47 protein-coding genes and 1 tRNA gene (1 of these 48 running past the window's edge) are annotated in these 57671 nt (G+C 71.2%); 26 read left to right on the forward strand and 22 right to left on the reverse strand.

Annotated elements, in window-relative coordinates:
• Positions 1 to 1236 (forward strand): hypothetical protein (locus Asi02nite_RS10610; protein ID WP_203712159.1); only part of this gene is annotated, 1236 nt, incomplete at its 5' end.
• Between the two features lie 115 nt (positions 1237 to 1351).
• On the opposite strand, the gene paaI is transcribed toward Asi02nite_RS10610, so the two are convergent.
• The gene (gene paaI / locus Asi02nite_RS10615; protein WP_239126626.1) at positions 1352 to 1738 is read right to left on the reverse strand and encodes a hydroxyphenylacetyl-CoA thioesterase PaaI; all 387 of its coding nucleotides are present in this window, start codon (positions 1736 to 1738) and stop codon (positions 1352 to 1354) included.
• 60 nt (positions 1739 to 1798) lie between these two features.
• On the reverse strand, positions 1799 to 2824 hold the full coding sequence (locus Asi02nite_RS10620; protein WP_239126627.1) for a LacI family DNA-binding transcriptional regulator: 1026 nt from the start codon (positions 2822 to 2824) through the stop codon (positions 1799 to 1801).
• A gap of 152 nt (positions 2825 to 2976) precedes the next feature.
• Here Asi02nite_RS10620 and Asi02nite_RS10625 point away from each other — a divergent pair, with 152 nt between their 5' ends.
• From Asi02nite_RS10625 to Asi02nite_RS42285, 5 genes are read left to right on the forward strand one after another with little or no spacing between them, the layout of a single operon-like run.
• Positions 2977 to 4254: an ABC transporter substrate-binding protein gene (locus tag Asi02nite_RS10625; RefSeq protein ID WP_203712161.1), complete on the forward strand. Its 1278-nt coding sequence runs from the start codon at positions 2977 to 2979 to the stop codon at positions 4252 to 4254.
• Complete coding sequence (locus tag Asi02nite_RS10630) at positions 4251 to 5132, forward strand: carbohydrate ABC transporter permease (protein ID WP_239126628.1); 882 nt, start codon at positions 4251 to 4253, stop codon at positions 5130 to 5132. Before Asi02nite_RS10625 ends, Asi02nite_RS10630 begins: the two co-directional genes overlap by 4 nt.
• Positions 5129 to 6049: a carbohydrate ABC transporter permease gene (locus Asi02nite_RS10635; RefSeq protein ID WP_203712163.1), complete on the forward strand. Its 921-nt coding sequence runs from the start codon at positions 5129 to 5131 to the stop codon at positions 6047 to 6049. Before Asi02nite_RS10630 ends, Asi02nite_RS10635 begins: the two co-directional genes overlap by 4 nt.
• A complete protein-coding gene (locus tag Asi02nite_RS10640) occupies positions 6046 to 8685 on the forward strand; it encodes a laminin G domain-containing protein (protein ID WP_203712165.1) in 2640 nt (879 codons plus the stop codon). Before Asi02nite_RS10635 ends, Asi02nite_RS10640 begins: the two co-directional genes overlap by 4 nt.
• A 41-nt stretch (positions 8686 to 8726) precedes the next feature.
• A complete protein-coding gene (locus Asi02nite_RS42285) occupies positions 8727 to 11507 on the forward strand; it encodes a discoidin domain-containing protein (protein WP_203712167.1) in 2781 nt (926 codons plus the stop codon).
• A gap of 48 nt (positions 11508 to 11555) precedes the next feature.
• On the opposite strand, the gene Asi02nite_RS10650 is transcribed toward Asi02nite_RS42285, so the two are convergent.
• From Asi02nite_RS10650 to Asi02nite_RS10660, 3 genes are read right to left on the reverse strand one after another with little or no spacing between them, the layout of a single operon-like run.
• Positions 11556 to 12122, reverse strand: coding sequence for a WD40 repeat domain-containing protein (locus Asi02nite_RS10650; protein ID WP_373312224.1), 567 nt, complete (start codon positions 12120 to 12122; stop codon positions 11556 to 11558).
• Complete coding sequence (locus tag Asi02nite_RS10655; protein ID WP_203712171.1) at positions 12016 to 13320, reverse strand: caspase family protein; 1305 nt, start codon at positions 13318 to 13320, stop codon at positions 12016 to 12018. Before Asi02nite_RS10655 ends, Asi02nite_RS10650 begins: the two co-directional genes overlap by 107 nt.
• A 46-nt stretch (positions 13321 to 13366) precedes the next feature.
• Complete coding sequence (locus tag Asi02nite_RS10660; protein WP_239126629.1) at positions 13367 to 14308, reverse strand: NAD(+)/NADH kinase; 942 nt, start codon at positions 14306 to 14308, stop codon at positions 13367 to 13369.
• Between the two features lie 107 nt (positions 14309 to 14415).
• Here Asi02nite_RS10660 and Asi02nite_RS10665 point away from each other — a divergent pair, with 107 nt between their 5' ends.
• On the forward strand, positions 14416 to 16416 hold the full coding sequence (locus Asi02nite_RS10665) for a putative bifunctional diguanylate cyclase/phosphodiesterase (RefSeq protein ID WP_203712173.1): 2001 nt from the start codon (positions 14416 to 14418) through the stop codon (positions 16414 to 16416).
• Between the two features lie 4 nt (positions 16417 to 16420).
• Here the strand turns inward: Asi02nite_RS10665 and Asi02nite_RS10670 are convergent, their stop codons facing one another.
• The 3 genes from Asi02nite_RS10670 to Asi02nite_RS10680 form a co-directional block, all read right to left on the reverse strand.
• Positions 16421 to 16813: a nuclear transport factor 2 family protein gene (locus Asi02nite_RS10670; RefSeq protein WP_203712174.1), complete on the reverse strand. Its 393-nt coding sequence runs from the start codon at positions 16811 to 16813 to the stop codon at positions 16421 to 16423.
• Positions 16810 to 19776: a glycine--tRNA ligase gene (locus Asi02nite_RS10675; RefSeq protein ID WP_203712175.1), complete on the reverse strand. Its 2967-nt coding sequence runs from the start codon at positions 19774 to 19776 to the stop codon at positions 16810 to 16812. Before Asi02nite_RS10675 ends, Asi02nite_RS10670 begins: the two co-directional genes overlap by 4 nt.
• A 77-nt stretch (positions 19777 to 19853) precedes the next feature.
• Positions 19854 to 19929: transfer RNA gene (locus tag Asi02nite_RS10680), tRNA-Leu, on the reverse strand.
• 110 nt (positions 19930 to 20039) lie between these two features.
• Here Asi02nite_RS10680 and Asi02nite_RS10685 point away from each other — a divergent pair.
• From Asi02nite_RS10685 to Asi02nite_RS10715, 7 genes are all read left to right on the forward strand, one after another.
• Positions 20040 to 20663 carry an ANTAR domain-containing response regulator gene (locus Asi02nite_RS10685; protein WP_203712176.1) on the forward strand — a complete coding sequence of 208 codons (624 nt, stop codon included), beginning with the start codon at positions 20040 to 20042 and terminating at the stop codon, positions 20661 to 20663.
• An 8-nt stretch (positions 20664 to 20671) separates the two neighbouring features.
• Positions 20672 to 21859: a hypothetical protein gene (locus Asi02nite_RS10690; protein WP_203712177.1), complete on the forward strand. Its 1188-nt coding sequence runs from the start codon at positions 20672 to 20674 to the stop codon at positions 21857 to 21859.
• 205 nt (positions 21860 to 22064) lie between these two features.
• Positions 22065 to 23231: a branched-chain amino acid ABC transporter substrate-binding protein gene (locus Asi02nite_RS10695; RefSeq protein WP_203712179.1), complete on the forward strand. Its 1167-nt coding sequence runs from the start codon at positions 22065 to 22067 to the stop codon at positions 23229 to 23231.
• A gap of 149 nt (positions 23232 to 23380) precedes the next feature.
• Positions 23381 to 24325 carry a branched-chain amino acid ABC transporter permease gene (locus tag Asi02nite_RS10700; protein ID WP_203712181.1) on the forward strand — a complete coding sequence of 315 codons (945 nt, stop codon included), beginning with the start codon at positions 23381 to 23383 and terminating at the stop codon, positions 24323 to 24325.
• The gene (locus tag Asi02nite_RS10705) at positions 24322 to 25515 is read left to right on the forward strand and encodes a branched-chain amino acid ABC transporter permease (RefSeq protein ID WP_203712183.1); all 1194 of its coding nucleotides are present in this window, start codon (positions 24322 to 24324) and stop codon (positions 25513 to 25515) included. Before Asi02nite_RS10700 ends, Asi02nite_RS10705 begins: the two co-directional genes overlap by 4 nt.
• 85 nt (positions 25516 to 25600) lie before the next feature.
• Positions 25601 to 26431 (forward strand): ABC transporter ATP-binding protein, encoded by an 831-nt coding sequence (locus tag Asi02nite_RS10710; RefSeq protein WP_373312226.1) that lies wholly within the window; start codon positions 25601 to 25603, stop codon positions 26429 to 26431.
• Positions 26421 to 27134 carry an ABC transporter ATP-binding protein gene (locus Asi02nite_RS10715; RefSeq protein WP_203712185.1) on the forward strand — a complete coding sequence of 238 codons (714 nt, stop codon included), beginning with the start codon at positions 26421 to 26423 and terminating at the stop codon, positions 27132 to 27134. Before Asi02nite_RS10710 ends, Asi02nite_RS10715 begins: the two co-directional genes overlap by 11 nt.
• A gap of 1009 nt (positions 27135 to 28143) precedes the next feature.
• Here the strand turns inward: Asi02nite_RS10715 and Asi02nite_RS10720 are convergent.
• Positions 28144 to 29106, reverse strand: coding sequence for a putative endonuclease domain-containing protein (locus Asi02nite_RS10720; protein ID WP_239126630.1), 963 nt, complete (start codon positions 29104 to 29106; stop codon positions 28144 to 28146).
• Positions 29107 to 29166: 60 nt separating this feature from the next.
• Complete coding sequence (locus Asi02nite_RS10725) at positions 29167 to 30021, reverse strand: SDR family oxidoreductase (protein WP_203712188.1); 855 nt, start codon at positions 30019 to 30021, stop codon at positions 29167 to 29169.
• 105 nt (positions 30022 to 30126) lie between these two features.
• On the opposite strand from Asi02nite_RS10725, the gene Asi02nite_RS10730 reads away from it, so the two are divergent.
• The 3 genes from Asi02nite_RS10730 to Asi02nite_RS10740 all read left to right on the forward strand — a co-directional run bounded on the left by Asi02nite_RS10730 (position 30127) and on the right by Asi02nite_RS10740 (position 33882).
• Positions 30127 to 30594, forward strand: a complete 468-nt coding sequence (locus Asi02nite_RS10730; RefSeq protein ID WP_203712189.1) for a MarR family winged helix-turn-helix transcriptional regulator — start codon at positions 30127 to 30129, stop codon at positions 30592 to 30594.
• 196 nt (positions 30595 to 30790) lie between these two features.
• Entirely contained in the window at positions 30791 to 33478 is a 2688-nt protein-coding gene (gene polA, locus Asi02nite_RS10735) for a DNA polymerase I (protein ID WP_239126631.1), read from the forward strand.
• Between the two features lie 8 nt (positions 33479 to 33486).
• Entirely contained in the window at positions 33487 to 33882 is a 396-nt protein-coding gene (locus Asi02nite_RS10740; protein WP_203712191.1) for a hypothetical protein, read from the forward strand.
• A gap of 110 nt (positions 33883 to 33992) precedes the next feature.
• On the opposite strand, the gene Asi02nite_RS10745 is transcribed toward Asi02nite_RS10740, so the two are convergent.
• The 4 genes from Asi02nite_RS10745 to Asi02nite_RS10760 are packed head-to-tail and all read right to left on the reverse strand — an operon-like array spanning position 33993 to position 36916.
• Entirely contained in the window at positions 33993 to 34316 is a 324-nt protein-coding gene (locus tag Asi02nite_RS10745; RefSeq protein ID WP_203712192.1) for a DUF3140 domain-containing protein, read from the reverse strand.
• Positions 34309 to 34512 (reverse strand): hypervirulence associated TUDOR domain-containing protein, encoded by a 204-nt coding sequence (locus tag Asi02nite_RS10750; RefSeq protein ID WP_203712193.1) that lies wholly within the window; start codon positions 34510 to 34512, stop codon positions 34309 to 34311. The genes Asi02nite_RS10745 and Asi02nite_RS10750 overlap by 8 nt, the downstream gene beginning before the upstream one ends.
• Positions 34513 to 34552: 40 nt before the next feature.
• Entirely contained in the window at positions 34553 to 36058 is a 1506-nt protein-coding gene (locus Asi02nite_RS10755) for an amino acid permease (RefSeq protein ID WP_203712195.1), read from the reverse strand.
• Between the two features lie 54 nt (positions 36059 to 36112).
• Positions 36113 to 36916 (reverse strand): class I SAM-dependent methyltransferase, encoded by an 804-nt coding sequence (locus tag Asi02nite_RS10760; RefSeq protein WP_203712197.1) that lies wholly within the window; start codon positions 36914 to 36916, stop codon positions 36113 to 36115.
• Between the two features lie 260 nt (positions 36917 to 37176).
• Here Asi02nite_RS10760 and rpsA point away from each other — a divergent pair, with 260 nt between their 5' ends.
• Both rpsA and coaE read left to right on the forward strand, forming a co-directional pair.
• Positions 37177 to 38667 carry a 30S ribosomal protein S1 gene (rpsA, locus tag Asi02nite_RS10765; RefSeq protein WP_203712199.1) on the forward strand — a complete coding sequence of 497 codons (1491 nt, stop codon included), beginning with the start codon at positions 37177 to 37179 and terminating at the stop codon, positions 38665 to 38667.
• An 81-nt stretch (positions 38668 to 38748) separates the two neighbouring features.
• Positions 38749 to 39897, forward strand: a complete 1149-nt coding sequence (gene coaE, locus Asi02nite_RS10770; protein WP_203712201.1) for a dephospho-CoA kinase — start codon at positions 38749 to 38751, stop codon at positions 39895 to 39897.
• Here the strand turns inward: coaE and Asi02nite_RS10775 are convergent.
• Positions 39894 to 41513, reverse strand: a complete 1620-nt coding sequence (locus Asi02nite_RS10775) for a hypothetical protein (protein WP_203712203.1) — start codon at positions 41511 to 41513, stop codon at positions 39894 to 39896. The two genes, coaE and Asi02nite_RS10775, sit on opposite strands and share 4 nt — an antisense overlap.
• Positions 41514 to 41851: 338 nt before the next feature.
• Here Asi02nite_RS10775 and uvrB point away from each other — a divergent pair, with 338 nt between their 5' ends.
• The gene (gene uvrB / locus Asi02nite_RS10780) at positions 41852 to 43984 is read left to right on the forward strand and encodes an excinuclease ABC subunit UvrB (RefSeq protein WP_203712205.1); all 2133 of its coding nucleotides are present in this window, start codon (positions 41852 to 41854) and stop codon (positions 43982 to 43984) included.
• Positions 43981 to 44805, forward strand: a complete 825-nt coding sequence (locus tag Asi02nite_RS10785; RefSeq protein ID WP_203712207.1) for an AraC family transcriptional regulator — start codon at positions 43981 to 43983, stop codon at positions 44803 to 44805. The genes uvrB and Asi02nite_RS10785 overlap by 4 nt, the downstream gene beginning before the upstream one ends.
• 967 nt (positions 44806 to 45772) lie before the next feature.
• On the opposite strand, the gene Asi02nite_RS10790 is transcribed toward Asi02nite_RS10785, so the two are convergent.
• Positions 45773 to 46540, reverse strand: a complete 768-nt coding sequence (locus tag Asi02nite_RS10790) for an SDR family oxidoreductase (protein ID WP_203712209.1) — start codon at positions 46538 to 46540, stop codon at positions 45773 to 45775.
• A gap of 37 nt (positions 46541 to 46577) precedes the next feature.
• Here Asi02nite_RS10790 and Asi02nite_RS10795 point away from each other — a divergent pair, with 37 nt between their 5' ends.
• Complete coding sequence (locus Asi02nite_RS10795) at positions 46578 to 47066, forward strand: GNAT family N-acetyltransferase (protein ID WP_203712211.1); 489 nt, start codon at positions 46578 to 46580, stop codon at positions 47064 to 47066.
• Here the strand turns inward: Asi02nite_RS10795 and Asi02nite_RS10800 are convergent.
• Positions 47063 to 47359, reverse strand: a complete 297-nt coding sequence (locus Asi02nite_RS10800) for an antibiotic biosynthesis monooxygenase family protein (protein WP_203712213.1) — start codon at positions 47357 to 47359, stop codon at positions 47063 to 47065. The two genes, Asi02nite_RS10795 and Asi02nite_RS10800, sit on opposite strands and share 4 nt — an antisense overlap.
• A 342-nt stretch (positions 47360 to 47701) precedes the next feature.
• Between Asi02nite_RS10800 and Asi02nite_RS10805 the strand changes: the two genes are divergently transcribed.
• Positions 47702 to 48706: a TerC family protein gene (locus Asi02nite_RS10805; RefSeq protein ID WP_203712325.1), complete on the forward strand. Its 1005-nt coding sequence runs from the start codon at positions 47702 to 47704 to the stop codon at positions 48704 to 48706.
• Positions 48707 to 48941: 235 nt separating this feature from the next.
• On the opposite strand, the gene Asi02nite_RS10810 is transcribed toward Asi02nite_RS10805, so the two are convergent.
• On the reverse strand, positions 48942 to 49853 hold the full coding sequence (locus tag Asi02nite_RS10810; RefSeq protein ID WP_239126632.1) for a C40 family peptidase: 912 nt from the start codon (positions 49851 to 49853) through the stop codon (positions 48942 to 48944).
• A 180-nt stretch (positions 49854 to 50033) separates the two neighbouring features.
• Entirely contained in the window at positions 50034 to 51110 is a 1077-nt protein-coding gene (locus Asi02nite_RS10815; protein ID WP_203712215.1) for a mandelate racemase/muconate lactonizing enzyme family protein, read from the reverse strand.
• A 46-nt stretch (positions 51111 to 51156) separates the two neighbouring features.
• Between Asi02nite_RS10815 and Asi02nite_RS10820 the strand changes: the two genes are divergently transcribed.
• The gene (locus Asi02nite_RS10820; protein WP_203712217.1) at positions 51157 to 51951 is read left to right on the forward strand and encodes a tyrosine-protein phosphatase; all 795 of its coding nucleotides are present in this window, start codon (positions 51157 to 51159) and stop codon (positions 51949 to 51951) included.
• Here Asi02nite_RS10820 and Asi02nite_RS10825 read toward each other — a convergent pair.
• Positions 51948 to 52757 carry a serine hydrolase gene (locus Asi02nite_RS10825; protein ID WP_203712219.1) on the reverse strand — a complete coding sequence of 270 codons (810 nt, stop codon included), beginning with the start codon at positions 52755 to 52757 and terminating at the stop codon, positions 51948 to 51950. The genes Asi02nite_RS10820 and Asi02nite_RS10825 overlap by 4 nt on opposite strands.
• A 73-nt stretch (positions 52758 to 52830) precedes the next feature.
• Here Asi02nite_RS10825 and Asi02nite_RS10830 point away from each other — a divergent pair, with 73 nt between their 5' ends.
• Positions 52831 to 53484, forward strand: a complete 654-nt coding sequence (locus Asi02nite_RS10830; RefSeq protein WP_203712221.1) for a class I SAM-dependent methyltransferase — start codon at positions 52831 to 52833, stop codon at positions 53482 to 53484.
• Here the strand turns inward: Asi02nite_RS10830 and Asi02nite_RS10835 are convergent.
• Complete coding sequence (locus tag Asi02nite_RS10835) at positions 53474 to 54343, reverse strand: transglycosylase SLT domain-containing protein (protein ID WP_203712222.1); 870 nt, start codon at positions 54341 to 54343, stop codon at positions 53474 to 53476. The two genes, Asi02nite_RS10830 and Asi02nite_RS10835, sit on opposite strands and share 11 nt — an antisense overlap.
• 46 nt (positions 54344 to 54389) lie before the next feature.
• Positions 54390 to 55844, reverse strand: coding sequence for a VTT domain-containing protein (locus tag Asi02nite_RS10840; RefSeq protein WP_203712223.1), 1455 nt, complete (start codon positions 55842 to 55844; stop codon positions 54390 to 54392).
• 130 nt (positions 55845 to 55974) lie between these two features.
• On the opposite strand from Asi02nite_RS10840, the gene typA reads away from it, so the two are divergent.
• Positions 55975 to 57671: the 5' portion of a translational GTPase TypA gene (typA, locus tag Asi02nite_RS10845; RefSeq protein ID WP_203712224.1), read on the forward strand. The gene runs 169 nt beyond the window's last position; the window shows 1697 of its 1866 coding nt (coding positions 1–1697); it begins with the start codon at positions 55975 to 55977; its stop codon lies off the right edge, out of view.

The following is a 57671-nucleotide window of genomic DNA, read 5'->3' on the forward strand; positions in this document are numbered from 1 at the left end:
GCGCCCCGGGACGTCGCCAAGCTCCACCTTGGTTCGACCGACAGCCCCGCCCTGGCGTTGGGCGCCGGAGTAACCGCCCCGGCAGGCTCTGAGCTCGAGCATCGACTGATTGCGGCGGTCCTCGGAGGGCAATGTTCGGAGGTCGAACCGTACACCGCGAGCGGCATCGCCGGCGACCTGATCAAGGTTCTCGCACCCGCGCGTTTTCTTACCATGGCCGCCGGAGGACAGACAAACTTCTATCGAGTGCAGGTCGGTCACCGGCATGGCCCAGGTGCCATCCTCGAAAGCGCTCGGCTGGTCGCGGAGCAACGCCTGTGCGGACGTGATGCGCGTTTTGAGAGCGTGTTGGGTTCGTTGCGGCAAGGCCCTGGGACATCGATATGGAGCGACACGGCTCGCGCGGTAGCCTCGGTGTACGGTCCTTGCTGGCTAGCGACCGAGATCGCGACAATCGGCGCGGTTGTCTCCGAGTTGGAAGAGATCACTCGGGGATGGCCACCTCGAGAAGGTGTCCCGTTCGGCCCGAACCCGGATTACGCGTGTCTGGCACAGGCGCGCCTTGGGCGGAACGACTCGACGTGGTGGCAGCGGCAATACGACATGATCTACGACGACCTGTCGAGGGCGAGTTGGTGTCTGGCATTGATCGCTGTCGCGTCCGAGGACGCGATCCTCGCCAATATCGAGCGACTGGATGCGTTGGCAACGCAACTGCCGAGCGAAGAACGGCAGGCGTTGGTCCTGACTTCGAGCCGGCTCGGTGCGTCGACGATCGGGCGTCGTCTCGAGCCCGACCTCCTGAAGCGGATCGGCCCGCGTTCGACGCTCACCGCTCTGCTCATCGCGCACCACTGCAGCCAGACTCAGACGAGCAAAGAAGGTGCGATCTATCTCGATCCGATGACCGCACTATCCGATCAGCAGCTCGCCGACATGGGAGCGTTTGGTCTCGCTGGGTGGCCAGCACTGCACGGACTCAGTGCCCGGATGCGCACCGAACCAACGGATGGCCTGCTAGCCGGCCTGCGGGCGCACGGCCCTCATGCAGTGGTGACGCTTCCCGAGATGGCTACTCCCGCACCGCGCGAGCTGCTCGTGAAGATTCTCGAAGCTCCTGCCGCGTATCCGCTGGCGTGGCTCCTCGCAGCGGAGAATTTCGTGGCCAGAAGTCACCAAGATCGCCCGTTGTTGGAACTGGCCCGGGCCGAAAGCTGGTTTGCCGACGCCGCCTAGGGCGGACACGGCACCGCCATCTTCGGTCCTCGACCTTTATCGGCTGTGGTCCCCGAGGGAGCATGGGCACGTTCGCATGTCGTGGGCGCGACCGTGCGGGCCGTCGTGCCCACCGCTAGGACGAGAGCGCCCGGCTCAGGCCGCGGAACTCCGCCACCAGGCGGTCGTCGCAGCGGACCGTGACGTCGTAGATGCCTGACTTGCCCGCGCGGTGGCGTTCCTGTGCCGTCGCCGTCAGCCGTTCGCCCTCCCGGGCCGCCGAGACGAAGACGATCTCGGCCGACGCCGCCACCGTGACCGTGCCCGGGTAGTTGCAGGCGCCCGCGAACGCGGAGTCCGCCAGCAGGAAGACGTAACCACCGTGGGCCATGCCGTGGCCGTTGACCATCTCCGGGCGGATCGTCATCTCCAGGATCGCGTGGCCCGGCTCGAGGAGGACCACCGACATTCCGAGCGAGGAGGACGCCCGGTCGCGGGCGAACATCTCCGTGGCACCGTCCATGACCCGCACCCTATGCGCATTCCGGCATTCGGCGCGCGCGAGCGGCGGCGGATAACGTTATCAAGCAGGCGGCGCCGGCAACTCGCCCGAGCCGCGGGCGATCAGTTCCACCGGGACCGTCACCGTCTGGACCGGGCGGGACGGGTCCGCCGCGCGGGCCACCAGCAGGTCGATCGCCGTCCGGCCGATCACCGCGCTGTTCTGCGCCACCACCGTCAGCGCCGGCCGCAGGATGTCGGCCAGGGGGAAGTCGTCGAACCCGACCACCGCCAACCGGCCCGCGTCGGCACCCAGATAGCGCAGCGCCTCGATCGTCGTCGCCACGTTCCCCGTGATCAGCGCGGTCGCCGGCGCCGGCCCCGACAAGACGGCGGCCAACGCCGTGGAGACCCGGGACGCCGTCACCACCCCCGGGAAGACCATCCCCGACAGCGGCCCCCCGCTCGCCGCCACGCACGCCCGGAACGCCGCCGCCCGCTCGCGGCCCGTGAATATCCGCTCGTCGTCGCCGATGTAGGCGATCCGCCGGTGGCCGTGCACCGAGAGCTGCCGGTAGGCCATCCCGATGCCGGCCGCGTTGTCCGAGAGCACCGCGTCCGCCGACACCCCGGCGCACGGCCGGTCGACCGCCACCACCGGCAGGCCGGCGGCGATCTCCGGCGCCAGGTAGTCGTGCGTCAGCCCGATCGGCTCGATCACGATCCCGTCGACCCGCCGCCGGCACATCGACAGCACCGCCTCGCGCTCCCGGGCCTCGTCGTCCTCGGTCGACATGGCCAGGACAGCCAGGCCGCGGGCCCGGGACGCGTCGTCGACCGCGGACAGCACCGGGTGCGCGTCGGCCAGGTTGCGGACCGCCGCCCCCACCGTGCCGCTCGTGCCCCGGCGCAACTGCCGCGCCCGCTCGTCGGGCGCGTAGTCCAGCGCCGATATCGCCGCCTGGACCCGGCTGACCAGGTGCGCGCCGACCGTCGGGTCGTCGTTGACGACCCGGGACACGGTGCGCAGCGCGACCCCGGCCTCGCGGGCCACGTCCCGCATGGTCGGGCGCTTCCGCCGCGCCACCCCGCCCACCCGATCGGTCATCGCCTGATCCTCCTCTTCGGACGCTCGTCGTGCTCGCCCGAGCATCCGGACAACACCCTTGACACGAGAACGAAACTTCCTATGCTTCCGAGATAACGTTATCCCACGCTGATCAACTTGACTAGCCCGTACCCCTTCCCCAGGAGGACCCCTTGATACGGAAGCCGCTGCTCGCGGCATGCGTCGCCGGTCTCCTCGCCTTCACCGCCGCATGTGGAAGCGGCGAAGGCGGAGGGAACGAAAGTGGCGAGACCGCGCTGACGTACCTGGTCTTCGAGACCCCGAGCCTCGACGCGAAGTTCTGGGACGACTCGATCGCCGCCGCCACCGCGCAGACCCCCGGCGTCAAAATCAACAAGATCGTCGCGCCGAGCACCGACCGCGACGGATACGCCAAGCAGCTCCAGCAGTCCGGTCAGTTCCCCGACCTGCTGCAGTCGATCACACCGTCCAACTTCGTCGGTGCGGGCCTGCTCAAGCCGTACGACAAGACCTGGATCGACGCGAACTTCCTGCTCCCGTCGGCCAACTCGCTCAAGGGCGAGGTCTACATCCCGCCGACCAACTCGCAGATCGTCCCGCAGGTCTACTACAACAAGAAGCTGTTCACCGACGCCGGCATCAGCGCGGCGCCGAAGACCTGGGCCGAGTTCCTCGACGCCTGCGCCAAGCTCAAGGCCAAGGGCATCAACCCCATCGAGCTCGGCGGCGCCGACCCGTTCGCCGCGAGCATGCCGCTGGTCGGCATCATCAGCGCCGACATCCTCGGCAAGAACAAGAACTGGCTGCAGAACCGCTACGCCGACAAGGTCAAGTTCGCCGACCAGGACGTGGTCGCCGCCGTCAGCAAGTACCGGACCCTCGTCACCAGCGGTTACTTCGACAAGGGCGCCCTGGGCGTCAAGTACGCCGACTCGATCACCCGGTTCACCACCGGCAAGTCCGCCATGTACCCCATGGGCAGCTGGTTCCTCGGCTCCGTACCCAAGGACACGGCCGACAACTTCGGCTCGTTCCCCTGGCCGACCGACAGCGGCGACGTCGTCGTCCCGTTCGTCGGCGGCGGCTCGATGGCCATCTCCGCGAAGGCCAAGGACACGGCCAAGGCGGAGAAGTTCGGCCAGGCCTGGTCGCTGAACACAAAGAACCTCAAGGCCCTGATCGAGACCGACGGCGCCTTCCCGATGATCAAGGGCAAGACCCTCGAGGACTACGGCGTGACGGTCACGCAGGTCTTCAAGGACTCGTACGCCTATGTCGGCCAGGACAACAACAAGGTCAACGCGATCGGTTGGGCGACCAACGACGACGCGCTGCCCCCTGGCCTCAACGACGCGTTCTACGCGGCCGCGCAGGCCCTGTTCACCAAGGACGACGTGGCCGGTGAGATGCGCAAGCTCGACGACGCGTGGAAGACCGCCGTTCAGTGAGGAAGAAGCACTCCGGCGAGCGGGGCCTGGCCCTGCTCGCCGCCCTCGCCCTCGTGCTCTACCTGGTGTTCCTCGTGCTGCCGCTGCTGCTCAGCCTGCGCAGCAGCTTCACCAACGAGAACCCGCTCAAGGCGACGAACGAGTACATCGGCTTCGCGAACTACACGGAGATGGCCGGAGACGACCAGCTGCGGGCCAGCCTCACGTTCACCCTGATCCTGGCGTTCGGCGTGACCGTCGCGGCCAACGTCCTCGGCGTCGCCTTCGCCATCCTGCTCAACCGCACCAGCCTGAGCTACCGCGTGATGCGTACCGTCGCGTTCCTGCCCCAGGTGCTCTCCGGCGTGATCGTGGCGTTCGTCTGGCAGACGATCCTCACCCAGAACGGCCTGCTGAACACCGCACTCATGAAGATCGGCATCCTCGACGAGCCGTACCCCTGGCTCGGCAGCCCCAACGCCGCGCTCTTCTCCATCGGCGTCGTCGTCACCTGGGTGATGACCGGCTTCACGACGGTCGTCTACCTGGCCGCGCTGCAGAGCATCCCGCTGGAACTGCACGACATGGCCTCGCTCGACGGCGTCCGCGGCACGCAACGGTTCCGCAAGATCACCTGGCCGTTGCTCGCGCCCGGCACGACGATCTCCGTCACGATCAGCCTGATCACCGTGCTGAAGCTCTACGACATCATCACCGTGCTCACCGGCGGCGGCCCGGCCAACTCCACCCAGTCGACCGCCCTCTACATCGTCAAGCTGGCGTTCACCAGCGACCGCGTCGGTTACGCGAGCGCCGTCGCGATGCTCCTGCTCGCCTTGTCCGCGGTGGTCGCCCTCACGATCACGAGCGCCCTGCGCCGCCGGGAGATCTCCCTATGACGACCATTCCCAGGGATACGCGCGACCGCCCGGCCGCCGGTGGGAGGACCGCCCTGGCACCGTCGCTCCAGAAGCCCACACCGAAGCCGAGACGTCGCCTGAGCGGGCGGCTGCGGGTCCTGGTCGCGGCCGCCGTCACGCTGCTCTTCGCCGCGCCGATCTACCTGATGCTGGTCAACGCGTTCAAGCCGCAGGAGAAGATCCTCGACAACCCGGTTGCCCTGCCGTGGCCGCCGACGCTCGAGAACCTGACCGAGGCCCTCGGACGACCGGACAACCTGATCCCGCTCGGCCTGCGCAACTCGCTGATCGTCGCGGTGGTCTCCGTCGCGCTGATCGTGCCGCTCGGCTCGGCCTTCAGCTTCTATCTCTCGCGCAGGAGCGGGAAGGTCAAGGCCGCCGTCCTGATCGCGCTCTCCGCGGGCCTGATGATCCCGCCCCAGGTCACCCTGCTGCCGACGATCCGCATCCTCACCTGGATCGGCCTCGACCACACCTACCCGGGCCTGATCCTGGCGAACCTCGGCGGCGGCTACCTGAGCTTCGCTGTCTTCGTCTACGTCGGCTTCATGCGCTCGGTGCCCGACGAGATCATCCAGGCGGCCCGCCTCGACGGCGCGAGCGGCCTGCGGATCTGGTGGCAGATCGTGATGCCGCTGGTGCGGCCGGCCACCGCGACCGTGGCCATCTTCCTGACGCTGTGGATCTGGAACGACTTCCTCAACCCGCTGTTCATCCTCGGCCCGCTGCAGGGCCAGACGATCACCACCGGCCTCTACCTGACGATCGGACAGTACTCAGTGGACTATGGCCAGCTCTTCGGCATCATGTTCCTGGCCGGTGCCCTGCCGGTCATCGGCTACCTCACGGTGCAGAAGCAGTTCGTCGCCGGCCTGACCTCGGGCGCCAGCAAGTGACGGGGGTGCCCGCGCTCGACGACGTGGCGGGGGAGTGGGTCGCCGCCGGCGACCTGGGCCACCTGCCGTCGCTGCGCAACCAGCGCGGCCAGGCGCACGTCAACCACGACCTGACCAGCGTCTCGTGGCTGGCCGCCCCGCCGTTCGCGGGCGGCTACCACACCGGCGTGCTGCGGGTCGACGGCGTCGCGCCGGGTGTGCAGCACTACCTCTGGAAGCCGTGGGGCACCCGGCGGTCCTACCGCGACGCGCACGTCGCCGTCTGCACCGACACCGCGCTGGCGTACGACGCGGACCGGCTGCTCTGGCGGGTCGAGGTCACCAACACCCGCCCGGAACGCGCCACCGTCGAGCTGACGCAGGACCTGTTCGCGCCGGTCGGCCATTCCGAGACCGGCTGGGGCTGGCTGCACACGGTGCCGTGGAACGCGTCCGGCGAGCACGACTACCACGCGTTGGAGCGCGTCCGGGAGACGACGCGGCCGGGCGCGCAGGGTGCGCCGTACCTGATCGGCCCCGGCCCCCGCCGGCTGCGCCTCGGCCGGCCGCGCCCGCCGGGCATCCAGCGCGACGAGGACACCGCGCCGATGCTGCTGGAGTACGAGCTGCCCCGGCACGTCAGCGCCGACTGGGTCTACCCGCACACCAGCTCGGTCCGTGGCGCGGTGCGCGCGTTGCGCGTGGGCGACGGCCGCGCGCTGGCCGGCCCGTTCGTCCTCGGCGACGGCACCGAGCTGCCGCTGGACGCGTTCGCGCTGACCCCGGGCACCGCGCTGGAGCTGGAGTTCCGCACCGACCAGCCCGGCCACGACGGCGTGCTGCTGACACACGGCAACCACCCGGACTCGCTCCAGCTCGGCCTCGCCGGCGGCCGCCTCTGGCTGGGCATCTGCGGCGAGCGCGAGACCGCCGACCACCCCCTCGAAGCCGGCCGCTGGCACCGGATCCGGGCCGTCGTCGACGCGCACGACGCCCGGCTGGAGCTCGACGGTACCGAGGTGGCCCGCACCGGCCACTGGACCCGCCCGGTCCGCTGGCGGTCCACCGTGGACAACGGCCGCGTGCACGTGACCGACACCCGCGGCGCGGCCCGGGCCACGTACGCGTTCGCCGGGGAACCGGACGCGCTCGTGCCCCACGGCGCCGGCGCCCGGGCGACCTGGCGGCTCGACCTCGCACCCGGCCAGAGCGCCGTCGTCGGCTTCACGCTCGCGTTCGGCACGGACGCGACCGAGGTGGCCGAAGCCGCGCGCACGGCCGCCGCCACCCTGGACGCGGCGTTCGCGGAGACCGCCGACGCCTGGCGCCGGCTCTGGGCCCACGCGTTCACGCCCGGCAACCCGGACTTCAGCGGGCACCTGCCGACCCTGACCACCCCGCACGCCGACCTGGCCCGCGCTTACTACATGGGCGCGCTGCTGGTGCTCTACCTGCGCAACACCCACGTCGGCCGGACCGGCCCGGTGTTCCTCACCGGCGGCCCCCGGCTCGGCGCGACCACCACGTTCTTCTGGGACCACACCGAGTGGAGCCGGATGTACGCGATGCTGGACCCGGCCGGCCTGCGCGCCTGGCTGCTGGCCGGGCTGGCGGGGCCTTACCACGAGTCGTTCGGCTACGACGTGCGCGGCGGCGGCCCACTCGGCAACTACTACGTCTCCAACGAGTACGCGCTCTTCCGGCTCGTCGAGCACTACGTCGGCGTGACCGGCGACGTGGCGTTCCTGGCCGAGCCGGCCGGCGCGTGGACCGTGCTGGAGCACCTCGAGCGCCTCGCCTACGGGATCGTCGGCCGGCGGGGCACGGGCGTGCTCGCCGACTTCGGGCCGGACGCCTGGCGGGTGCTGGAGTGCGTGCCGAACTACGTCGACGGGCTGGCCTCGTTCAACGCGGCCTACGTCCACATGCTCCGGTCGTACGCGGACCTGCTCCGTTTCCTCGACCGGGACGCCGACGCCGACCGCGCCGAGGCCGACGCCGGCACGCTCGCCGCCGCGGTGCTCGACCTCTACGCGGGCGACGGCCGTTGGCAGATCGCGCACCCGGACGGCCGCGAGACGATCGGGCACGTCCTCGACTTCGGTCTGGTCGCGGCGGCGCTGTCCGGTGACCTGACCGCCGACCAGCGCGCCGAGATGGTCGCCTTCGTGGTCGACAAGCTGCTGGCCGACCCGTGGATGCGGGCGTTGGCGGCCGACGACCCGATCGCGCCGTTCTCGGACCGGCCCGACCACGGGGCGGGCGGGGCGTTCGGCGCCTGGCCCGGCGTCACCGCGTACGGCCTGGCCAGGCTCGGCCGGGCCGACCTCGCGGTCGACGTGCTCAGCAGGACCCCGCAGGCTGCCTCAGGCGGTCTCTGGGGGCAGGCGATGGAGATCGTTGGTGATCGCCGGGTCCGGGTCGCCGGGCGCGGCGTCGCCAACCGGGACTCCATCGCGGGGGCGGCCACGGCCGAGGCGGTCATCGCCGGCCTCTTCGGCGTGGAGCCCGGTTTCGACGCACTGCGTTCCACCACCCCCCATCCCGACCCGGTCACCGCCCCCGACCTCGGCACGCTGGAGAACCTCAACCTGCGCCCGGCTCCGCGCCCGGACCTGCTGGCAGCGGACGCGCCTGCGCCGGTGGGAGCCTGCTGAGCGCCGGGCGGCTCGACCACGCCGCACCGGAAAGGACACCCGTGCGAACACGACCGTCCCGTCGCGTACTCGCCGGAACCGTCGTCGCCTCTCTCGTCGCCGGCGTGGGCTTCTTCACGCCCACGCCGGCCCGGGCCGCGACACCGACCCCCGACCAGCAGTGGGCGGCGATCCAGTCGCTGCTCGCGAACATCAAGGGCCGCTGGACCGACCAGTCCTATGTGAACTCCATCGTCAACGGCATGCCCAGCACGGCCCTGCTCGGCAACGGCGACATCGGCGTCACCTCGTCCGGCAGCACCGGCGTCAAGACGTTCCTCGTGGCGAAGGGCAACTTCTGGCGGGGCAACCCGGGCCCGGCGATCGCGCCGGTCGGCGGCGTGACGCTGGCCGCGGCGAGCGGTGGCTCCGGCTCCACCAACCTCGCCCTGGGTGCGACGGCCACGGCCAGCAGCGCGCACCCGTCGTTCCCGCCGTCGCGGGCGGTCAGCGGCCAGTGGGGTCCCGGCTACGAGGGCTGGGTCTCCACCGTGGGCAAACCGCAGACGCTGACGCTCGACCTCGGCACCGCGAAGACGTTCACCCGCTACATCGCCCGGCACGACAGCGCGGCCCGGCCGTCGGAGACGGCCAACAACACGAAGAACTTCCAGGTGCTGACGTCGACCGACAACCAGACCTGGTCGTCGTGGGACACGGTCACCAACAACACGGCCGCCGTCACCGACCGGACGCTGGGCGCGCGTACCGCCCGCTGGGTCCGGCTCGTCGCCACCGAACCGACCCAGGGCACGACGGCCGACTCGCAGCAGAACCCCAGGGCCAGGATCGGGCAGTTCGAGTTGTACGGCGCGGGCGGCGGCCCCGGCGGCCCGGGCGGCGGGTCGTTCCTGGAGGAGCAGAACGTCCTCAAGGGCGAGGTCGACACCACGATGAGCCTCGGCGGCCAGCCGGTGGTGCTGAAGACCTGGGTGGCGGCCAACGACAACCTGCTGGTCACCCAGTTCCGCTCGACCGGCAGCGCGACCGTCCGTCTGGAGGCGCGCACCTGGTCCGGCGCGACCAACCCGATGGGCGGCTTCACCCAGACCGCCGGCGTCTCCGGCAACACGACCTGGGCGGCCCGCACCACGCCGAGCGGGTCGCGCTGGGTGTCCCGGGCCGCGCTGGCCAGCCGGCTCGTCGGGGCCGACCCGGTCGCGGCGCCGAGCGCGTCCGGCAACACGGCACGGTTCCAGTTCGACCTGGCGCCGGGGCAGACGCTACGGCTGGTGACCGCGGTCGCGGGCGGCGGGGCCAACAACGGCGACCCGGCGCCGGGCGCGCGCTCGCTGGCCGAGGCGCAGACCGGCGGCGCGCTGGACGGTCTCTACAACGGTCACCTCGACTGGTGGAAGCAGTTCTGGCTGCGGTCCTACGTGGACCTCGATGACGACGTGCTGGAGCGGTTCTACTACGCGGCCCAGTATTTCCTCGGGTCGGCGTCTCGGAACGGGAAGACGGCGCCCGGGCTCTACGGACTCTGGATCACCCGGGACGACCCGTATTTCAGCGGCGACTTCCACCTGAACTACAACTTCGTCGCCAACTTCTACGGGGCGTACTCGTCGAACCGGGCCGACCTCGCCCTGCCGATGATCGACGCGGTCATCTCGTACCTGCCCGAGGCCCGGCGCCGCTCCACGCAGGAGTTGCAGCAGGTCAAGTCCGACTACGTCACGCCGCGGTTCGGCACCGGCGGGATCCCGGGCGGGGTGCTGTTCCCGGTCGGCATCAGCCCGTTCGGTGGCACGCCGGACGGCAACTACTGGCAGCAGGTGAGCAACTCGCTGTTCAACGTCGTGGAGTTCATCGCCTACTGGGACTACACGCGCGACCGGACCTACCTGCAGAGCAAGGCGTACCCGTTCATGAAGGAGGTCGCGACGTTCTTCAGCCGCTGGATGGAGCACGACGCGGCGACCGGCCGCTACACGACGTGGGGCGGGCCGCACGAGGGCACCTGGGCGCGCAACCCGAGCCTTGACGTCGGCATGCTGCGCTACCTGCTGACGTCGCTGCTCGCCGCGAGCAACGAGTTGGGCCTCGACGCGGGGTCGCGGCCGCTCTGGCAGCAGATGCTCAATGGGCTGCCGCCGATCGCGACGACGACGTACAACGGGAAGTCGGTCTACGCCCTGGGTGACCCGGGCACGGTCTCCGACGGCCGGGCGATCCGCCCGGGCGACAACACGGTCAACCTCGAGTTCATCCATCCCGGCGAGGGCCTGGGCCTCAACTCGCCGGCGGCCGACCGGCAGCGGGCGATCGACACGTTGGACGCGATGAACTCGTGGGGGCAGGACAACAGTTTCCCGAAGGTGTTCACGCAGGCGGCCCGGGTCGGGTATCCGGCGCAGAGCCTGATCGACCGGCTCAAGGGCCAGATCACGGCGAAGATCGACCCGAACCTGCGGATCCGCGACCAGTGGCACGGGCTGGAGAAGTCCGGTGCGACCGAGGCGATCAACAACATGCTGCTGCAGAGCGACGACGGGGTGCTGCGGGTCTTCCCGGTCTGGCCGGCCGGGAAGAACGCCAGCTTCGTGAAGCTCCGGGAGAAGGACGCGTTCCTGGTGTCCAGCGCGCTGTCGGGCGGCCGGGTGTCCTATGTCGACGTGACGAGCGAGGCGGGCCGGCAGCTGCGGCTGCGCAACCCGTGGCCGGGCCAGCCGGTCACGGTGACGCGGGTGGGCGGCGGCACGGTCACCCCGACGGTGAGCGGCGACGTCATCACGTTCGCGACGGTGGCGGGAGCGACCTACACGGTCACCTCGCCGTAGGACCCCTTGGGTAGGGGAGGCCGCCGGCCCGTAAAGGGCCGGCGGCCACTACGCCACCGACCAGTCCAGCTTGCCGCGCTCGACCGGCGTGTCGAGCGTCGGCCCCCAGATCCGGATCTGTTTCACGGCGCCGGAGCTCGCCAGCGTCCGGCCGTCCGGCGCGAACGCGAGTCCGCCGATCGGGCCGTCGTGGCCGACCAGCCGCTGATCGGGCTGCTCGCTCGCCGGCAGGCCGGAGGGACCAAGGCGCCAGAGGTGGATGGCCCTGTCCCGCGCGGCAACGGCCAGCGTGGACCGATCCGGACTGATCGCCAGCGCCCGGATCTCGAGCGTTTCCAGCGCCGCCCAGTCGGGCGTCGTCGCTCCCGCCGGCCAGGATCGGACTCCCTTCCCCGCGCCGAACACCCGGCCGTCCGCGCCGAAGGCGAGGGACCGCACGTTCCGCCCCGGGCTCCACCGGAGACTCGGCTCGTCGCCGCGTCGTGAGCTGTCCCAGACGCGAACCGCTTCATGGTCCGCGGCCGCCAGCAGGGCACCGTCCGCGCTGAACGCGACCGCGTGGACCCATCCGGCCGGCAGGGCGCGGATCCGTCCGCCGGTGTCCGGATCCCACAACTCGACGAGGCATCCGTTCCCACCTGTCGCCAACACCGCTCCGTCCGGCCGGAAGGCGAGGGCGAAGGTGAGACGGGGGTTGGACACCCGCTTCCACCAGTTGCCGGCCACGGCGGTGGCCAGGGCGTGCACGGGTGTCGCGGATCCGGGTCGCCACAACCGGACACGTTCGTCGGCGCCGGCGGTGGCCAGCAGGTCTTCGCCCGGCCGGTGGGCCATGGCGTGCAGCCGCGTTCCCGCACCACGGAACGGCTCGCCGACCGGAGCACGACTCGCGAGGGTTCCAGAACCGCACCTCACCCGTCGGCCCGGCGCAGGTCACCGCCGCTCCGTCGGAGCTGAACGCCACCATGTCGTAGGAGCCGACGTCGAATCGGCCGAGGCGGTCGTCGATGACGGCCACGCAACGGTCGGGCAACGGTCGCGCCGGTCGCGCCACCGGCCGCCGTGGCGCCGGCGTGCCACCGGTACGGGCGAGCACGAGGTCTCCCTCGCCACCGTAGGTCCAGCGTTGTGGGCTCTGCGCCGCACCCAGTTCCCGCAACCGTTCCGCGGCGTGGGTGTAGGCGTCCTCGACGGACACGTAGCCCTTGCGATCGCGGTCCGCCCGCCCGCGCAGACCGTCGACCAAGGCGGCGGTGAAGGCCGACCGGGCCGGCTGCGTCGTGGCCTCACCCTCGTAGGAGTACTCGGTCGCCCGCGAGGCGGTCAGCACCGTGCGCCCGCGGCCGTTGCCGACCAGCCGGCGGTCGAGGCCGAGATCCCCATCGCTCTTCGTGTTGGCGAAGGCGCCGCTGAAGCAACAGTCGAGGATGACCACCTGGGCACGCGCGCGACAGTCCTCCAGCCGATCCAGGAGCCAGCCGGCCTCGACGGCGGTGGCGCTCAGGTCGGCGCGGTCGGTGTCGCGGGTGGCGAAGGAGAGCCTGCCCCGGGCGTCGAGAACGCCGTGGCAGGACATGTAGACGAGCACGAGGTCGGCCGGGCCGGGCGAGGCGAGAAAGCCGCTGATCGCGCGGCGTACCCGGCTCTCGGGTTCGTCCATCAGAGAGGTGACCTCGAATCCGCCGATCGCGGGGTCGCCCAGCACCTCCGCCATGTCGCCGGCGTCGGTGGCCGGGGCGCGCAGCGCGGCGAATCGCGGGTCTTCGTAGCTGTTGGTCGCGACGACGAGGGCGAGGCGGGCACCGGCGGTCATGCGACTCCTGTCCGGACACATCGGATATGTGGCCTGACATCATCGCCTATCGACCAGTGCCGTCCTGTGGGGCCTCGCCCGGTCGTTCCTCGATCGCCGCCGCCACGTTGCGGCGGAGCTCCAGTGGGATCAGCTCCAAGAGCTGGTCCGGGCGCAGCGGCAGGTCGAGCAGGCTGAGCCGGACCCGGCTGCGGTTGGCGTAGTCGGTGACCGACAGGCGGACCACCTGCGCCGCGGCGGCCAGCAGGTGCACGTCGAGCCGGCCGCCCGCCGGGAGGTGGGTCGGTCCCGTGCCATCGGCGTCGACGGCCAACTCGTCCTCGGCCCGGATCGAGACCCGGTCGTCGCCGCCGAGCACCACCGGGCGGCTGATGCCCGACATGGGCGCGACCGGCGTCACCACCATCGCGTGCGAGGAGGGCGAGAGCACCGGGCCGCCGGCGGAGTAGTTGTAGGCCGTCGAACCGGTGGGTGTCGCGACGATCACCGCGTCGGCGCGGTAGTAGCCGTAGTGCACGTCGTTGACCGTCAGGTCGACGTTGGTCGTGCGCCCCGGCCCGCTGCGGCCGAGCACGACGTCGTTGAAGGCGCACTTCCGCGTGTCGCCGATGATCACTTCCATGCCGGCGTGCTGCTCGACCGTGTAGTCGCCCGCCGCGAGCCGGTGCAGGGCCGCGGGCAGGCCCGCCGGGGTGACCTCGACCAGGAACCCGAGGTTGCCGTAGTTGACGCCGAGGATCGGCACCGGCCGCTTGACCATCAGCCGCATCGCGCCGAGCATCGTGCCGTCGCCGCCCAGTGCGACGACCCCGTCGACCTGCCGGCGGAACTCCGCGTCGGAGACGACGTCGACGCCGGCCGGCATCCGCGGGCGGTCGTGCTCCCGCGCGAGCACCCGGACGTCGTCGGCGCGCGCGGAGTCGACGATCATGGTCAGCGACCGGTCGACGGCCTTCGTCGGGTGGAGCACCAGACCGACGGAGATCATTTTTTCACTGTACGCGGGGCCGCCCTCATTCCAGGATTGACAGCCCAGACCGGACATAGCTCCTAGAAGAGACATTGCGCGCTGGGCACGCGGCTACGGTGAGAGAGATGTGGGCCCGGCACCGCCCCGCTTTCGTCGCCTTCAACGTGCTCACGTTGGCGGGCGCGCTCGCGGTCCTGCTCACCCATCTCGGCGACGCGGCCGCCAACGCCGGGAGCGCCGCGTTCTGGGTGATGGTGGTGCTCGCCGTGCTGGCGGGGACCCAGGCGTTCGCGGCGGAGATCGGGCCCGAGCGGGTGCACGTGACCGTCGCGCCGACCGTCTGCTTCACGTTCGCGATCCTGTTGACCTGGGGGCTCTGGCCGGCCGCGGCGACCCAGGCCGTGGCCTGCGCGGTGATCGCGTGGCGGCTGAGACGGACGCCGTCGGCCGCGGCGGTGGCGGCGGCCCGTTACACGCTCGCGCTCGGGGCCGCGGCGGTCATCCTCTGGCTGGGCAACCCCGATCCGTTTCGGGACAACGGCGGCACCAGCCTCGCCACCGACGCGCTCTCGGTCGTCGCCGCGGGCGTGGCCTGGCTGGCCGTCTACGGGCTGCTGTTCCTCGGCACCCGGATCGGCGAGGGCCTGCCCTGGCGGCGCGCCCTCGTCGTGGTGCGCGACCAGGTGCTGTTCAACTCGGCGCTGCTGGTGCTCAGCCCGGTGCTGGCGCTGGCCGCCCGGATCAACGTCGCCTACCTGCCCTTGGCGATCATCCCCCTGGTCGCCGTGCAGCGGCTGGCCCGCCTGTCCACCCAGCGCGAGACGATCGCCCGCCAGGACCCGCTGACCGGGCTGGCCAACCGGACGGGGCTGCGGGCGGCGTACGACCGGCTCGTCGTCGGTTTCCCGGCGCGCCCAGGTGTCACCGCGCCGGTCCGGCCGAGCCTGCTCGTCCTCGACCTCGACCGGTTCAAGCAGGTCAACGACGCGCTCGGGCACGACATCGGCGACCAGCTCCTGGTGGCGGTGGCCGGCCGACTGCCGCCGGTCGACCCACGCCTCGGCGTGGCGGCGCGGCTCGGTGGCGACGAGTTCGCGATCCTCGCCCGCACCGACGACCCGCACGGCCTGGCCGAGGAGGTGGTCCGCGGCCTGCGCCGGCCCGTCTACCTGGAGGGCCTGCGGGTCGACGTCACTGCCTCGGTGGGTGTCGCGACCGACGACGGCGAGGGCTTCCACACGCTGCTGCGGCACGCCGACGTCGCCATGTACGAGGCGAAGCAGCGCGGCGACGCGATCGCCACCTACGACATGCGGTCCGACCGGTCGAGCCCGGCCCAGCTCCGGCTGCTGGCCGACTTCCGGCGCGCGCTGGAGGTCGACGACACCGTCCGGCTGCGGGCCCACTACCAGCCACAGGTGTCCCTGAGCACGGGCCACGTCGAGGCCGTCGAGGCGTTGCTGCGCTGGGACCACCCGCGGCTCGGGCCGGTCAACGCCGAGGACATCGTCGCCCTGGCCGAGCACACCCCGGTGATGGTCATGCTGACCCGCCGCATGATCGACCGGGTCACCGCGCAGGTCGCGGACTGGAACGCGGCCGGCCTCGGGCTGCGCGCGTCCCTCAACGTCAGCACGCGCGACCTCTACAGCGAGGACCTGATCGACCATCTGGCGCAGCGGATCGCGTACCACCACATCCCGCCGGGCCAGGTCCAGATCGAGCTGACCGAGAGCGCGATCCTCGCCGACGTCCGCCGGGCGCAGGGTCCACTGCGCCGCATCGCGGACCTCGGCGTCACCATCTGCCTCGACGACTTCGGTACGGGCTACTCGTCGCTGCAGCACCTGCGCCGCCTGCCGATCAGCGAGATAAAGATCGACAAGTCGTTCATCGCGGGCATGGCCCACAACCGCGACGACGCCGCGATCGTCCGCTCCACCATCGAGTTGGCCCGCTCGCTGCACATCCGCACGGTCGCGGAGGGCGTCGAGGACGACCTCACCCACAAGCTGCTCGCCAAGGCCCGCTGCGACCTGGCCCAGGGCTGGCACACGGCGCGCGCGATGGCACCCGAGGAGCTGCCGGCGTGGCTGACCGCCCACGACGCCCGCCGCGCGGCCTGACGCGTCAGCCCAACGGCGCGAAGTAGTCCCGCAGGTGGCTGATCAGGCCGTCCCGGACCCGGAAGATCTGCACCAGCGACATCGTCGCGCCCGAGACGAACGCGGTGTCGATCTCGGCGATGAAGACGTCCGGCTCGGCGGTGGCGTGCAGCGTGAAGGACGTCCGGGTCGGGTCCACCGGGTCGTCCGCCGGGGCCGGCAGCCGAAGGTAGGCCGCCGCCATGCCGGCCCGGATGGCCTCCCGGCCCGCCAACCGGCGCGGGACGGCGTCCCCGTCCCGCGCGAACGGTGCCTCGTAGACGCCGTCCGCGGTGAACAGTGCGGCGAGCGCGTCGGGATCGCGCGTCATCGCCCCGGCGTGGATGTACCGCTGGAAGATCTCCTGTGGCGTCGTCACATCCGGAGATGGTCCCAGTCCAGGATGCCGGCGCCAAGGTCCCGGACCGTCGCGAGCAGGCCCAGGCGGGCGCGGCGCAGGGCCGGCTCCTCGGCCATCACGTACACCTCGTCGAAGAAGGTGTTGACCGGCTCGGTGACCTTGCCCGCGGCCGACAGGAACGCGACCAGGTCGGGGCCCGACACCGCGACCGAGCGGACCACCTCGTCGAGGCGGCGCTCGGCCGGCTCGACCAGGTCGGCCACGTCGTAGCCGGCGGGCGTCCCGGCCGGCACGATCCGCCGCGCCCGCTGGATCGCCTCGACCAGCGCCCGGAACCGCTCGTCCTTGACCAGCTCGTCGAGCTGGTGCAGCAACTGGTCGGCCAGCGCCGGGCGGTCGGCGTGCGGCAGCACCGCGCGGACCCGGTCGACCGGGTGCCCCTCCTCGACCAGCACCTGCTCCAGCCGGCGGGTGAGGAACTCGGCCGCGTCGGCCAGCACCTGGCCGGACACCTCGACCGGCTGCAACGCGGCCGCGTCGGCCATGGCCGCCGTCAGGCTCACCGGCACCAGCCCGGTGCGGTGCACGGCGAGCAGGCCCAGCACCGCGCGGCGCACCGCGAACGGGTCGCTGCTGCCGGTCGGCAGCCCGACCGTGGCCGCCATGCCCGTGACGAGGTCGAGCCGGTCGGCCAGCGAGAGCACGGCACCGGGCACGTGCGACGGCACGGCGTCGCCGGTGTTGCGCGGCAGCTCGCTCTCGAAGACGGCCTCGGCGACCGCGGCGGGCTCGCCGGCGTGCGCGGCGTAGTCGCGCGCCATCACGCCCGCGAGACTGGTCATCTCCGTGACGAGCTGCGCGCCGAGGTCGAACTTGACCAGCTCGGCGGCCCGGCCCAGGGTGTCGCGGTCGGCGCCGCCGAGACCGGAGGAGTTCGCCAGGGTACGGGCCAGCGTGCTGATCCGGGCCGCCCGGTCGGCCATCGAGCCGAGCTTGTCGGTGAAGGTGAGCCGCTCGAGCCGGTCGCGCATCGCGTCCAGCGGGGTGTCCCGGTCGGCGCGGTAGAAGAAGGCCGCGTCCTCGTACCGGGCCCGCAGCACCGCCTCGTTGCCGGCGCGGACCAGGTCCTCGTCGATGTCGCCGTTGGCCACCGCCACGAAGCAGGGCAGCAGCGAGCCGTCGGCGGCGCGCACCGGCAGGTAGCGCTGGTGCTTGCGCATGACCGTGGCCAGCACCGCCTCGGGCAGCCGCAGGTAGCTCTCGTCGAACCGGCCGAGCAGCGCCGTCGGCCGCTCGACCAGGTAGGTGACCTGGTCGATCAGCGCGCGCTCGTCCTCGACGTCGACCTGTCCGCCGGCGGCCGCGGCGAGCCGCTGCGCGTCAGCGACGATCTCCGACCGGCGCTCGTCGGGATCCGCCACGATGCCGTGCGCGCGCAGCGTGTCGAGGTGGGTCTCCGCGCTGTTGACGACGACGGTCGGCGACTCGGCGGTGCGGTGCACCCGGGTCTCCCGGCCGGCGGCCAGCGTCGAGACCGCGAACGGCACGACCTCGTCGCCGCGCAGCGCGAGCAGCCAGCGGATCGGGCGCGTGAACGACAGCGCGGGGTCGTTCCAGCGCATGTTCTTCGCGGAGCGCAGCGCCGTGACCACCTTGGCCAGCACGTCGGCCAGCACCTCGCCGGCCGGACGGCCCGCCTCGTGCTTCACCACCGCCACGTGGGCCACACCGTTGACGTCCTGCTGTTCGAGGTCGGCCAGCTCGACACCCTGCGACCGGGCGAACCCGCGGACGGCCGGGGTCGGCTCGCCCGCGGCGTCGTACGCGGCCGCGACCTTGGGACCGCGGACCGTGCGCACGTGGTCCTGCTCGCGGTCGGCCACCGCGTCGACGACCGCGACGATCCGGCGCGGGGTGGCCAGCACGGTGATCTCGCCGTGCGCCAGTCGGGTGGCGGCCAGGCGCTCGGTCAGCTCGCGGCGCACCTGCTCCCGCGCGGCCCTGGCCTCGGCGGGCGGCAGCTCCTCGGTGCCGATCTCGAAGACGAGCTGCCGCACGCCCGGCGACCCGTCGACGGCCTCGGCCGGCGGCTGCGCGGCCGGCGTCGCCGCGACCGTGCCCAGCGGGTGGCCGAGCTCCTCCCGGCGGGCGATCCACTGCTTGGCGACGTCACCGGCGAGCCGGCGCATCCGCCCGAACTCGGCGGCCCGGTCCGAGGTGGAGACGGCGCCGCGGGCGTCGAGGACGTTGAACGCGTGCGAGGTCTTCAGCACGTAGCTGTGGGCGGGCACCGGCAGCCCCGCCTCGACCATCCGCTGCGCCTCGCCGGCGTAGAGGTCGAGCAGCTGCCGGTTGGTCGCCACGTCGGCGTCGTCGAGGTAGTACCGCGACATCTCGTACTCCGGCTGTCCGAAGACCTCGCCGTAGCTGACCCCCGGGGCGTACGCGATGTCCTTGAAGTGCCGCACACCCTGCAGGGCCATCAGGATCCGCTCGATGCCGTAGGTGATCTCCACGGACGGCGGCTCGAGGGTGACGCCACCCGCCTGCTGGAAATAGGTGAACTGGGTGATCTCCAGGCCGTCGAGCCAGACCTCCCAGCCGAGGCCCCACATGCCCAGCGCGGGGGAGGCCCAGTTGTCCTCGACGAACCGGACGTCGTGCGCGGCGACGTCGATGCCCAGCGCGGCCAGGCTGCCGAGGTAGACCTCCTGGGCGTTGCCCGGCTCCGGCTTGAGGATGACCTGAACCTGGGTGTGGGTCTGGATCCGGTTCGGGTTCTCGCCGTACCGCGAGTCGTCGGGCCGCACCGAGGGCTCGACGTAGACCACGCGCCAGGGTTCCGGCCCGAGCACCCGCAGGAAGGTGGCCGGGTTGAGCGTGCCGGCGCCGACCTCGGTGTTCATCGGCTGCACCGTCAGGCAACCCTGATCGACCCAGTAGGCGGTGAGCCGCGACAGGGCTTCCTGCATGGTGAGCATCGATGACTCCTTGGTGGGGATTTGTCCCACCGAGTCTACGCAGGCTGGCATTGACGGCCTGGCACCACTGGGGCCAGTGGTGCCCCCGGTCGGATTCGAACCGACACTGTCGGAGGTTTGAGCTCCGTGCCTCTGCCGTTGGGCTACGGGGACCATGGTCGTCTAGACGCCACGAGGATGAAGCGCACTCAGCCTACCTACTACGCTAAGGAGCGCGACACCGGACAGGCCGGTCGTGGATTGCACACCTGGGGAGAGGCTTCGTGGGCGAGTCGCAGACTGCCGAGCGTCGGCGCGTGCTGATCGCCGAGGATGAGGCCCTGATCCGCCTCGACCTCTCGGAGATGCTCACCGAAGAGGGTTACGACGTGGTCGGCGAGGCCGCCGACGGCGAGACCGCCGTGCGGCTGGCCGAGGAGCTCAAGCCGGATCTGGTCATCCTCGACATCAAGATGCCGATCATGGACGGGCTCGCCGCCGCCGAGCGGATCGTCGGCGGGCGGATCGCCCCGGTCGTCATCCTGACGGCGTTCAGCCAGCGCGACCTCGTCGAGCGGGCGCGCGCCGCGGGCGCGATGGCCTACCTGGTGAAGCCGTTCCAGAAGAGCGACCTGGTGCCGGCGATCGAGATCGCCCTGTCGCGCTACGCGGAGATCGCCTCCCTCGAGTCCGAGGTGGCGGGGCTGGCCGACCGGCTCGAGACCCGCAAGAGCGTCGAGCGGGCCAAGGGCGCGCTGATGACGAGCTACGGGATGACCGAGCCGCAGGCCTTCAAGTGGATCCAGCGCACCGCGATGGACCACCGGATGACGATGCGCGAGGTCGCCGACCGGATCGTCGCCGAGGGCGTCGGCGGCGCGGCCCCCGACACCACCGACACCCCCTAAGCCCGGCGATGCGCCCGCCGGCCCGGTTCACCGCGCTCGCGGCGCTGCTGCTCGCCGTGGCCGCCTGCACCCCGGGCGACCCGCCTACCCCGCCACCGGTCTCTCCACAGTGGAAGCAGCTGACGCTGCCGATGCCGGCGGGGGCCGCCGGCCGGATCATGGTGCGGGACGCGACCCGGTGCGGGCAGGCGTGGTACGTGGCCGGCGGCGTCAGCACGCCCGCGGGGGAGACCCGGCCGGCGCTCTGGCGCACCGCGGACCCGGCGGCCGCGAGCGGCTGGGCGGTGGTCCCGGTCGAGACCGGCGACGACTACTACGTCATCCGCAGCGTGCTCTCGGCCCTCGGCTGCCAGGGCGGCCTGGTCGCCGCGATCGGCGCGAAGAGCGGTGGCGCGCACGGCAACCCGCGGGTCCGCACCTTCTACTCCCGCGCCGACGGCACGCTCGTCGGGGTGCCGTCCCTGGACTTCGAGCTCTACGGCGGCCCGCGTCAGGTCAGCGTCAACCGGATCGCCGGCGGCGGCCCCGGCGGCTGGCTGATCGCCGGCAACCGGGCCGGCGGCGCGACGGTCTGGACCTCGCCCGACGCCACCGCCTTCACCATCCACGAGGACCTGGCGCCGTTGGCCAACTCGGCGGAGCTGGCCACGTCGGCGGTCGACACGGTCGCGGTGCCGGGCGGCTGGGTGGTCGCGGGCGCCGGGCGGCCAGCCGGACGGATCGACCGGGATCCTTATGTATGGACCTCCGTCGATAGTGAGGTATGGACCCGTATCCCACTCCCTGGGACCGTCGATGATGAACAGGCGCAGCGGCTCGCCCGTACGCCCGACGGGACCGTGGCGTTCGGCGTCGCCGGCACCGCCTTCGCGGCGTGGAGCGGCGACGCGACCGGCACCGGCGGCTGGTCCGGCCCGAAACGGTTCGGAAACACGGGAGTCGGCTCGATCGCGGGCGTCGACGCGGTCGCGGTGCTGGACTCCGCCGTGGTCGCCGCGACCGTCGGCGCCGACGGGCATCGGTTGTGGACCGCGGATCTCACCGGTAACGACTGGCGCGGCGTGGCCACCCCTGTCCAGGTCGGACCGGGCGGTGGGACGGCCGTTTCCGTGGGCGGAGCCGGAGACACCCTCCTGTTGCTGACCGACGACGGCAGTGCCAGCACCGTGTGGGCAAGCCAGTTTCCCAGGGCGTGACCTCGGCGTACGACCGTCGACTGTGACACCGGGCGAGCCAATTCCGACACCCTAAGTAACGGTTGCGTCAACGCGCCTAGTGAGGCCTTACGTTGGTCGCTGTAGTGGGATAACGTCCCGGCCCAGACCGGGTGAACGGTCCGGTTCGTCGTTGCACCTCCCGGCCCGCGACGGCGGGCTGATGGATGGAGAAGGGGCTTCAGCCTTGAGGCAGATTTTCGTACGCGCCATCGGCGGGGTCGCGCTTGCGGCGCTCGTCCTGGGCGGCGCGGCTGCATGTAAGCAGGACGAGGGCGGCACCGAGGGCGGCAGCGCCAGCAAGGTGTGCGACCTCAAGATCGGCTTCTTCGGGGCGCTCTCCGGCGGCGACGCTGGCCTGGTGACCCCGGGCAAGCAGGCCGCGGACCTGGCGGTCAAGCAGTACAACGCCGAGCACGCCGACTGCAAGGTCTCGATCCAGGCCTACGACTCGCAGGGCAAGCCGGAGCTTGCCGGTGGTCTGGCCACCAGCGCGGTGGGCGACGCCAAGGTCGTCGGCATCGTCGGCCCGGCGTTCTCCGGCGAGTCGGAGACCGCGAACCCGATCTTCCAGCAGGCCGGCCTCCCGGTCATCACGCAGTCGGCGACCCGGCCGAGCCTGGCCGACAACGGCTGGGCCATCTTCCACCGCGGCGTCGGCAACGACTTCTCGCAGGGCCCGGCCGCCGCTGCCTACATCAAGAGCATCAACGCCGCCAAGGTCTTCGTCGTCGACGACCAGTCGGCGTACGGCGCCGGTCTGGCCGACGAGGTCAAGAAGGCGCTCGGCGCGACGGTCGTCGCCTCGGACAAGGCGACCGACAACCAGCAGGACTTCAGCGCCATCGTCACCAAGGTGACCTCGAGCGGCGCGACCGCCCTCTTCTACGGTGGTTACACCGAGGAGGCCAGCCCGTTCCTCAAGCAGCTGCGGGCCGGTGGCTACAAGGGCACGTTCGTCGGCGGCGACGGCATCTACGACGCCAACATGCTGTCCGTGACCGGTAACGCCGACGTCGAGGGTGCGGTCGCGACCTGCCCCTGCGCCCCGGCCACCACCGCCAAGGGCACCTTCGTGCAGGACTTCAAGGCCGAGTTCAACGCCGAGCCGGGCGTGTACGCGGACGTCGCCTACGACCTCACCAAGATCTACCTCGAGGCCATCGGCGAGGGTAAGTCCAGCCGCGCCGACATCCAGGCGTTCCTGAAGTCCTACAACAAGGCCGGCTCCGCCACGGGCGTCACCTACAAGTGGGACGACAAGGGCGAGCTCGACCCGGCCCAGGTTCGCGTCTGGTCGTACATCGCCAAGAACGGCGCCTGGGCGCCGGACAAGGAGATCCCGAAGGCCTGATCCACGGTCGCGCCGGCTCGCCGCACCGCAGCGGGCCGGCTCTTCCGTGACGGGCACGACGGTCGTCAACCCATGCCGGTGCGGCCGGGCAGACAAAGCCCGGCCGCACCGGCCTTGACTGAAGGATCTCCCGGGAGAACCTGTAGCAAATGAATGAACTAATCAACGGTTTCCCGGTGCTGACGGTCACCGGGTTGACCCAGGGCGCGATCTACGCACTGGTCGCACTGGGATACACGCTCGTGTACGGCGTCCTGCGCCTGATCAACTTCGCGCACTCCGACGTCTTCATGATCGGCACCTTCGGTGCCATCTGGACCTGGTCGGCGTTCGGCTTCGACGCCAACTCACCCCGCCCCTCGGTCGGCGGTGCGCTGGGGCTCATCGCCCTTGCCATCGTTGTCGCGGCGATCCTCTGCGGCATCTTCGCGATGCTCGTGGAAGTGACCGCCTATCGACCTCTACGGGCGCGCAACGCGCCACCCCTCGCGTTCCTGATCACCGCGATCGGCGCCTCGTTCGTGCTCTCCGAGGGCATGGCCGCGTTCACCAACCGCCGCCAGTTCGGCGTGCCGGCGATGCTGCCGACCGACCCGCTCTTCTCGATCGGCTCGTGGCAGGTCACCCCGCTGCAGCTCACCACCATCGCCGTCGCGATCCTCATGATGGTCGCGCTGGACTGGTTCGTGCAGCGCACCAAGTTCGGCCGGGGCATCCGGGCGGTGGCGCAGGACGCCAACACCGCCGCGTTGATGGGCGTCAACAAGAACCGGGTCATCCTGCTGGTCTTCCTGATCGGTGGCCTGATGGCCGGTGTGGCCGCGGTGCTGTCCGACATGAAGGCCGCGAGCACGCGGTTCAACGTGGGCTTCCTGATCGGTCTGAAGGCGTTCGCCGCCGCGGTGCTCGGCGGCATCGGCAACCTGCGCGGCGCCGCCCTCGGCGGGATCCTGCTCGGCCTGGCGGAAAACTACGGCTCGGCCGTGTTCGGCACGAACTTCCGTGACTTCATCGGGTTCCTCGTGCTGATCCTGCTTCTGATGTTCCGCCCGACCGGTCTGTTGGGCGAGTCGCTCGGGAGGGCCCGCGCATGACCGACGTCCGTACCCGGTGGCGCGACTTCCGCCACGGTGTGAGCGCACGGTTCGACCGGCTGCCGAAGGCCAGCAAGATCGGCCTGATCGTGGTCTTCATCGTGTTCCTCTACGCGCTGCCCAACAAGGGCTTCTACGAATACCTGGGCCTGCCGCTGGGTGAATACATCCCGCTCTACACCACGCGCAACGACATGGCGACGGTGCTGTTCCAGTGCGGGTACTACATCCTGCTGGCGCTCGGCCTGAACATCGTGGTCGGCTACGCGGGCCTGCTGGACCTCGGCTTCTTCGGCTTCTTCGCGGTCGGCGCCTACACCGTCGCCACGCTGACGTCGCCGCGCAGCAAGATCTTCACCGAGTACAACTGGCTCGAGAGCCCCTGGCCGTGGCTCGTCGCCCTGCCGATAGCGATCGCGTTGTCGTTGTTGGCGGGCGTGATACTCGGCTGGCCGGTCCTCCGGCTCAGAGGCGACTATCTGGCGATCGTCACGCTCGGCTTCGCCGAGATGATCCGGATCGTCGCGCAGCAGAACGACTGGATCTTCAACGGTGACCGGGGCATCTCCGAGATCGCGCACCCGCCGGGCAAGAACGCCGACGGTTCGCCGATCTTCGCGTTCGACGCCAAGCCTTATTACTGGCTGGTCCTGACGGTCATCATCGGCATGGTCTTCCTGATCCGGAACCTCGTGCGTAGCCGGGTCGGCCGGGCCTGGGTCGCGATCCGCGAGGACGAGGACGCCGCCGAGCTGATGGGCGTGCCGACCTACAAGTTCAAGATCTGGGCGTTCGCCATGGGCGCGGGCATCGGCGGCTTCTCCGGCGCGCTCTGGGCCGGGCAGGCCAACTTCGTCAACGCCTCGACGTTCCGGTTGGAACAGTCCATCCTGGTGCTGGCGGCGGTGCTGCTCGGCGGTGCCGGCAACATCGGCGGCGCGATCCTGGGTGGCTTCCTGGTCATCTACGTGCCCGAGTGGCTGCGCTCGATCGGTGACGTGTTCGGCCTCCCCGAAAACGTGCGCATCGCCGGCGAACCTTATGACATCAGCGCCACCAACCTGCGTTACCTGTTCTTCGGAATAATTCTGATCGTGGTCATGATTTTCCGACCACAAGGGTTGTGGCCCAACCGGCGGCGTGCCGCCGAGATCAAGGACCGCGAGAAGGAGGCGATGGTCGGTGCCTGAGACGCCTCCGGAGCCACAGGACGCCAGCGAGCGCGACGTCACCAGCGAGCGCGACGCGGCGCCCGACGCCCGCACCACGGTCGGCGTGCCGGCCGAGCCGCCGTCCGGCGAGTCGACGCCGGCCGCGGCGCCGGTGCCGGCCGGGAAGAAGGCCCTGCTCGAGGTCGACAACGTCACGCTGCGGTTCGGCGGCGTCGTCGCGCTCGACAAGGTCAACTTCAACCTGTACGAGGGCGAGATCCTCGGTCTGATCGGTCCCAACGGGGCCGGCAAGACCACCTGCTTCAACGCCATGACCGGCGTCTACACCCCGACCTCGGGCGAGATCCGGTTCCAGGGCCAGAAGCTGAGCGGTCGCGCCCGCTACAAGATCACCAAGATGGGCATCGCCCGGACGTTCCAGAACATCCGGCTCTTCCCCGAGATGAGCGCACTGGAGAACGTCATGGTGGGCGCCGACGCGCACCACAAGACGAGCGTCCCCAGCGCGCTGCTGCGCCTGCCGCGCTACTGGCAGGAGGAGCGCAGCGGTCGGGAGCGGTCCCGCGAGCTGCTCGACTTCGTCGGCATCCGCCGGCACGACGAGGCGGCCCGCAACCTCTCCTACGGCGAGCAGCGCCGCCTGGAGATCGCCCGGGCGTTGGCCACCCGGCCGACGATGCTCTGCCTCGACGAGCCGGCGGCGGGCTTCAACCCGGCCGAGAAGGACTCGCTGCTGCAGCTGATCCGCGACATCCGCGACACCGGCGTGACCGTGCTGCTCATCGAGCACGACATGCGCCTCGTCATGGGCGTCACCGACCGGCTCGTGGTGCTCGAGTTCGGCAAGAAGATCGCCGAGGGCTCGCCGGCCGAGGTCCGGCAGGACCCGAAGGTGATCGCCGCGTACCTGGGGGTGCCCGCAGATGCTGCTTGAGGTCGACAACATCACCCTGCTGTACGGCCGGATCCAGGCGTTGCACGGGATCACCGTTCACGTCAACGAGGGCGAGATCGTGGCCCTGATCGGCGCCAACGGTGCCGGGAAGACGACGACGATGCGGGCGGTCTCGGGCGTGCGCGCGATCGCCTCCGGCCGGATCCGCTTCAACGGCGTCGACATCACCCGGATGCGCGCCGACCTGCGGGTCATCCAGGGCATCTGCCAGTCACCCGAGGGCCGGGGCGTCTTCCCGGGCATGACGGTGCGGGAGAACCTGGAGATGGGTGCCTACACCCGCAAGGACACCGGCAACATCGCCAAGGACATGGACCACGTGCTGGACCTGTTCCCCCGGCTGCGCGAGCGTTTCAAGCAGGCGGGCGGCACGCTCTCCGGTGGTGAGCAGCAGATGCTGGCGGTGGGTCGCGCTCTGATGAGCCGGCCGAAGCTCCTGCTCCTGGACGAGCCGTCGATGGGCCTGGCCCCGATGCTGATCCAGCAGATCTTCGAGATCATCACGGAGATCAACCAGCGCGACGGCACGACGATCCTGCTCGTCGAGCAGAACGCCCAGCAGGCGCTGTCCCGCGCCCACCGGGCGTACGTGCTGGAGACGGGCTCGATCGTCAAGGAGGGCACCGGGCAGGAGCTCCTGCACGACCCGGCGGTCAAGGACGCCTACCTCGGCGTGGCCTGATCCACACCCGAAGGCCCGGTCCACCGCCACGGTGGGCCGGGCCTTCGCCTTGCGCTCCCACCGACCCGACTCCCTCCGGGGCCGCGGCACGAGACCGCGGCACCGACCCGCGGGCGTGGCCGCGCGGAGTGGGCTGTGGCATGGCCGCGCGGAGAGGCCTGTGGCGTGACCGCGCGGAGTGGCCTGTGGCGTGACCGCGCGAATGACCACGCCAAACCACCCACAAACACCAAGCCGACGGACCGCGACCGCCACGCCGACGCACCGCCACCACAACACCAACCGCAACAGCGCGAACCGCGCGCAGCCACCAAGCGGGACCGCGGCGCCTCGGCGGCGGTGAGCGCCCTGCCGGGCGGTCTCGCGCGGCGGTCACGACCGCTCTCCATGGGGGCGTGGGGCGGCCCCGGCGCCCGGCTCCACCGGCGCGCTGCCGGTCTGGTACTCGTTCGGCGAGCACCTCCGCGGACCTTGGTCGTTCGTGGTGCCTCCGGCCGCGACCATTCACCAAGATCGCGCGGCCCACGGCGACCGCGTTGCGCGGATTTGGAAAGCTGTCGCGGTTGTAGCGGCGTCCGTTTGCCAAGATCGCGTTGTGTGCCGGTCGCGATCCCGGACCGGGCGCCCGCTCGCGGTGATCGCGCGTTGTCTGTCGCTTCGCGGATCTTGGTTGTTTGTCGCGGTTGTAGCGGCGTCCGTTTGCCAAGATCGCGTTGTGTGCCGGTCGCGATCCCGGACCGGGCGCCCGCTCGCGCTGGTCGCGTTGCCTGCCGCTTCGCGGATCTTGGTTGTTTGTTGCGGTTGGAGCCGCGACGCCCTACCTAGATCCGTCGTCGCCGGCATGGACGCGCCGCAGCGCGTTTGATTGCGGAAGCGCCGCGACACCGCGCGTACCGCGCGTGACGGTCGCGTGCTCGAGACCGCGAGCGAGCCGCCGCTAGCCCGGCGGCTCGGCCGCCTCTTTTCGCGATCTTGGGTGGTTGTTGTCGCACCAGGGACGAGGGGTTGCCTAGATCCGGCGCTTGCCGTCCTTGGGGCCCCGCCAGCCCGCCGCCGTGAGGGCGCGGCCGAGCTGGTCGGCGACCTCGCCCGGCCGGCTTCGGACCATCGCCGCCGAGAAGCGCAGGATGCGGTCACCGGCGATCCAGATGTCGTTCTGCCGGCGCATGTCGGCCTCCCATTGCACCGGGTCGGTGTGGTGCGCCCCGTCGACCTCGGCGTGCACGCCGAACTGCCGCCAGTAGGCGTCCACGTACCGGGTGCGCCCCGCGGCGTCGGTTCGGCGATGTTGCTGGTTCGGTCTGGGCAGGCGATGCCGAGCGCAGAGCCGGACGAGGTCGATCTCCGCGAGTGACCCGGCGCCGCCCGCGGCGTCGAGGGCTGTCGTGATCACGAGCGCGCGGCGCCGTGCCCGCGGCATCCGGCTGGTGACGGCGAGAAGCTCCGACGGCAGGACGAGGCGCTGCTGGCAGGCCGAAACGACCACCGTGCGGGCCTCGTTGTCGTCGGGTGCCCACTGCGCGGCATCGACCACGGCCCGCGGCATCGTGGTGCGGTCCGGGCGCCCGCGCTGCCGTTCCGCGGGGGTCAGGACGGTGGTGCGGCGGACCTTGACCGCGGCCAGGTCCAGGGGCAACCGCCTGAGCAGGTCCGGTGCCTTCCGTCCGGCGGGCAGGAGGACGTCGATCGCTTCGCGGCGCCACCGACCGCGCAGTCCGCCGGCGCGTGCGGCGGCCAGCCCGGCCAGGAGCGCGCCGTCGCCCGCGGCCAGCACCGCCACCCACACGTGCTGGTCGAACCGGGACGTCCCGGGCCCTGCGACGAAGACGCCTTGGCAGACCCGCCGCCAGCGGCCCGAGCTGACTCGGTGGCGCACGGCGGCGGGGCTCAGGTGGACCAGCGCCTGCCGGTAGGTGAGCACGCCAGACTGGGTGAACAGCAACCAGTCCAGATCCGGGTCGGGCGTACGCACGGCGTCAGCCAAGCACGTCGCGGCGCGTCCTGGCCGGCCCGTGACGCCGAACCGGGTGGGTCAGTTGTCGTTGCTGAGCTGGTCGCTGTGGTCGCGGATGAACTCGGCCAGGGATCGCGGTGAGCGGCCGATGACCTGCTCGACGTGGTCGTTGGTGAAGTCCGCCCAGCCGGCGCCGTACGCGGCCCGGTAGTCGCGGAGCATCGCCGCGTACCAGTCCGGGAGGCCGAGCTGCAGCAGGAACGTGCGTACGCCCTCCGGGTCCGCCGGCGCGTACTTCACCAGGCGGCCGAGGGCGCGGCCGGCCTCCTCGGCGGCCTCGTGCAGGGAGAAGCTCGTCGGGCCGGTGAGGGTGTAGATCTTCCCCGCGTGCCGCTCCGGGGCCCGCAGGATCTCGGCCGCCACCGCGGCGATGTCGCGCACGTCGACGGCGCCGACCTTGCCCTCGCCGTAGATGCCGAACATCTCCTCGCCGGCGACGGAGCCGATCAGGTTCTGCATGAAGTTGGTCGGGCGCAGGATCGTCCACGGTATGCCCGAGTTCTCCAGCTCGGCGTCGGAGAGCGCGTGCAGCCGGCCGTTGCGGGTGGGCGCGTCGTGCGCGGCGCCGATCGCCGACATCCGGACGACATGCTGCACGCCGGCCTTGCGGGCGGCCCACAGCAGGTCGCTGCTCTGCGCCGGGGCCTGCGCGCCCATCGGGGTCAGCAGCCACAGCTTGTCGACGCCTCGGAACGCCGGGATGAGGGTGTCGGGCTGGTCGAGGTCGGCGGCGACGTACTCGACGCCGGGGACGTGGGCCACGGTGGCGGGGTCGCGGACCAGCGCGCGTACGTCCGTCGTACCCGCGGCGGTGAGCGCCCGCAGCACCTCCCTGGACACCATGCCGTTCGCGGCGGTCACCAGAATGGTCATGACTTTGCTCCTCGAGAACGATCCATCGGCCGCGCCGTGGTCCGGCCGCGTGCCGTCGAGAACTGTATAGTCCAAGAACATGACTGTCCAATGATTGGACCAATTATGAAGCGCAGCACACGCAAGGAGCGGGAGCCGGACCTCGGCATCCTGTCCGTGCAGCTCTCGGCCCGTGTCCAGCGGGAGCTCTTCGCACGGGCGGCGGAACGGGGCTTCGCGGACGCGCGGCCCCGACACGGCGCGGTGCTCGCGTACCTGGACGAAGAGGGCACCCGACCGGGTGAGCTGGCCCGGTTGTCGGGCCGCAACAAGCAGACGATGGGCGCGATCATCGACGAGCTGGAACGCCTGGGGTACGTGCGGCGCGAGCCGGACCCGGCCGACCGCCGCGCCAAGCTGATCGTCCCGACGGACCGGGGGCGCGAGATGATGCGGATCTCCGACGAACTGGTCCAGCAGATCGAGCAGGAGCTGTCCGAGCGCCTGGGCGCGGCCACCTACGCCGAGTTCCGCGTGGCCCTGTCCCACGCCGCCGGCGGCCTGCGGCCCACCGGCGCCGACGTCGGGGACTGACAGGAAAGGAAGCGTTCGCCGCGGCGGAGGTGGCAGCGACGCGTGAGCGAGCGGTGTCCGGCGGGAGCGACGGTCCGTACCACCGCGGGCCCGGGAACGCGGGCTTTTGGCCTTGATCTGGATAACCCGACATCAGGGGCGAAACAGCGCCGCCCGGCTGAGCAACATGTCATACCCGCCGACTAGCATCGCTCGGGTGAGCGACCAACCCCGGATCCTGCTGCTCGACGGCCACTCGCTGGCCTACCGCGCGTTCCACGCCCTGCCCGTGGAGAACTTCTCCACCGCGACCGGGCAGTCGACCAACGCGGTGTTCGGGTTCACGTCGATGCTGATCAACATGCTGCGCGACGAGAAGCCGACGCACATCATCGTGTCGTTCGACGTGTCGCGGCAGTCGTTCCGCACCGAGCGCTACGCGGAATACAAGGCCGGCCGCTCCGAGACCCCCAAGCCGTTCCAGGGGCAGGTCAGCCTCGTCAAGGAGGTGCTGGCGGCGCTGCGCATCCCGGTCGTCGAGAAACCCGGCTACGAGGCCGACGACGTGATCGGCACGCTGACCACCCAGGCGCGCGCGGCGGGCATGGAGGTGATCATCTCCACCGGCGACCGCGACGCGTTCCAGCTCGTCGACGAGCACGTGACGGTGCTCTACCCCGTGCGCGGCGTGTCCGAGGTCTGGCGGATGAACCCCGAGGCCGTCGAGGCCAAATACTTCGTGCCGCCGGCCCGCTACCGCGACAAGGCCGCGCTGGTCGGGGAGACCAGCGACAACTTGCCGGGCGTGCCGGGCGTCGGCGACAAGACCGCCGCCAAGTGGATCAAGGAATACGGCGGCATCGACGGCGTGATCGCCAACGCCGACAAGATCAAGGGCAAGGCCGGCGATAACCTCCGCGCCAACCTGGCCAACGTGATGCGCAACTACGAGCTCAACGCGCTCGTCTGCGACCTCGACCTCGAGATGGGCCCCGAGGACGCGCGCTGGCACGGGTGGGACCGCGAGAAGGTCCACGAGATCTTCGACGCGCTCGAGTTCCGGGTGCTGCGCGAGCGGCTCTACCAATACCTCGACGCCGTCGAGCCCGAGGCCGAGTCCGGCTTCGACCTGTTCGGCGAGGTCCTGGCCGCCGGCGCGGTCGCGGGCTGGCTCACCGAGCACGTCCGCCCGGGCGTGGCGACCGGTGTGGCCGTGGCGGGCCACTTCGGCCGGGGCACCGGCGAGCTGACCGGCATCGCGCTGGCCACCGCCGACGGGCCGGCCGCCTGGTTCGACCCGACCCAGCTCGAGCCCGCCGACGAGCAGGCGGTCGCGGCCTGGCTCGACTCCACCGACCACCCCAAGGTGCTGCACGACAGCAAGCCGGCCCGGCTGGCGTTCGGGGCCCGCGGCTGGGGGCTGCGCGGCGTCGCCCGCGACACGGCGATCGCGGCCTACCTGGCCCGTCCCGACCAGCGCACCTACGACCTGGCCGACCTGGCGTTGCGCTACCTGCACCGCGAGCTACGCGTCGACGTGCCCGAGACGGGCCAGCTCACCATCGACGGCCTGGGCGGCGACGAGGGCGTCGCCGAGCAGAACCTGATGCTGCAGGCCCGCGCCACGCTCGACCTGGCCGAGGCGATCGACGCCGAGCTGTCCCGCGACGGTGAGCTGTCGGTGCGCCTGATGGCCGACGTCGAGCTGCCCCTCTCCGAGGTGCTGGCCCGCATGGAGCAGGTCGGCATCGCGGCCGACACCCATTATCTGTCCGACATCGAGGCCCACTTCGCGGCCGAGGTGAAGGCGTCGGCGCAGGCCGCCTACTCGGTGCACGGCCGTGAGTTCAACCTCGGCTCGCCCAAGCAGCTCCAGGAGATCCTCTTCACGGAGCGGGGGCTGCCGAAGACCCGGCGGATCAAGTCGGGCTACACCACCGACGCCGACGCGCTGCAGGGCCTGTTCGCCCAGACCGGCGACCCGCTGCTCGAGCACCTGCTGCGCCACCGCGACGTGGCCAAGCTCAAGTCCACCGTGGACGGACTGCTCAAGTCGGTCTCCGACGACGGCCGCATCCACACCACCTACTTCCAGACGGTGGCGGCGACGGGCCGGCTCTCGTCGACCGACCCCAACCTGCAGAACATCCCGATCCGCACCGAGGAGGGCCGCCGCATCCGGCGGGCGTTCGTGGTCGGCGAGGGCTACGAGACGCTGATGACCGCCGACTACAGCCAGATCGAGATGCGGATCATGGCCGACATGTCCAAGGACGAGGCGCTCATCGACGCCTTCAACTCGGGCGCCGACTTCCACGCGGCCACGGCCTCCTCGGTCTTCGCGATGCCGCTGGAGGAGGTCACGGCCGACCACCGCCGCAAGATCAAGGCGATGAACTACGGCCTGGCCTACGGCCTGAGCGTCTACGGCCTCTCGCAGCAGCTCGGCATCGGGGCCGACGAGGCCCGCGGCCTGATGGACGAATACTTCGACCGCTTCGGCGGCGTCCGCGACTACCTCCGGGCGATCGTCGACCGGGCCCGCCAGGACGGCTACACCGAAACGATCCTCGGCCGCCGCCGCTACCTACCGGACCTGGTCAGCGACAACCGCCAACGCCGCGAGATGGCGGAGCGCATGGCGCTCAACGCCCCGATCCAGGGCTCGGCGGCCGACATCATCAAAATCGCGATGCTCAGGGTCGACGAGGCGCTCAAGTCAGCCGGCCTGCGCTCGCGGATGCTCCTCCAGGTCCACGACGAGCTGGTCTTCGAGGTGGCCGAGGGCGAACGCGACCAGATGGACGAGCTGGTCCGGGCGGCGATGGGCGGTGCCTATCCGCTGGCGGTGCCGCTCGAGGTCTCGGTGGGCCTGGGCCGCGACTGGAACAGCGCCGACCACTGACCCGCCACGTGCTGAGGCTGATCGGCTACTGGGACGGCCCGGCGGCGGGTCCAGGGTGGCCCGACGTCCGGGACTTCGTCGATCCCGGGATGACGCCGGAACGGCGGCGGGCCACTGTCGACTACCTCCGGTCGGGCACGCCGTTGGCCGCGGCCGCGGGCTGTTCGGAGTGCAGGCTCTGCGGCGCGCGGAACGCCTGCGACGAGCTGACCGACGGCGTCCACTTCGTCTGGCCAGGCGGCCTCGCGCATTACGTCGAGGCGCATGACGTCGCGCTGCCGGACGACGTCGCCACGGTCGCCCTCGCGGGGCCGGCGGGGCCGGTCGACGTCGAGGAACTGGTCCGGGTGATGCCGGACGTCGACGAGCGATGGTGGCGCAGCCTGACCGGCCCCGGGACGTGATCGCGCTGGTCGCGGCTGCGACCCGGGCCTCGTAGGCGGCCCCCGCACCCGGGCGCACCGCGCCTCCGCACCCGGGCGCACCGCGCCGCCGCAGCACCGGCCCGTCCGGGTTATGACTTCAAGGGGTCGTGGCCCCAGTTCATCAGGGAGTAGCGCCACGTCGTGTCGGTGACGTCGCCCTTCGGGCGTTGGGCCGAGTGGCGTTTGACGTAGCCGACGACCTTGCGCATGTGGGCCCGGTCCTCGTCCGTCAGGTCCGACTTCTTCGTGCGCAGCAGCGTCACGATGCGCCGGCCCGACTCGTGGCCCGTGGACTCGCCGCCGCTCGACGGCTTCTGGCCCACCGCCTTCGAGTCGTCGGTCGCCAACCAGCGTTCCAACTCCGCCGGCGTCATGTTGACCGCCTTGCCGAAGTCGGTGACCTCGTCACTCACGGCGCAGCGCCTCCTCCGTGTGCACGGCGTCGCGGCCCGTCTTGTCGCTGCGGACCCGGTACTGCGGCTCCTCGCGCGACGCGTCCACAGTGCGGCCCGCGGCCGACTGCCGTGACGTGATCCGCTCCTCGACCGTGCCGTGCACCCGCTGTCCGTGGCTCTGCCAGCTCACCTTGTCACCCTTGCGGAGTCCCATACCGCTCCGCATACCCGCGTCAAAACGGACAAAACCTCAGTCAGGCCGGGTCGCGCGGGCGGGGGCCGGCGGGGGAGACCGGGGTCGGTGCCACGGCCTCCGAGGCGCGGCGGCGGCCGGCGGCGTGCATCCCGTACGCGAAATAGAGGACGAAACCGAGCGCCATCCAGATCACGAACCGGATCCACGTGTCGACCGGCAGGTTGATCATCAGCCAGAGGCAGGCGAGCACCGCGAGGATCGGGATGACCGGCACCCACGGCACCCGGAACGCGCGCGGCAGGTCGGGTCGGGTGCGGCGCAGGACGATGACGCCGATCGCGACCACGACGAACGCGAACAGCGTGCCGATCGAGGTCAGCTCCGACAGCTTCGCGAGCGGCACGAACCCGGCCATCAGCGCGACCGCCACGCCCGTGCCGATGGTGAGCAGCCACGGCGTGCCGAACCGAGGGTGCACCTTGGCCAGCTTCGGCGGCAGCAGGTTGTCGCGCGACATCGCGAACAGCACCCGCGACTGGCCGAGCAGCAGCACCAGGATCACGGTCGTGATGCCGCAGATCGCGCCCAGGGAGATCACTTTGGACGCCCACTCGACACCGACGTCGGAGAACGCCTTGGCCAGCGGCGCGCCCGTGTCCAGCGACGAGTACCGCGCCATACCCGTCACCACGAACGCGACGGCCATGTAGAGCACCGCGCAGATCGCCAGCGACGCCAGGATGCCGCGGGGCATGTCGCGTTGCGGGTTGCGGGTCTCCTCGGCGGTCGTCGCGACCACGTCGAAGCCGATGTACGCGAAGAACACGATCGACGCCGCCGCCACGACACCGAAGAAGCCGAACTGCTGCGGCACGATCCCGAGCAGCGCCTGCAGCAACGGTTCCTCGCCACCCGAGGCGCCCTCGGCGGGCTGCGCCGGCGGCACGAACGGGTTGAGGTTCGCGCCCTTGATGTAGAACAGCCCCAGCCCGATCACGAACAGCACCACCGCGACCTTGATCGCGACCAGCACGCCGGTGACCCGCCCCGACAGCTTCGTCCCCACCACGCCGACCACGGTCAGCGCCGCGACGATGAACATCGCGCCCCAGTCCGGCGTCGCCATGTCACCGGCGAGCCAGGTCGGCAGATCGAAGAGCGTCTGCAGGTACGCGCTCCAGCCGCGGGCCACCACCGCCGCACCGAGGCCCAGCTCCAGCACCAGGTCCCAGCCGATGATCCAGGCGACGAGCTCGCCGAGCGTGGCATACCCGAACGTGTACGCGCTGCCCGCGACCGGCACCGTCGACGCGAACTCGGCGTAACAGAGGGCGGCCAGCGCACACACCACCGCGGCGAGCAGGAACGAGATGACGATCGCCGGGCCGGCGTTGCGGGCCGCCTGCTGGCCGGTGAGCACGAAGATGCCCGTACCCACGATCACGCCGACCCCGAACACCGTGAGGTCGAGCGCGCTCAGCTCCCGCCGCAGCTTGTGGCCGGGCTCGTCGGTGTCCAGGATGGACTGTTCGATGCTCTTGGTGCGCAGGACTGAGAGAGCCATGAATGCGATTCTCGACCCGCGCGCCGGAAACCGCAGCGTGAGCGGGGCTGGGACCTAGGGCCGAGCGGTCACGAAGATCGCCGTGCCGGGGAAGAGCCGGCCGCGCAGCGGGCTCCACTGCCCCCACACCTGGGTGTGGCCCTCCGGCCACTCCGGCTCGACCACGTCCTCGATCACGAACCCGGCGCCGACGAGCTCCCGGATCCGGTCGCCCAGGGTGCGGTGCTGCTCGACGTAGGTCGGCACGCCCTCCGCCGTGGTCTCCACGTACGGCCGGCGGTCGAAGTACGAGTGCACCGCGAGGAGCCCGCGCTCGCCCGGGTCGTCCAGGAAGATCCAGCGCATCGGGTGGGTCACCGCGAACACCCACCGGCCTCCCGGGCGCACCACGCGGAACACCTCCCGCATCAGCGCGGCTGAGTCGGCCACGAACGGCACGGCGCCGAAGGCGGTGAAGGCGATATCGAACGATTCGTCCGAGAATGGCAGGGCGAGTGCGTCGGCCTGGACGAGCGGCACGCGTACGCCCGACGATGTGTTCCCCGTCACAGCGTGCCGCAGCATGCCGGCGGACAAATCGGTCGCGACGACCTCCGCGCCCTGGGCGGCGAGCCAGCGCGAGCCCGCCGCGGCGCCCGCGCCGACCTCGATGATCCGCCGTCCGGCGACCGGGCCGAGCAGGTGCGCGTCGGCCTCCCGCAGCCCTTCCGGGCACCAGCGCAGGTCAACGTCGCCCAGGAAGGCGCCGTGCTCGGCCTGGTAGGAGTCGGCGTCCTGGTCCCACCAGCCCCGACTGGCGCGGCGGGCCTCCGCGTCGGTCACCGCCAGCCGGCCCACGCCGGGATCGTCGTCAGACATCGCACAACCCCATCACGCGGTAGGTTGCCGGCGCGGCTTGGGGAGGGCTTGCACGCTGTGGTAATGCGCACGGTAAGCTAGTCGATGCGCACGCGGATTGTGTGCCTCGGCAGGGAGCAGGCGTCCGCGGTCCACGGACACCATCAATGATCATGGGCGATCGTTGCGGTGTGCCTTACGACCAATTCGCGGGCGCACACAGGTCATTAGCTACCCGCACCGCAGCTGTGACACACCATCCGACCGGAGCAACCGCCCACATGACGAGCAGCATCGAGGCCACCTCGAGCGCCAACAAGGTCACCATCGACGATCTCGGTTCCGAGGAAGCGTTCCTCGCCGCGATCGACGAGACCATCAAGTACTTCAACGACGGCGACATTGTCGAAGGCACCGTCGTCAAGGTCGATCGGGACGAGGTCCTGCTCGACATCGGCTACAAGACCGAGGGTGTGATCCCCTCTCGTGAGTTGTCGATCAAGCACGACGTCGACCCCGCCGAGGTGGTGTCGGTCGGTGACCACATCGAGGCCCTTGTCCTCCAGAAGGAGGACAAGGAAGGTCGCCTGATCCTCTCGAAGAAGCGCGCGCAGTACGAGCGGGCGTGGGGCACCATCGAGAAGATCAAGGAAGAGGACGGGGTCGTTCGCGGCTCGGTCATCGAGGTGGTCAAGGGTGGTCTGATCCTCGACATCGGCCTGCGCGGCTTCCTGCCCGCGTCGCTGGTCGAGATGCGGCGTGTCCGCGACCTGCAGCCGTACGTGGGCCGCGAGCTCGAGGCGAAGATCATAGAGCTCGACAAGAACCGCAACAACGTGGTTCTGTCGCGCCGCGCCTGGCTCGAGCAGACCCAGTCCGAGGTGCGCACCGAGTTCCTCAACAAGCTCCAGAAGGGCCAGGTCCGCAAGGGCGTGGTCTCGTCGATCGTCAACTTCGGCGCGTTCGTCGACCTGGGCGGCGTCGACGGTCTGGTGCACGTCTCCGAGCTGTCCTGGAAGCACATCGACCACCCGTCCGAGGTTGTCGAGGTCGGCCAGGAGGTGGAGGTCGAGGTCCTCGACGTCGATCTCGACCGCGAGCGGGTGTCCCTGTCGCTCAAGGCGACCCAGGAAGACCCGTGGCGTCAGTTCGCCCGCACCCACGCGATCCAGCAGATCGTGCCCGGCAAGGTCACCAAGCTGGTGCCGTTCGGCGCGTTCGTCCGGGTCGACGACGGCATCGAGGGCCTGGTCCACATCTCCGAGCTGGCCGAGCGCCACGTGGAGATCCCGGAGCAGGTCGTCCAGGTCGGTTCCGACGTCATGGTCAAGGTCATCGACATCGACCTCGAGCGCCGGCGGATCTCGCTGTCGCTCAAGCAGGCCAACGAGGGCTTCGTCGAGGGCGAGGAGCACTTCGACCCGACCCTCTACGGCATGGCGGCGACCTACGACAACGAGGGCAACTACATCTACCCCGAAGGCTTCGACCCCGAGACGGGCGAGTGGCTCGAGGGCTACGACAAGCAGCGGGAGACCTGGGAGACCCAGTACGCCGAGGCGCGTCAGCGTTGGGAGGCCCACACCAAGCAGGTGCAGACCTCCCGCGCCGCCGACGCCGAGGCCGCTGCGGCCCCGCCGGCCCCCGCCGGCCAGGGTGGCGGGGCGTCGTCCTCGTCCTCCACGCCGTCGCGTGCCGCCGAGGAGCCCGCGGGCACCCTGGCGACCGACGAGGCGCTGGCTGCTCTCCGCGAGAAGCTGGCAGGCAAGTAGTAGGGAGAACGTCGAAAGCGGCCCCGCACCGGATCCCGGTGCGGGGCCGCTTTCTCGTCGCGATCACGTAGCCTCGTGCTCGTGTTGCGTGTGGGGTTGACCGGGGGGATCGGGGCCGGGAAGAGTGCGGCTGCCGCGCGGTTCGTGGCCAACGGGGCCGTGCTGATCGACTCCGATCGGCTGGCGCGGGAGGTGGTCGAGCCGGGTACGCCGGGCCTCGCGGAGGTCGTGGCGGCGTTCGGGCCACAGGTGCTGGGCGCCGACGGTGCGCTCGACCGGGCCGCGCTCGGGCAGGTCGTATTCGCCGACGCGGGCGCCCGCAAGCGGCTCGAGGGCATCCTGCACCCGCTGATCCGGGCCCGCAGCGCGGAGTTGGCCGCCGCCGCCGCGCCCGACGCGATCGTGGTCAACGACGTGCCGCTGCTCGTCGAGACGGGACTCGCACCCTCGTACCACCTGGTCGTGGTCGTCGACGCGGCGCCCGAGGTGCGGGTCGAGCGGCTGGTCCGCGACCGCGGGATGAGTCCGGCCGACGCCACCGCGCGGATCTCGGCGCAGATCGACGACGCGGCCCGGCGGGCGGCCGCCGACGTGGTGCTCGACAACAGCCGCTCGCCGGAGGCGCTCGCGGCGGCGGTCGACGCGCTCTGGACCGAGCGGTTGGTGCCCTATGAGCACAACGTCCGCACCGGGCAGTGGGCCGACAAAGATCCCTTGGCCACCCTGGTCGACTACGACCCGACCTGGCCCGCGCAGTACGAGCGGTTGGCGGCCCGCATCCTGCACCGCGTGGGACCGCACCGGGTCGACCACATCGGTTCGACCGCGGTGCCCGGCCTCGTCGCCAAGGACGTCATCGACATGATGCTCACGGTCGACTCGTTGGCGGAGGCCGACTCGCTGGCCGGGGCCCTGACCGCAGCGGGCTTCCCGCGGAAGCCGGGCGTCTACCAGGACCGGCCGAAGCCGCCGGACGTCGGGCCTTGGGAGAAGCGGATGCACGCCAACGCCGACCCCGGCCGCCGGGTCAACCTGCACGTCCGGGTGGCCGGGTCACCGGGCTGGCGGACGGCGCTGCTGCTCCGCGACCACCTGCGGGCCGACACCGCCGATCGCGACGCGTACGCCGCGATCAAGCTCGCCAACGCGGGCAAGCCCATCGACGACTACCTGGACGCCAAGGAGCCGTTCTTCGACCAGCTCTACGACCGCGCGATCCGGCAGCCCTAGTTCACCAACTGCTGGGCCGGCAGCTCCGGCACCTCGGCGTCGACGAGGTCGGCCTGGGCGAACGTGCCGGTCCGGGTACGCGCCTCCAGCCGCAGGACCGCGCCGGTCTTGTCGACCCAGTAGCGCATCCGCGCCTGGCCGCGCCCGATGACGCCCTGCTCGGCCGGTTTGGCGATTTCGAAGACGGTCACCGCGACCCCGCCGACCTCGTCCTTGCGCAGGAACGACGCGGCCTCCTGGAAGTACTTCGCGCTGTCCTTCGTCGTCGACGCCATCGCCAGCGCCTCGCCGAGCAGCAGGTCGATGTCGAGACCGCCACGCGGATCGGCGCGCTGCGCCCAGGTCTGGAACACCCATCCCTCGTACGGCGCCGGCAGCGGCGGCTCGTCCAGCGCCTTGCCGGACTTCGGCTGGTAGGAGACGCCGGACCCGCTGGCCCGCAGCAACGCGACGTCGGTCGGCTTGGCGACGTCGTGCACCGCGACGTAGGCGATCGAGGAGTTCCAGTCGAGCCAGCCGCCGCCGCGCAGGTTGGCCACCGGCACCGTCGGGACGCTGACGGCCAGCTTCACGCCGCCGCGGTCCAGGTTGCGCTGGCGCATCTTGGCCAGCAGCGTCGTCTCGGCCTTGCTCGGTGCCCGCGGCGTCACCTTGTTGCCGCCGAAGTAGGCCACCGCGTCGAAATCCGGGCGATCGGCGTGGTCGACGTCGGCGCGGACGGACAGGTTGCCGGGCAGCACCGCCTCGAAGCGGCGCAGCTTGGCGCCGGAGTCGAGCCAGTAGCGGACGGCGCCGCCGAGCTCGTTGAGGGAGGTCGGTGGGGCGGTGCGGCTCGAGGTCGCGGTCGGGCTCTGCGTCGCCGTCGGTGTCTTCGCCTCGGTCGGGCGGCTGGGGGAGGGCTTCGCGGACTTCGTCGCCGGCGGCGTGGCGGTCGGCAGCGGCTGCGGCGGGACCGCGGGGCCGAGCAGCACGTCGACCGTCGCACCGGCGATGCGGTCCGTGCCCACCCAGCGCGCCTCGGTCTTCGCGAGCAGGTCGGCCTGGTCGGCCTTGGTGCTGGCCATCACGAACATCAGCGACAGGAACGTGTCCAGCGGGGTCGCCGTCTTGCCGGTGGGCGACCACGGCCGGACCTGCCATCCGTCGGTCGGGGGAGCGGCGGGCGGTGCGGCCACCGGCGGCGCCGGCTTCGTCGCGTCGCCGGTCCGCGGTGCCTCGGCCTCCGCGGCCGCGTCCGCCGCCGTCGCGGGCCGGGTCGCCACCGTCCCGGGTACGGCCTGCAGCAGCCCGCGCTGGTCACCGGCGCCCGGGCCGCCGACCCGCAGGTACGCCAGCGCGTGCTTCCAGTCGATCCAGCCGGCGACGCGTACCTCGGTGGCGCCCTCGCCCCAGGTGGCGCCGATGCCGGCGCGCTCGTCGCGGTAGTTGGTCACCCGCATCTCGGCGAGGCGCTGGGCCTCGGCCGCGGACAGGGGACGGGCCTGCACCGGCTGCTCCTGCGGCCCGCACGAGACCAGGCCACCGACCAGGCCGGCCAGCGAGCCGAGGGAGAGGCAGGAGAGCACGACCAACGCGACGATGCGCCGCTTCTGCGCGGGACGACGAGAAAGGGTCACGCGTGGTTGAACGGCTGACCGTGGTTGAGGTGACGTGTGGTGCCGCGGTGGCGAGCCCATCGTGTGGTTGCCGCTCAGGGCGCTCGCGGCGGCCGGTCTGCGCATCGCGCGACCGCGTCGGGTGCGCACGCCGACGATGTGCCGGGGCTGCAACCACAGCGCCGGGGCTGACCGGCCGGTGTGGAGGCCCGGTCTGGCGCCCGGTCGGCCGCCGCGAGCGGCCTACGCTCAAATGGTAGGGCGGTGACCTATCGCACACAATGACAATATCGAAGCCGATCACCTACGGACTGTCCGGTGGCGGGAACATGTCGTACCCCCGACGTAGTTTTAAGGGCATGACGCTGGACATCCCCCGCACCGACGGCCGCTTCGAGGTCGTCAGCGACTTCAAGCCGGCCGGCGACCAGCCGGCGGCCATCGACGGTCTTGAGCGTCGAGTGCGACAGGGTGACCGGCACTCGGTGCTCCTCGGTGCCACCGGCACGGGCAAGAGCGCGACCACGGCGTGGCTGATCGAGCGGCTGCAACGGCCGGCGCTGGTGCTCGCGCCCAACAAGACGCTCTGCGCCCAGCTCGCCAAGGAGTTCCGCGAGCTGCTGCCCAACAACGCCGTCGAATACTTCGTCTCCTACTACGACTACTACCAGCCCGAGGCCTACATCCCGCAGACCGACACCTACATCGAGAAGGACTCCTCGATCAACGAGGAGGTCGAGCGGCTCCGGCACTCGGCGACGATGTCGCTGCTCACCCGGCGTGACGTGGTGGTGGTCGCGACGGTGTCGGCGATCTACGGTCTGGGCACCCCGTCCGAATACCTCGACCAGGCGGTCCGGCTCAAGGTCGGCGCCCAGGTCGACCGTGACCAGGTGCTGCGCCGGCTGGTCGACATCCAGTACACGCGCAACGACATGTCGTTCACCCGCGGCACGTTCCGGGTCCGCGGCGACACGCTCGAGATCATCCCCGCCTACGAGGAGCTGGCCGTCCGGGCCGAGCTGTGGGGCGACGAGATCGAGAAGCTCTACTACCTGCACCCGCTGACCGGTGACGTGATCCGCGAGGTCGACGACCTGTTCATTTTCCCGGCCTCCCACTACGCGGCCGGCGCCGCGCGGATGGAGCGGGCGATCACCGGCATCGAGGCCGAGCTGGCCGAGCGGCTGGCCGAGCTCGAGGGGCAGAACAAGCTCCTCGAGGCGCAGCGGCTGCGGATGCGCACGACCTACGACATCGAGATGATGCGCCAGGTCGGGTTCTGCTCCGGCATCGAGAACTACTCGATGCACATCGACGGGCGCACCTACGGTGACCCGCCGTTCTGCCTGCTCGACTACTTCCCCGACGATTTCCTCACGGTGATCGACGAGTCGCACGTGACGATCCCGCAGATCGGCGGCATGTACGAGGGTGACGCGTCCCGCAAGCGGCTGCTGGTCGAGCACGGGTTCCGGCTACCCAGCGCGGCCGACAACAGGCCGCTGCGGTTCGACGAGGTGCTCGAGCGGGTCGGCCAGATGGTCTTCCTGTCGGCGACGCCGGGCCCGTGGGAGATGCGCGAGGCCGGCGGCGAGTTCGTCGAGCAGGTCATCCGGCCGACGGGCCTGATCGACCCCGAGGTGGTGGTCAAGCCGACCAAGGGCCAGATCGACGACCTGATGCACGAGATCAAGCTGCGTACGGACAAGGACGAGCGGGTGCTGGTCACCACGCTGACCAAGAAGATGGCCGAGGACCTCACCGACTACCTGCTGGAGCACGGCATCAGGGTGCGCTACCTGCACTCCGAGGTCGACACGCTGCGCCGGGTCGAGCTGCTGCGCGAGCTGCGCAAGGGCGACTACGACGTGCTGGTCGGCATCAACCTGCTGCGGGAAGGCCTCGACCTGCCCGAGGTGTCGCTGGTGTCGATCCTCGACGCCGACAAGGAGGGCTTCCTGCGCAGCGGCCGCTCGCTGGTGCAGACCATCGGCCGCGCGGCGCGAAACGTCTCGGGCCAGGTCCACATGTACGCCGACAAGATCACCCCGTCGATGGCCGAGGCGATCGACGAGACCAACCGCCGGCGGGCCAAGCAGGTCGCACACAACGAGGCCAACGGCATCTCGCCCGAGCCGCTCCGCAAGAAGATCCACGACATCCTCGACGACATCTACCGCGAGGCGGAAGACACCGAGGGTGCCCTCGGCGGCCACGGCCCCGGCGGCGCGATCGTCGGCGGTGGCGGGCGGCAGATGTCCCGCGGCAAGGGCCCGGTCCCGGAGACCAGGTCCAAGGGCAAGGCGGCGGCCCGCACGTCCAGCAAGGACATGGCCCGCCACGACCTGGCCCAGCTCATCCAGGACCTCAACGACCAGATGCTGGCCGCGGCCCGCGAGCTGCAGTTCGAGCTGGCGGCCCGCATCCGCGACGAGGTCCACGAGCTGAAGAAGGAGCTCCGCGGCATGGACGCGGCCGGAGTGAAGTGACCGACTACACCGTCGGAGCGCCCGGTGGGCTGCTCCGACGGGCCGTAGGCCCGTATGTCGGCTACGCCGAACGGGCCGCGGCACCACTCGCCCGCCGCGAGGTGGCGATCTCGCGGTGCGTGCTCATCCTTGGCTGGGGCGCGCCCCTCGACGTCCGCGACCCCCGCGGCCCGGCCGGCGGTGCGACCGCGGTGTCGTCGTTCGTCGGAGGCCTCTCCGACACGTGGGTCGACACGATCACGGCCCCGGGCGAGGCCACCGGCATCCAGCTGATGCTCGACCCGCTGGTCGCGGCCCGCATCCTCGGCCGCCCCTTCGGCGAGCTTGCCAACCGGGTGGTGGCGCTCGACGACCTCGACGGCCGCGCGCTGCGCACGGTCCGCGCCCTGCCGTCCCGCCTGGCCGCGGCCGCGGACTGGCCGACCCGCTTCGCGCTGCTGGACGAGACGCTCACGGCCCGCCTGACGGCAACAGGCCCGCCGGACCCACGCCTCGCCGCGGCCTGGCACCGCCTACGCCAGACGGCGGGCGCGGTCCCGATCGAGACCCTGGCGGCGGAGACGGGCTGGACCCGCCGCCACCTGAGCACCCTCTTCCGCCGCGAGCTGGGCCTACCACCAAAGCTCCTGGCCCGCCTGATCCGCTTCGAACACGCCTACGCCCAGTCGCCCCGCGCGGCAACCGCCGGCTGGGCCGCGGTAGCGGCCGACACGGGCTACTACGACCAGGCCCACCTGATCCGCGACTTCCACACGTTCACGGGCTCAACCCCCGCGCGCTTACCGCAACGCACAGAAGCGCCCGCCCTGCACCCGGCCTGACACCCGCCGTCGGGCATCTTCCAGGTCAAGGCCGGCCCCATGATCGCGGTTACCTTCCCGCGCGCCAGGTTCGCGGATCGCAAGTTTCGGCTCGGGCGGCTCGGTGATCCGCGGCGGGGGGCGGGCCGGATGGTCATTGCGTGCTGTCGGTGCGCCGACGAGGCGGCGCCATGCGGATCGCGGTGTTCGGGTTGGGGGTTCGGCGATCTGCGGCTGGACGCATGGTCGTTGTGACCCCCTGCGCGAGGTCGCGGTCGCACCGTTCAAGTCGGTGGCTGGGCGATCCGCTTACAGGGCTTCTAAGCCTGCGGCCCGGTCGGCGTGCGTTTCCCGGATCGACCCCGAACCCGGTTGCGCGTCTTGTGGCTGCGGCGACGGAGCGCGCGACTGCGTCCCGACGTCCGAATCCGGGCGCGATGGCCACCCGGGGCCTGGTGTTCAGCGCTTACGTGTTTTCGCGTGTGTGTACATCGGAGAACATGTCGGCGCGAATGCGTATCGGTCCGGGCGGAGGCTGCGGGCCGGTCGGGACAGGGCTGCACCTCGCGGCGGGTCCTCCGGCCCGAGCGTCTTGGCCGCGTGTGACGTCCTGCGGCCCGCTCGGCGTGGGTTTAGGATCGACCCCGAATCCGGTTGCTCGTCTTGTGGCTGCGGCGACGGAGCGCGCGACTGCGTCCTGACGTCCGGAACCGCACGTGATGGCAAGGCGGGGCCGGGGTGCGTCTGGCGCCTACGTGTTCTCGCGTGTGTGTACATCGGAGAACATGTCGGCCCGAATGCGGTATCGGTCCGGGCGCCGGGCTGCGGGGCCGGTCGGGACATGCCCGCACGGCCGCGGCGGGGCCTCGTGCGGTCGAGCGTCTTGGCCGCGTGCATCGACTGGGCGGTCGCCGCATTTCCGGAGCCATGGTTTGTCGTGCGCGGACCGAGGCGGGTCGTGCGGAGCGGGGGGTGACCCGTTGCCGGTTCAGCCGTAGCGGTTGAAGCCGCCCTCCGAATCGAGGACCTGGCCCGTGATCCAGGCTGCTTCCGGGGAGCAGAGCCAACCCACCAGCCGGGCCGCGTCGTCGGGGGTGCCCCAGGTGCCTGTCGGGAACATCTGGGCTACCGCGGCGTGGGTGTCCGGGTCCGCCCAGCCGGTGTCGGTCGGACCTGGGTTCAGGCAGTTGATCGTGATGCCGCGGGTCATCAGCAGCGTGCCCAGCTGGCGGGTCAGGTTCTCCACCGCCGCCTTGCTCACCGCGTACGGCAGCTCGCCCGTCATCGGGCCCAGGCGTTGGCCGCTCGAGAAGAGGACAACGCGGCCGGCGCCCGCGTCCGGGGTGTGGGCCGCCGCGAACGCCTCCACCAGCAGCATCGTCGCGCGGACGTTGACGATCAGGTGGCGGTCGATCTCCGTCGCGTCGAGGTGGCCGAAAGGGCCTGACGTCGAATAGGTGTGTACGGCCACCAGCGCGTCGATCCGGCCCAGGCGGTCCACGACCGACTTGACCAGGGCGGCGGGAGCCGCCGGGTCGGACAGGTCGGCGGGGGAGTAGTGGTGCGGGCCGCCGGGCAGCTCCGCCAGCACCCCCGCGAAGTCGTCCGGGTCCGCGCCGAAGGGCTGGTCCTCGTCGTATGCCCGCAGGCCGCTGGCCACCACGCGGTAGCCGTCGGCCGCGAGGCGCCGGATCACCGCCGTGCCGATGCCGATCCGGCGGCTCGTGCCCGTCACCAGCGCCACCCGTTCGATCATGCGAGCTACCTAACCACAGCCGTCGTACGATGTCGCGATGTTTGATCTCCAGCGGCTGGCCGCCGGACATGCCGCGGCGTTGCTGCGGTTCGAGCTGGAGAATCGGGCCTACTTCGCGCGGTCGATCTCCGATCGGGGCGACGACTACTTCGCCGAGTTCGCCGAGCGGCACGAGTTGCTGCTCGCCGAGCAGGCCGCCGGGCTGTGCCATTTTCACCTGGTGGTCGACGACGACGGCGCGGTCCTCGGCCGGTTCAACCTGGTCGACGTCGACCAGGGCAGCGCGGAGCTCGGCTTCCGGGTCGCCGAACGCGCCGCCGGCCAGGGGCTCGCGACCGACACCGTGCGGCGGATCTGCGAGCTGGCGGGCACCGACTACGGCCTGACGCGGCTCGTCGCCGCCGCCGCGCTCGACAACCCGGGGTCCCTCACCGTGCTGCGGCGCAACGGGTTCACACCCATCGAGGAGATCATCCTGGTCAACCGCCCCGGCCTTCGCCTCGGGCGTGACCTGACCAGCCGCTAGTCGGTGGTGACGTCCGTGAAGTGCTCGACGACCGGCGGGCCGGCGAAGTAGGGGCCGATCAGCGCGCGCCACCGCGGGAACCGGTCCGACTCGCGGAAGTTCTCCAGGTGGGCCTCGACGGAGTCCCATTCGACGAGGAGCACGAAGCGCGACGGCGACTCGATGCCGCGGGTCATCCGGATCGAGCGGAAGCCGGGCGTGCCCCGGACGATCGGGTGTGCCTTGCGGTAGGCGGCGGCGAACGCCTCCTCGTCGCCCGGCCGGATATCGATCAGCGCAACCTCGAGGATCATGCCGGGAAGCCTGCCATGATCCGGTGGCGACCAGCGAAATATCCTAGGACGCCGTGCACCGTGTGTCGCATCGCACGTGGTGACGGGCGACTCGCGGTGGTCGATGTGCCAAAACCAGGTGCGATGGGTGACAATGGCACCTGAGGAGGGGAGTATTCCCCGCGGCGTTGTCGTCAGCACGGCAGTCGTTCGGCGTTCGCCGGGCGTCCACCCGGCAGCGTCGGCCGCCCGGCTCATCCAGGCCGTGGTGGTGGAAGAGACCTCCCGACAGTCACGACTCAGCACGCCGCCCGCGCGGGCGACGTGGTCTGCCTGCCGGAGGTCTATTTGAACGCGCCCGACTTGCACGTGACCCCGCTCGTCTGGGGCATCACCCTGGTCGTCATGGTCGCGGTGCTGTTGGCGGACCTGCTGATCATCGGCCGCCGGCCGCATGAGCCGAGCATCAAAGAGTCGACCATCTGGGTGTCGATCTACGTCGGCCTCGCGGTGCTCTTCGGCCTCGGGCTCTGGTGGACCTCGGGCGCGACCTTCGCCGGCGAGTTCTACGCGGGCTGGCTGACCGAATACAGCCTGTCGATCGACAACCTGTTCGTCTTCGTGATCATCATGACGCGGTTCATGGTGCCGCGGCATCTGCAACAGGAAGTGCTGCTCGTCGGCATCATCCTGGCGCTGGTCATGCGGGGTGGCTTCATCGCCGCCGGGTCCGCGCTGATCAGCCAGTTCTCCTGGGTCTTCTACATCTTCGGCGCGTTCCTCGTCTACACGGCGATCAACTTCGCGCGCCAGGGTGAGCCCGACGAGGACGACTTCAAGGAGAACGTGATCATCCGTTGGGTACGGCGCGCCGTGCCCGTCTCGCGCGACTTCGACGGCGCGAAGATCACGACGACCGACAGCGCCGGGAAGCGGCTGTTCACGCCGATGCTGATCGTCATGATCGCGATCGGTACGACCGACCTGATCTTCGCGCTCGACTCGATCCCCGCGATCTTCGGTGTGACCAAGGAGCCCTACCTGGTCTTCACCGCCAACGTGTTCGCGCTGATGGGCCTGCGGCAGCTCTACTTCCTGCTCGGCGGCCTGCTCGACCGGCTGGTCTACCTCAACATCGGGCTGGCCTTCGTGCTCGGCTTCATCGGCGTCAAGCTGGTCCTCGAGGCGCTGGCCGGCAACAACCTGCCGTTCATCAACGGCGGCGAGCACATCGGCTGGGCACCGCACATCCCGATCTGGCTGTCGCTGACGGTGATCCTCGGCACCCTGTCCGTGGCGACGGTGGCGAGCCTGGTCAAAAGCTCCCGGGACAAGAAAAGGGACCGCGAGCTGACCCCGGTCGGCTGAGGCGGGCAACCCCAGGGCATGCGAAAACGCCGCTCCGGCCGTAAGGCCGGGGCGGCGTTCTCGCGGTGTCGGTGTGCATGTCGCCTCTCGGCGAGTGGCGCGACGCGGCTCCAGCCGAACGGTATTCCGCGAAGGCAATTTAGGTGAGGCCCGGGGACACTGAACACACCGACAGTCAGCTCAACGACCCACCCCGGCCGGTCATTCCCCGGGGCCGGCGAAAACCGGAAAAAGATCAGTCGGCGACCCGGTGCGCCGCCACCAGGGTCTCCTCGCGGGCGGCGGAGAGCGGCTCCTCGACCACCCGCCGCTGCGTGTAGCAGGCGTGCAGCATCCGCCGAGGCCCGCCGTCCTGGCCCGCGGTGACGATGCCCACGTGGTGGATGCGACGCCCGGGGCGGGCGAAGAAGTAGAGGTCGCCGGGCCGCTCCGAGCCCAGCGGCACCGACCGGGTCGCCGCCGCCTGGTCGGCCGCGTCGCGGGGGAGCGTCACCCCGAAGCGGCGCCACGACAGGTGGACCAGACCGGAACAGTCGATCCCGTACGCGGAGAGCCCGCCCCAGACGTAGGGCACGCCGCACAACCGCGTCGCCACGCCGAGCGCCGCCATCGGCCGCCCACCGGCGCCGGCGCCGGGCACCACGTCGGCGGCGGAAACCCAGAGCGTGTCTGAGCCGGCCCGCACCGGCACCCAGCCGTCGACCGCGGCGCCCACCGGCACCAGCCGGGTGCCGAGCATCACGTTCGCGAGCGCCACGGGCCCGCCGGGAGTGACCCGCAGGTCGGTCGAGGTCGCGTCGACGACAAGGGTGGTGTCGTCGACCGCGGGGTCGTCACCGGCCGGCACGAGTTGCTCGGCGGGAATCCAGCCCGGGTAGCCGCGCTGGTCACGGACGCCGGGCTGCTGCAGCGCGACCACCCGGACCCAGCCGTCGGCGCGCACCTCGTCGACCCGGACCCGCTCACCCAGCAGCAACTGGCTCAGCACACCGTCGCCGACCTGCTGTTCGGCCGACATCGACGCGACCCAGGAGGGGATGTCGGCGGTGCGCCCGAGCGCGCGGCTGTCGACCGGTCGGACCGCGTCGGGTGTGGACCACAGCGTCGCGACGGCCACCCGTACCATCGCGTCGCTGCCTGCCCGCACCGCTCGTTGCCTGTCCGTTCGCACTCGCCCGCCCCCCGTCCGCACCGCCGACGGGGTCCCCACCCCCTGACCGTCAGGCTACGAAACTCTTCGCCGGTGCTCAACCGTCCGCTGGAACTCTTCTTCATTCTGGCCGCTCGGCCGACCCCGATCGACCGACGGGCCGGCGGCGCCCGTCCGTCAGCCGGGCGGCAGCGTCAGACCGAGGCCGGGCGCGTCGGGGAGCACGACCGCACCCGGTTCGTAGCGCAGCCCGCCGACGACGGGGGACGACGACAGCCACCACGCGGCGTCCAGGTCGGCCACGGCCGACGTGCCCTGGGCGGCCACCAGGCTCGCGGCGGCACCGACACCGACCGGACCCTCCATCATCGTGCCGACGATCGAGCCCATGTCGTGCGCCTCGGCGAGGGCGAGCAGCGTACGGGCCGGCCCCAGGCCGCCGCACTTCGCGAGCTTCACGTTGACCATGTCGGCCGCCCGCGCGCGGATGACGGTGACCAGATCGCGCACCCCGTACACGGACTCGTCGGCCAGGATCGGCACGTCGACCCGGTCGGTGACCCAGCGCAGGCCCTCGATGTCGCGCGCGTCGACGGGCTGCTCGACGAGTTCGAGGTCGGCGCCGTCGTCCTGGGCCGCGCGGATGATCCGTACCGCTTCCTTGGCCGTCCAGCCCTGGTTGGCGTCGAGCCGGACGCGCGTCCCGGCGCCGGCGGCGGCGCGGACGTCGCGGATCCGGGCCAGGTCGCTGCCGGGATCGGCGCCGACCTTGACCTTGAGCACGGTGAACCCTTCGGCCACCCGGGCGCGCGCGGAGTCGGCGACACCGATCTCGTCGGCCGCGGTCAGCGTCACGTCCGTGGGCACCCGCCCGGTGGAGCCGCCCAGCAGCCGGGCCAGGGGTACGCCGAGGCGGCGCGCGGCCAGGTCGTGCAGCGCGACGTCGACAGCCGCCTTCGCCGCCTCGTTGCCGGCCACCGCCCGCGCGGTCGCCCGGCAGAGCGCGACGAGGTCGTCGGGGTCGCGGCCGAGCAGCAGCGGGCGCAGCATCGTGGTGACGCACGCCTCGGAGCCGGCCAGCGACGCCCCGGTGACCTGCCACACCTGCGGCGCCTCGCCGTACCCGGAGCGCCCGTCGCTGTCGACGATCTCGACGACCAGGGTCTCCATCGAGGTCGCGCGGCGCAGGGCCGTGACGAACGGCGTGTGCAGCGGCGCGCGTACCCGGTGGGTCCTGACATCCTCGATCGTCATATGCGGCACCCTATCCGGAGGGGCTGTGGACGACGGGAGTACGAGCATGACGAGGCAGTGGTCGTTGACAGGCGCGCCGAACGCCCGTGACCTCGGCGGACTCGTCGGCGCCGGCGGCCGGCCGGTGCGCTCCGGCGTGCTGATCCGGGCCAGCGGGCTGGGGCGCCTGGTCGACGACGACCTGCCGACGCTGGGCAAGCTCGGCCTGTCCTGCGTGCTCGACCTGCGCGCCGCGAGCGAGATCGAGGTCGCACCGCCGGACCGCCTGGTCGGCGAGCCGACGGTGGTGCACGTGCCGGTGCACGACCCCGAGCACCCCGTCTTCACGTACGTGTCGGCGGTGATGCTGGGTCATGACCTGTCCGCGTACGAGGCGCTGGCGCGGGAGGGCACCACCGGGGCGATGGAGGCGATCTACCGCTGGTTCGTCGCCGGCCCCGCCGCCGCGGTCGCGTTCAGCCGGGCCGTCCGGACGGTCGCCGAGGCGAGCAACCTGCCCCTGCTCTTCCACTGCAGCGCCGGCAAGGACCGCACGGGTTGGCTCTCGGTGATCCTGCTGACCGCGCTGGGGGTCGACCAGGAGGCGATCCTGGCCGACTACCTGCGCACCAACGAGCTCGCCGACGGTGTCAACGACGCGATCCTGGGCGCGATGCTGGTCCGCCGGCCGGGGCTGGACCTCGAGGCGATCCGGCCTGTGCTGGAGGCGCGCGAGTCGTACCTGGCCGCGGCCTATGCCGAGGTCGACCGGCTGCACGGCGGCATGGACGCCTACCTGCGCGACGTGCTCGGCATCGACGACGCGTTGCGGGCGACGCTGCGGGAGCGGCTGCTCGACTAGTGGCGGTTGGCCCAGGCCGCGCGCGAGACCCCCGCGACCAGGGCGCACGCCGCGTCGTCGGCCAGGCTCGTCGAGGTGCAGACCACCACGGTGTACGGCGGCGCGTCAGTGGGGAAGACCACCCCGGCGCCGTGGCGTACGCCCGTGATCCAGCCGTTCTTGTGTGCCACCCGGGTGCCGGGCGGCAGGCCGGCGACCAGGTCGTCGCGGTGCTCGTTGGCCTCCAGCAAGGCGAGCGCCCCGGTCGGGTCCGGGACGAGGTCGCCGGCTACCAGCTCGCCGAACAGGCGGGCCAGGTCGCCGGCCGTGACGAGGTTGTCGAGGCCGGCTTCGCGGGCGGCGGCGTCCTCGATGCCGCGGGCGGTGACGCTGTGGGTGGCGCCGGCGAGCCGCCAGACCTCCTGGGTCGCCGGGATGCCGACGGCGCCCAGGCACAGGTTGGTGGCCAGGTTGCCGGAGCGGACGATCATCTGGCGCGCGAGGTCGCGCAGCGTGCTGGCCTTGCCGAGCAGCGCCCAGGTCGCGGTGTCGCTGTCCTCGGCGGGGTCGTTGGCGTAGGGTTCGGCGCCCGGCAGCGCGGACTCGTGTCTGTTGTGGACGGTGACGGCGGCGTCGAGGTCGAGCCGGCCCGCCGCGGCGGCGCGGTGGAGGGCGACCAGCACGCCGACCTTCATCGTGCTGGCCGCGTAGTGCGTCGCGTCGGCCGCCCGCGCGTAGACCGGCGCGCCGCCGACGGGCCCGACCCAGGCGGCGGCGGTGCCCGGCGCGGCGGCCAGCGCGGCGTCGACCTCGTCCCAGCTCTTCACGGGGTCGACGATAGTGGTGCGCTGTCCGCGAACATCGCCCCGCCCGGCCGGATCGTCGGGCTAGCGTGCCGGCATGGCCGCGTACGACGCCCACGCCGACTGGTACGAGGACTACACGCGTTCCGTCTCGTCCTATATGGACAGGGTGCGGGCGCACCTGGCCGCGTTGCTCGGCCCAGGCAGCGGCACCTGCCTCGACCTGTGCTGCGGTGGGGGAGCGCACGCCGCGACGATCCGGGAGTTGGGCTGGCGGCCGGTCGGGGTCGACCTGTCCCGCGGGCAGTTGCGCTGGGCGCGCGGCCGGCTGCCGGTCGCCAACGGCGACGCGACCCGGCTGCCGCTGCGCTCCGCCGGCCTGCCGGCGGTGGCCTGCGTGCTGGCGCACACGGACGTGCCGGACTACGCGGCGGTGGTCCGGGAGGCGGCCCGGGTGCTGGCGCCCGGCGGACGGTTCGTGCACGTGGGGGTGCACCCGTGCTTCGTCGGTGCGTTCGCGGACCGCTCGGACGCGGCGCTGGTGACGATCAGCCCGCGGTACGCGGACACGGCCCACACCTACGACGCCTGGGCCCCGCACGGGGTCCGGGCGCGGGTGGGAGCCTGGCACGTGCCCATGGCGGCGATGCTCAACGCGGTGGCCGCCGCGGGCCTGCACCTCGAGACGGTCGCCGAGTCAGGCCCGAACGGCATCGCCGACACGTTCGCCTTCAGCGCGCTCAGAAGCTGAGGCACTCACAGTTCTTCATCAGGGAGCGGACGTTGTCGACGTAGCGCGGGTTGGGTATCACCAGGCCGTTGCTGGTGTCGACCGCGCCCGGCCCGAAGTTGTAGGCCGCGATCACCGCGTTGAGCAGGCACAGGTCGTCGTGGCTGGCGCAGTCGGCGGGGTCGGCGGAGTAGTCGCCCTTGAAGTAGACGTCGCCGAAGTATTTGATCAGCCAGGCCAGGTAGTTGGCGCCGAGCGCCGCGTTGTCCTCGTAGTCCTTGATGTCGTAGCTCTTGTCGAACCGCTGGTTGACGAACGCCGCGGTGTCGGGCATGACCTGCATGAGCCCGATGCCGCCGTCGCAGGCGATGATGTTGGACTGCCAGCCGCTCTCCTGGTAGGCGGTGGCCTTGACCAGGTCGAGGGGCACCTTGAGGCTCGGTGCGCTGGTCGGCCAGTAGGTGCGGCCGGCCGCGTCGGTCAGCGCGGCCTTGGCGGCGGCCCGGCTGGCCTGCGTGCCCTCGTACTTCGGCTTGGTGCAGCCCTCCGCGGGCTTCGGCGGCGGCGGAGCCTTCACCTCGTTGGTGGCCTTGCGCGGCGGGCTCTTCCTGGTCGGGGTGGTCTTGCGGGTCTGCTTCGGCGAGGGCGTCGGAGACTTCGTCGGCGCGGCGCCCAGACCGGTGTCGGCGTCGGCGTCGGCGTCCGGCTCCTCGGTGGCGTCCCAGGCGTTGGCCTCGTCGCTCGTCGTGGACCCGGCGGCGGCCGCGCTGTCGAGACCGCTGCCGGCGTTGGCCGGCGTGCCCTTATCGGCGCATCCGCCGGCCGCCAGGGCCAGCACCACCGCGCAGACCGCGATCGCGTAACGGCGTGAGCTTCCCATCGCACCTCCCCGTGATCGGGGGGACGCTATCAGCCGCGAACCGCTTTCACCGCCCCGGTTGCGCCGTCTGGGGTGCCGCGGCCAGCCCCGCGTCGTCGGCCTCGGGCCGCTTCTCGACCGCCGGTGCGGCGTACCCGATGGGCTCCTCGCTCTCCTCGTCGTCGCGGCTGGCCCAGGCGACCATGAAGAAGAGCGTCCACATCACGCCGAGCAGCACCGACGCGACGATCTCGCTGGCCAGGCTCCAGCCCAGGTAGAGGCGGGCGCCCGAGAGGCTCGCGATGAAGGCGGCCGCGACCGTCCACAGCGCCACCCGCAGCGGCCAGTGCCGGCCCCGGGAGAGCAGCCAGGCCAGGGTGCAGAAGCCGGCGGTGATCACGGCGTTCTGGCTGGGGAACAGGCCGGAGACCGACGAGTTGGCGGGGGTGAGCGCGCCCGCCCGGGTCAGGTCGGAGATCACCGCGAGCAGCACCAGCGGCACGAACGCGCCGGCCGTGCCGATCACGGTGACCAGGTCGCCGCGCCACGGCCGGTGCTTCCACGCGAGCGCGACCGCGACCAGGGCGACGGCGATGATCAGCAGGGAACCGCGCAGCACGCCGAGGGTGTCGCGGGCGGCCTCGACGGCGGGGCCGGTGCGGCGCAGCGCGAACCAGCCGGCGATGTTGTCGTCGATGATGCTCAGGCCGCTCTGGTCGACCGCCCACTTCATCACGAACGCGAGCCCGAAGGCGAGGCCGAACAGCAGCGCGATGCCGGCGACCAGGTTGGCGAGCAGTGCCCAGCCCCGCCCGATCCGCATGGTGAGCATGAAGAACAGGACACCGAAGCGCTGGTTGACCCAGCGCATCGGGGGCAGCGCGCCGGCCCGGGCGACCAGCGCGCGCCACGGGTCGGGGTTGCGGCCGAGCCAGCGACCGGCGAGCACGATGACGATCAGGGTGCCGATCAGGGTCAGCACGGCACTGGTCGCCTTGCCGAAATACTCGGAGACGGTCTCGTACGACTCGCCGGCCACGTACCCGACCAGCACCGACGCTCCGACGAAGAGGATCACGCCGGGCGGGTTCCAGAGCACGAAGCGGCGGTACGGCATGCCGGTGGCACCGGCGAGGCGGGGCACGAGCGTACGGGCGAACGCGACGAACCGGGCGACCATGATGCCGCGGCCGCCCATCCGGTGCAGCAGCCCCTCGGCCTTGGCCCAGCGCTCGGCACCGACCCGCTCGCCCCAGCGCCCCTCGCGTAGTCGGGCGCCCGTGCGGCGACCGGCCCGGAAGGCGAGCGAGTCACCGACCAGCCCGGCGACGATCATCAGCGCGAGCGTCAGCCGCAGGTCCAGCGTGCCCGTGTATGACAGAAATCCGACGAGCAGCAGCGTCGCCTCGGCCGGGAACACCAGCCCCAGCAGCACCGCTGTTTCGCCCGCTATCAGTGTGAAGGCGATCACGTAGATGACGGCCGGCGGTAAATCCGCCAGTCGTGTCAGTAGATCGACCATTGCGTCCCCCGGCCCACCGAACCAGCATGCCAGTGCGTAAGGGTCCAGAAACAGGCAATAACCAGAGATCCGGGCCACCTCCGGGATACCCCGACGGGGTCGGCGATCGACGACCAAGGAGGATGGAGGTATGCCGACCCGTTCCGATCTCCGCAACGTCGCCATCGTGGCCCACGTCGACCACGGCAAGACGACCCTTGTCGACGCGATGCTGCGCCAGGGCGGCCAGTTCCACGCGCGTGCCGAGATGACCGACCGCGTGATGGACTCGATGGACCTCGAGCGCGAGAAGGGCATCACCATTCTCGCGAAGAACACCGCCATCACGTACGCGCCCGCCGAAGGCGACCCGGTGGTCATCAACATCATCGACACCCCGGGCCACGCCGACTTCGGCGGTGAGGTCGAGCGCGGCCTCACCATGGTCGACGGCGTGGTGCTGCTGGTGGACGCGAGCGAGGGCCCGCTGCCGCAGACCCGCTTCGTGCTGCGCAAGGCCCTGGCGGCCCGCATGCCGATCATCCTGGTGATCAACAAGGTGGACCGCCCGGACGCGCGGATCAAAGAGGTCGTCGACGACACGTACGAGCTGTTCCTCGATCTCGACGCGGACGACTCGCAGATCGACTTCCCGATCGTGTACGCCTGCGCCCGCGACGGCATCGCGTCCCTGACGCAGCCGGCCGACGGCACGGTGCCGACCGACAGCGACTCGCTGGAGCCCCTGTTCCGGGTGCTGCTGGACTCCATCCCGGCGCCGTCGTACTCCGAGGACGCGCCTCTGCAGGCCCACGTGACCAACCTCGACGCCTCGCCGTTCCTCGGCCGGCTGGCCCTGTGCCGGGTCCGCGAGGGCACGATCCGCAAGGGCCAGACGGTGGCCTGGTGCAAGACCGACGGGACGACCGAGCGGGTACGAATCTCCGAGCTGCTGATGACCGAGGGCCTGGAGCGCAAGCCGGCGGAGTCGGCGGGCCCGGGCGACATCATGGCGGTCGCCGGCATCCCCGAGATCATGATCGGCGAGACGCTGGCCGACGCGGAGGACCCGCGCCCGCTGCCGCTGATCACGGTCGACGAGCCCGCGATCTCGATGACGATCGGCACCAACACGTCGCCGCTGGTCGGCAAGGTCAAGGGCGCGAAGGTCACCGCCCGGATGGTCAAGGACCGCCTCGACCGCGAGCTGATCGGCAACGTGTCGCTGAAGGTCCTCCCGACGGAACGCCCGGACGCGTGGGAGGTCCAGGGCCGCGGCGAGCTCGCCCTGGCGATCCTGGTGGAGCAGATGCGCCGCGAGTCGTACGAGCTGACGGTCGGCAAGCCACAGGTCGTGACGCGCGAGATCGACGGCAAGGTGTGCGAGCCGGTGGAGCGGCTGACGATCGACTCGCCGGAGGAGTACCTGGGCGCGATCACCCAGCTGCTGGCGACCCGCAAGGGCCGGATGGAGCAGCTGGTCAACCACGGCACGGGCTGGATCCGGATGGAATGGCTGGTGCCGGCCCGCGGTCTCATCGGCTTCCGGACGGAGTTCCTCACCGACACGCGCGGCACCGGAATCCTGCACCACGTGTTCGAGAGCTACGAGCCGTGGTTCGGGGAGCTGCGTACCCGTGGCAACGGTTCGTTGGTCGCGGACCGCTCGGGCCCCGTGACGGGCTTCGCGATGCTGAACCTGCAGGAGCGGGGGACGCTGTTCGTGGAGCCGGGCACGGAGGTCTACGAGGGCATGATCGTGGGTGAGAACTCGCGCTCGGACGACATGGACGTCAACATCACGAAAGAAAAGAAGCTGACGAACATGCGCTCGTCGACGGCTGACGA

The organism is Asanoa siamensis, assembly GCF_016862555.1.
Classification (GTDB): domain Bacteria; phylum Actinomycetota; class Actinomycetes; order Mycobacteriales; family Micromonosporaceae; genus Asanoa; species Asanoa siamensis.

What these genes read in the sequence shown, in the direction of transcription:
- Asi02nite_RS10730 (WP_203712189.1), top strand. Translation starts at nt 30,127, where the DNA reads ATGAAGCGCAGCACACGCAAGGAGCGGGAGCCGGACCTCGGCATCCTG.
- Asi02nite_RS10690 (WP_203712177.1), top strand. Translation starts at nt 20,672, where the DNA reads ATGCGCCCGCCGGCCCGGTTCACCGCGCTCGCGGCGCTGCTGCTCGCC.
- Asi02nite_RS10820 (WP_203712217.1), top strand. Translation starts at nt 51,157, where the DNA reads ATGACGAGGCAGTGGTCGTTGACAGGCGCGCCGAACGCCCGTGACCTC.
- Asi02nite_RS10755 (WP_203712195.1), bottom strand. Translation starts at nt 36,058, where the DNA reads ATGGCTCTCTCAGTCCTGCGCACCAAGAGCATCGAACAGTCCATCCTG.
- Asi02nite_RS10800 (WP_203712213.1), bottom strand. Translation starts at nt 47,359, where the DNA reads ATGATCCTCGAGGTTGCGCTGATCGATATCCGGCCGGGCGACGAGGAG.
- Asi02nite_RS10620 (WP_239126627.1), bottom strand. Translation starts at nt 2,824, where the DNA reads ATGACCGATCGGGTGGGCGGGGTGGCGCGGCGGAAGCGCCCGACCATG.
- rpsA (WP_203712199.1), top strand. Translation starts at nt 37,177, where the DNA reads ATGACGAGCAGCATCGAGGCCACCTCGAGCGCCAACAAGGTCACCATC.
- Asi02nite_RS10665 (WP_203712173.1), top strand. Translation starts at nt 14,416, where the DNA reads ATGTGGGCCCGGCACCGCCCCGCTTTCGTCGCCTTCAACGTGCTCACG.
- Asi02nite_RS10840 (WP_203712223.1), bottom strand. Translation starts at nt 55,844, where the DNA reads ATGGTCGATCTACTGACACGACTGGCGGATTTACCGCCGGCCGTCATC.
- Asi02nite_RS10815 (WP_203712215.1), bottom strand. Translation starts at nt 51,110, where the DNA reads ATGACGATCGAGGATGTCAGGACCCACCGGGTACGCGCGCCGCTGCAC.
- Asi02nite_RS10655 (WP_203712171.1), bottom strand. Translation starts at nt 13,320, where the DNA reads ATGACCGCCGGTGCCCGCCTCGCCCTCGTCGTCGCGACCAACAGCTAC.
- Asi02nite_RS10795 (WP_203712211.1), top strand. Translation starts at nt 46,578, where the DNA reads ATGTTTGATCTCCAGCGGCTGGCCGCCGGACATGCCGCGGCGTTGCTG.
- Asi02nite_RS10830 (WP_203712221.1), top strand. Translation starts at nt 52,831, where the DNA reads ATGGCCGCGTACGACGCCCACGCCGACTGGTACGAGGACTACACGCGT.
- Asi02nite_RS10660 (WP_239126629.1), bottom strand. Translation starts at nt 14,308, where the DNA reads ATGATCTCCGTCGGTCTGGTGCTCCACCCGACGAAGGCCGTCGACCGG.
- Asi02nite_RS10760 (WP_203712197.1), bottom strand. Translation starts at nt 36,916, where the DNA reads ATGTCTGACGACGATCCCGGCGTGGGCCGGCTGGCGGTGACCGACGCG.
- Asi02nite_RS10635 (WP_203712163.1), top strand. Translation starts at nt 5,129, where the DNA reads ATGACGACCATTCCCAGGGATACGCGCGACCGCCCGGCCGCCGGTGGG.
- Asi02nite_RS10700 (WP_203712181.1), top strand. Translation starts at nt 23,381, where the DNA reads ATGAATGAACTAATCAACGGTTTCCCGGTGCTGACGGTCACCGGGTTG.
- Asi02nite_RS10675 (WP_203712175.1), bottom strand. Translation starts at nt 19,776, where the DNA reads ATGCTCACCATGCAGGAAGCCCTGTCGCGGCTCACCGCCTACTGGGTC.
- Asi02nite_RS10725 (WP_203712188.1), bottom strand. Translation starts at nt 30,021, where the DNA reads ATGACCATTCTGGTGACCGCCGCGAACGGCATGGTGTCCAGGGAGGTG.
- Asi02nite_RS10835 (WP_203712222.1), bottom strand. Translation starts at nt 54,343, where the DNA reads ATGGGAAGCTCACGCCGTTACGCGATCGCGGTCTGCGCGGTGGTGCTG.
- uvrB (WP_203712205.1), top strand. Translation starts at nt 41,852, where the DNA reads ATGACGCTGGACATCCCCCGCACCGACGGCCGCTTCGAGGTCGTCAGC.
- paaI (WP_239126626.1), bottom strand. Translation starts at nt 1,738, where the DNA reads ATGGACGGTGCCACGGAGATGTTCGCCCGCGACCGGGCGTCCTCCTCG.
- Asi02nite_RS10705 (WP_203712183.1), top strand. Translation starts at nt 24,322, where the DNA reads ATGACCGACGTCCGTACCCGGTGGCGCGACTTCCGCCACGGTGTGAGC.
- Asi02nite_RS10715 (WP_203712185.1), top strand. Translation starts at nt 26,421, where the DNA reads ATGCTGCTTGAGGTCGACAACATCACCCTGCTGTACGGCCGGATCCAG.
- Asi02nite_RS10750 (WP_203712193.1), bottom strand. Translation starts at nt 34,512, where the DNA reads ATGGGACTCCGCAAGGGTGACAAGGTGAGCTGGCAGAGCCACGGACAG.
- Asi02nite_RS10790 (WP_203712209.1), bottom strand. Translation starts at nt 46,540, where the DNA reads ATGATCGAACGGGTGGCGCTGGTGACGGGCACGAGCCGCCGGATCGGC.